The following is a 45,142-nucleotide window of genomic DNA, read 5'->3' on the forward strand; positions in this document are numbered from 1 at the left end:
GGAAAATTTTTATAATTTCAATAGGCCACATGGATCTTTTAAAGGAAAAACGCCTTATGAAATATTAAAAGCTAAACTAAAATAATTATCTTTAAGCCTACGAAGCCATGAAGTACGACAATTTCCCTCTATAATATATCATTTTAATGTGAATAAAAGTTATATTTGTAGTTGTATTAATAAACAATTTTACATGAAAAAATTTCTTTTATTTGGGTTAGTGAGTTTAGCTTTATCCAGTTGTATAAATCAAGACGAGGATGTTGCTGTAAATAGTAGTCAACAGAATAGTAAAAATCAGAAAACCAATTTAAAGCAGTCGACTGTTATTGGAGGAGCAGTGTATAGATTTTATGGTGGCGGCATGGGACATTATTATACCACTATTTATAATGATGGAATTAATGCAGGATATACTCCTGAAGGGGTTTTAGGTTATACTTGGCTTCAAGCTGGAGGTGGTAATGGACCAACAATTACCAGATGATACAATAGGAAAAATGGAGATAGGCTCTTAACAACTACGCCTGAAGAATTAAATGGAAACATATACGCTACCAGTAATCCTAGTGGGAGTATTTTATATCACACTATGAATACAAATGCTGCTTGGGTTCAGGAAGGTGAATTAGGGAAATCCTGGACTTCCGGAGTAATGGGTTCAGAAGGAACTTCCACTGCTATTTACAGATATAACAATTCCAAAAAAAATAGACATTTTTACACTAACAATATATATGAAATAGGCCCTGGAAAAGATGGGTATGTATATGAAAGTATTGCATTTTATTTAGGTAATTAGTAAAAAGATTTTAATAAAAAATGGGAGTATCAAAAATGCTCCCATTTTTATTGGTATTACCAATTCACCATTTTTTTCAGGTCTTCCTAAAAAAATCATAGCCTTATTTTGTTTTACTATAATATTAAAAAATAGAGCTTGACTGTTCTTGCAAGATATGTAATCCTCGCGTTTTTGAAACTTTATAATTTAGTAAAGTATTGCGCATCCCAAGATTCAATAGTTCTTTTGTCGATGCTTCTAATTTAGGAAGTATTATTTCTTTCATGGTCATTTATGACTAGAATTCTAGATTAAAAAAAATTAATTTTGGAATTAAACTATTTTATTTAGAGTTAATGGCAAATTGTTAAAATATAATAAAATTGTCTGTAATATATATTACGGGAAATCGAATCGCTTTGAGATTGGATTATTATTTTTTACATTAGATTGTGCGTCACATTTTGGTTATTTAACATTCAAAGTACTGCACCAATTGAACTTGCAACGACTTTTTAGACAAAATTTATATAGTTCTTTATACCAAATTTTTTAAATTAATTACACATTAAATTTGATATTAAATTAGATAAATATATCTGGAAGAATACCATTCCTAATACAGATCATAAATCGTTTTAAATTAATTGCTTGCTGTCTTTCTGTATTCGGTTGGGCTTACACCTCTATACTTCTTGAACACTCTGTTAAGATGGCTCTCGTCGGTAAATCCTAATTCCAGTACAATTTCATTGATACGCATGTTGCTATGTAACAAACGGGTTTCAACCAACTTCAGCTTATAGTTGATGATATATTGCTGCAGTCCTTCACCTACATGTTTTTTGAAGAACTTCCCAAGATATCCCTGTCCTATTCCCAGCTTAGTACTCATAACACTGGCACGGAGCAATTCTGGTGAATAGATGTTTTCTTGGATATAATTGATAAACTTTACAGCATGCTGATCAGTATTATCATCCACTTTTTCGGGAAGTTTCAATGCAATATTTCTTGCTACGATGGTAATCATCGTATTAACAAGCTGATCGATCATTTCCTGATGATAAATATTACGATTTATTGACTCTGTACCAATGGATTGAACTAGTGCTTTTACCAGTGTTTTGTCACCTGGGTTACACAGGATACAACCTGGCTGGTGACTGGCATTATGCAAAATGAACTCCAGGCGTTTTATTCTATCCTTATCATTGTTATCGACACGGGACTGCGTTTTGATGTAAACATCATTAAACTGAAGAAAAAGAAACTGTGTTGTAGCCTGCACATTAAAAGAATGGCTATCCTGAGGTGTGATCAAAAACATTTGACCCGGAATGTAATTAAATTCATTCCCGTTGATGATCTGCTTTCCACTGCCACTTACGATATATACTAGCTCAAAAAAATTATGTTTGTGCGCCAATACAGGGCTTTCTTCAAGTTCTGCAAACTCAATGTGGTAAGGTGGATATAAATTTTCTGTTTTCATATAGTTCACAAATATACATATTTTAATCCAACTTGTACATAAAAAATACTTATTTCATGTATAATTTTGCCTCAATAAATAATTATAATATGAAAGCAATTATTGTACAAAAAGCAGGTGGCATAGAAAATCTTAAATTGACCACCATTGAAAGACCACACGTAAAGGAAAATGAAGTCCTTGTAAAAGTTTCTTCCATAAGTGTCAATCCTGTGGATTATAAAGTTAGAGCAACTGAAAATATGCTTGAATGGCTTTTCGGTGATACACGACCTGCTATCCTTGGCTGGGACATTTCCGGAACAGTTGTTGAATCAAAATCAGAACTATTCAAAGTAGGAGACGAAGTATTTGGCATGCACAATTTCCCAGGTGCGGGTAATGGATACGCAGAATTTGTTGCTACCAACGCCGATCACCTTACCCTGAAGCCTGCTAATACCTCCCATGAAGAAGCTGCGGCTGCAACTTTGGCGCCATTAACAGCTTGGCAATCTCTTTTTGAGCGCGCTGGTGTAAAGAAAGGTCAAAAAGTGTTAATTAATGGTGCTTCCGGTGGTGTTGGTCATTATGCAACACAAATTGCCAATCACCTAGGGGCAGAAGTAACGGGTATTTCATCCGGGAAAAACAAAGCATTTGTATTAGCAAATGGCGCACACCATCATGTTGATTACACAGATCCAGCGCAGTTAGATGCTTTAAGTGATTTTGATGTGGTATTCGATACGGTGGGCAATAAAACTATTTTAGAAATGGCAGCTCCATTGAATTCCGGTGGTAATATCGTTACCATTACCAATCACAATCTTACCCAAGAAGATATCGATTTACTAAAATCAAAAGGGATAACAGCATCTTCTTTACTAGTAGAATCCTCAGGCTCGGATATGGCTAAAATCGCCAATTTACTTCAACAGGGAATTCTCAAATCACATATTTCGCAAACATTTGGTTTTGAAGATATGGGAAGCGCTCACAAACAGCTTGAAACAGGCAGAACTATAGGAAAAATAGTAGTCAATATTTAATTCAAAAACATGTCGATACATATAATAGCTATACTAACTACAAAAAACGACACAGTCGATATTTTGCATGAAGAACTGAAATCACTGGTTAAAGAAACGCAAAAAGAAACGGCCTGCTTTCAATACGAATTACATCAGGACATTGAGTCTCCAAACATTTTTATAATGTTGGAAGAATGGGAAAATGAAGAGGGTATAAAAAAACATAATGAATCAGATCATTTTTTAGCATTTCTAAAAAAATCAGAAACGCTTATGCTTACCCCCTTACAAATATTCAAAACATTAAAATCAATTGATAATTAGCAAGTTATAACATGAAAACATTATGAGCATACACTCGCAAACAGCGATGAACATTGCTCATAATGGATTCATAACCTTTATAAATTAAATTATATACTAATGAAAAATATTTTTTTATTTGCAGCCTTCCTTTTGCTGCAGTCGCATTTTTTACATGCGCAATCAGATTCTGACAAACTCGAGGTTGTTGCTGAATTACCAGTAAGACCGGGAAATGTTGCAGTTTCTAAAAACGGTAGAATCTTTGCAACCATCCATTCTCTTGGAAGCAGTGAATTGCAATTGATTGAAGTTATTGGGAAAACTAAATTTAAGCCTTATCCCGAGGCAGGTTTTCAGAAAAATGGGAAGCTGGCCAGCGAAAAATTTCTGGATTCACCATTGGGGATTTCCATAGATAAAAATGATCACCTTTGGGTTGTAGATATGGGTTCCAACCTAGGTAAAACAAGAATATTCTGCTTTGACATTGAAAAAAACAAGCTTATAAATAAGATAGAATTGAATGAGTCTGTTGCCCCCAAGGGAAGTTTTATCCAGGATCTGGCAGTAGATGAAATTAACGGTTGGATCTATCTTGCTGACATTGCAAATCCCGCAATTATTGCTGTAGATATAAAAACTAACAAAGCTAGAAGATTCAGCAACCATAGCGCTTTGGAAGCCGAAAACAGAGATATGATTATAGATGGAAAGCTGACCTACTTTGCAGGAAAACCTGCAAGAATTGCGATTGACCCTATCACTATATCAAATGATAAAAACACACTTTACTTTGGCGCCATGAACGCGACCGCCTGGTACAAAGTCAGTACACTGCTGTTTAGAACAAACGCAGACGATACTACAATTGCAAATGCAATTCAGGTGGCCGGCCGAAAACCTATCAGCGACGGTGCTTTAACAGATAGTGTAGGTAATCATTATTTTACCAATGTATCCGAACACGCAGTCAGCAAATTAGATGTAAATGGAAATTTATCCAATATCATTCAAGATAAGCGATTACTATGGCCGGATAATGTTGCTATTCATAACGATTGGATGTATATCTGTACCAACCAATTGAATACAACACCTACTTTTACGGGAGATCAAGATTTAGGGAAAGCCCCATATTCTATTTACCGTTTTAAATATGCTGAAAACAAAACTGCTATTGAAAACAAGTACACTTTAGATAATACCAGTCTATACCCGGAAGGAATTGATTACGATTTCAATAATAATCGGTTTATTGTGGGCTCACTTTATAAAGCTGAGGTATATACGATGTCATTAAAAGGTGTTCTGACTCCTTTTATTAAAGAAAGTAAAATGACCGCAGTTTTAGGTATTTTTACAGACGAAGTCAGAAACAGACTAATTGTTGTTGGCGGTGATCTTGGCTTATCGAAAAAAAGTGCGCCTAAAGGAGCCAGTGCAGGCTCAGAAGCTTTAGTTGAAGTATATAATTTGGAAACAGGAAAACTTCTTAAAACAATTGATTTAAAGTTTTTAACGCCTAATGGTGGAGCATTAGCAAATGATGTTACGGTGGATGAAGACGGGAATATTTATATTACAGACTCTTATTCTCCAATTATATACAAAGTCGACCGCCAATACAACGCTTCTATATTTACCACAAATGAATTATTTAAACCTGCACCAAATACCTTTGGATTAAATGGAATCATTTTCCATCCGGATGGCTATCTGCTTGCTGCCAAGACCGATGATTCGAAATTGTTTAAAATACCTTTATCGAAGCCTTCGCAAGTAACAGAAGTCACAGGCATTTCATTTAAGGCTCCGGACGGACTCGAGTGGACGGAAGATTACAAGTTAATAATAGCTGGTGATGCAGTTGCCGGCGATGGTAAAACCTACACAATATCTAGTGCCGATAATTGGGAAACCGCTAGTTTGGATAGTGAAATGAATATTGGCAAGGACCAGTTCCCTACCACAGCCGCCTTGGCATCTGACGGAAAGGTTTATGTCGTATCAGCCAAACTGGGAAAACTATTGAGCGGCGACACAAAACAATCTGATTTTACAATCCAGATAATTAAAAAATAATATTATAACAGAGGACTCCATACCAATTCTGGTGTGGGGTTTATTTTATATAATTGAATTCGTTGAAATATAAAAATCTCTAATAAAGTATTTTATAAAAAATAAAGAAATAAGTGTTGTTTTCCATAAACCTTTTTAAACAACCTCAATAACTAAAATTTTGCTTACGGGAAAAACTCTCTTATATTTGTGTGTTATAGGGCATTTGCAGATAACAATCAAAACGAAAAAATGACAGACATAAAACTAAGACCATCAGTAGTTGCAGATATAAACAATTTCTTTGAGTATCAACTTGACGAGGAAGCAAGCTATTTAGCGGCATTCACGGCAAAAGACCCGACAGACAGAATAGCTTATCTTGAAAAATATACAAAACTTCTATACAATCCAACAGTAAATATGCAGACAATTGTGGTGGACAATACTGTTGTTGGAACTGTTACAAAATTTGAAATAAATGATGAGGCTGAAGTTGCTTTTTGGATAGACAAACCATTTTGGGGACAAAGTGTTGCGACAAAAGCACTAAAAATGTTTCTTGACATTGAAACGAAGCGACCAATTTTCGGACACGCTGCATTTGACAATTTTGGTTCGCAGAAAGTTTTAGAGAAATGTGGTTTTGTCAAAATTGGGATAGAAAAAGGTTTTGCCAATGCACGACAAGCTGAAATAGAAGAGCTTGTTTATAAACTCGACAACTAAACAGCAGAGAAAACACCTTATAACTGCGGTTGGGTTAAAGGCAAGGTTCAGTTGTCCGCTTAACTTAAAGCTATCCAACCATGCATTTGCTTTCTCTATTTTATATAATTCTTTATCAAAATAGTAATCATTATCCTTTGTTTTATTACTTCTGAAATTGGTTTTAATATGAGTTATAATTTCTCTTTTCCCTAATAATTGTATTAAATTCTCACTGTCAAACCCTGCATCAGCATTGAGAAACAAACCCCTGTGTTCTATTCATGCATCATTTTTGAGAAGAGACAGAATTTCTTCCAGTACCTTTTCTATTTTAAACCAATCGTGATGTTCACCACTTTGGGGACTTCCCATTGACAGCATTTGTCCCCAATTATCACATAGAAAAACACTGTTTGTTGTTTTAGCTTTTTCCCGACCTCGATAACCCAGCTGTTCTCCTCCTATTTTACTTAGGGTATGACTGCCACTTGACATTTATTGAAGTAATAATAGATGCTTTGCCAATATATTTTATCTTTATCAAAATATTCTTTCAAGCTCAACATGCCATTGGCAACCTGTCTTTAAGCGTTTTATTATGAGCTGAGCTATTTTTACTAAATTGTATTTTGTAGAAAATTCTCTTTCCTCCTTACTTAAATTAGGTAAAATCCACTGCTCTATTTTATATTTGCTAATAGATTCCAGATTATTAGTTGTTTAAACTGAAATCCAAAATTATGAATTTTCTCGAACCTTTTTCTTCTAAATAAGTTTAAACAGGTTCGATTTTTGTTGATTATATATCCATTGGAATCTGATTTGAAAATACGCTAAAAAAATTTAACCGAAGCCTTTTCGCATATTAATCGCAGTAAAAATGTATCCTTATTCCAGTATTTTGTATAAGAACTATTAAGGTTTTCCTGTCTAGATTTGCATTACTAAAATTATATAGTATGTCAAAAACAATTTTTATTACGGGTGCATCCCGTGGGCTTGGAAAAATATGGGCAGAAGCCTTTTTAGACCGTGGTGACAAGGTTATTGTTACTTCAAGGAATATATCTGCGTTACAGGATTTTGTAGAAAAATACGGCGAAGCAGTACTGCCGTTGGAATTGGATATAGCTGACCGGGCAGCTTGTTTTGAAGCTATCTCAAAAGCAAAGCTCCATTTTGGTAAAATTGATGTAGTAATCAATAATGCCGGCATAGGAGTTTTTGGTACAGTAGAGGAATTAGATGAACAAGCTTCAAGAGCTATTTTTGAAGCAAATTTTTTTGGTACTTTATGGATTACTCAAGCAGTATTACCTATTCTAAGAGAGCAAGGTCAGGGCCATATTTTACAAGTGTCAAGTGCTATGGGCATTTATTCATTTCCAACCGTAGGTCTTTACAGTGCCTCAAAATTTGCTGTGGAGGGACTTAGTGAAGCATTATCTCAAGAAGTAAAAGGTATGGGCATACATATTACGCTTGTAGAACCTAATGGATACGCAACCGATTTCAACTCTTCATCTGTTCAAAGCAATTCTATCCCTGCCTATGACAGCATGAAGGCAGAATTATACGCCCATCCGGAATTTACTGCCGATGATGCATATGGTAACCCAAAAGCTACACCCGAAGCGATTTTAAAAGTAGTAGACTCATCTACACCTCCATTACGTTTGTTTCTCGGAAAGAAAGCATTCCCTCTTGCAAAGTATTTTTATTCGGATAGATTGGCTAACTGGGAAAACTGGAATGATGTTTCAGCTAAAGCGCACGGTTAATATAAAAAATGTAATTTCACCAACAATTAACCCATGTCCAGACATGGGTTTAAAATATTATTCTGTATGCATTTCAAGAGCTTAAGCGATGTACATCGTTGCAACAATTATCCAGAGCCGGAAAATCCGCTTCTTACTCTTTTTACCTGTAATCCACTTCGCAGCGTTTCTACGTACGAAGTAACCACAGACTTTTACATTATTGCTTTTAAAAAGTTCTCCTCAGGTAACATTCAATATGGTAAAACACGTTACGATCATCAGAGTGGATCAATGTATTTTCTCAAGCCCAATCAAACCATCAAGTTAAAAGAGGTAGCCCTGGATGGTGAAGGTTTTGAAATCTGGTTTCATAAAGATTACCTAAGTGCACATCCGCTGTATTCTGCCATAGCGAGGTACGGCTTTTTCGATTACGAGCTCAATGAAGCACTGCACATGTCAACAAAAGAGGAACAGACAGTATGGGATCTTTTTAAAAAAATTGAGAGTGAACACTATAATAACCAGGATGAGTTTACCCGGGAAATTATTATTGGACATATTGAATCGATTCTTAAGTACTCGCAAAGATTTTACAAACGCCAGTTTATCAACAGATTTATTCATGCAGGAACTATGTCTACCAAGTTTAATAATGCTTTGACCTCTTATTTTGAAAAAGGGTTCCTACAGGAAAAAGGGTTGCCAACGGTGGCATTATTGGCCAGAGAATTAAATGTGTCGCCACGTTACCTAAGCGACCTTCTAAAACAGGAAACAGGGAAAACAGCAATGGATATAATCCAAATCTTTCTAATTTCAGAAGCTAAAAATTTGCTCATCCAAGGTAATCATACAGTTAGTGAAATTGCTTATATGTTGGGATTCGAGCATCCGCCCTATTTTTCACGCTTGTTTAAAAAAGAAACTGGGACGAGCCCCAGTCAATATATAAAAACGCATTGGAACTAAATACTGAAAATACAATTTGGTTAACAAGCTCAAAACAAATCTTCCAAACCTCCTAAATATCAAAGTAATCTTCGGATAATTAGGAAAGATATTCACCTATACTGGTAAGTTCTTTTCTTCTACTCCAGAAATATATAGCCAAAACAACAATAACTGCCGGTATGACAGCTCCAAATTCATCGTAGTACCAAGCAGACTTGGCATTAGGCTGAGTGATAGGTGTAAAGAAGCTTTGAATAAACAGATTATGGCTTGCATGCAGTAGAACTCCCGTCCACAGGCTTCCTGATTTCATTCTGTACCAGGTAAAAATAAAACTAACCGCAGTAATTGAAATCGTGAAGCAAATCAACCCATACCATGCCGGGGTTCCGTTATTGTAACTTCCAAAAACCAATAAGGGGTAATGCCATATACCCCAAATTAGGCCAGTAGTGAGTGATACTCCTGTATAACCCATTTTTTTAGCCAATTCGGGCACCAAAAATCCACGCCAGCCAATTTCTTCTCCAAGTGCAGTTGAAATACCTGCAAACATTCCGATAACACCATTCATAATGAAAAATATAATAATAAAGAGCCAGTGTGGAAGAGTATCCCAGCCAAATTCATGTGCTGTATCGTTTACAAATGATAGATTATAAAAATCTCCCCAACCTGCTGACCAGATAATCAGGTAAGCCACAAGAGAATAGAATAAAGGAATTAGATAACTAGACCACAGATATTTAGTCTTACCTAAATTCCATGCTAGATCTGACATCTTACGTCCTGTAAGCTTAAATGTAACGATTGTTGCCAACGCCGGACACCACATAATACCATATCCAAACATCCGACCTGCAATTCGACCCGCATTTGGGGCATTCAATGTAAGCACCCAGACAACGGAGCTGAAGATTAAAGTAAAAATTAAATAAAGTAAAATTGGATTTTGCGATCTTAATTTCATAGATTTTATTTATGTTGATGATAAGTTTTTATGTTATTTGAAGGTTCTTTTCAAATGCTTTTCTAGAACTCCCTCTGAAAGTAACTTCGCCGCAGTAAACGTAGCCATGCTTTTCAAAAATCCGCAACATACCGATATTATCAAAGTTTGTGTCCGCTTTTATACTATAAATGTTTTTTTTAACAGCAATTTTCTCGACAAATTTCAACATGAGTTGAGCCAATCCTTTTCCTAAGTATTGTTTTGAAATTGCAACTCTGTGAAATACAACGAAGCTTGTGTTGGTAATCCATTTCCCTCTTATTATGTTGGCGTACTCAGGTTCATCATCTACCATGAACGCACAATATCCGATAATGACATCTTCTGCGGTAAGCACATAGCCTACTACCTTCGTTAATGACTTAATCCGAATATACAAAAGCATCCTTGGCTTTATTTAAATCGGTTGTTAAAAGTAACTAAATGAATTTGAGCCACTTTGTATCTACTAAACATTAGATTGCGAGGCAGGAAAATTCGAAGTTTCTGGTAGACAGTAGATTACTCCAATTTACCGGTTATCATATTCAAACCAATTATTTTACGAGAAATAGGATCCTAGAGATCGTACATAACTAGCTAAAATACATCATTCCTGAAGACTATTCCAATACATACATTGAATTACAAACTTATATCGCCTTATTAATCCTTTTTTGCTTCCGGAATTGCAAAACAGAACCTACAATAAATAAAATTAACAGTAAAAGAAGTGTTTTGCCAATCAAAGGGTCTGTTGGTCCTGTTGCTATTGGATGTCCTACTGGAACACGGGTAAAGGTTTCATTAACGGTAGGAATCAAAGATAGGAAAAGACTAAAGGAAAGAAAAAAGTTCTCGATAAAACGTGATCGGTTATTTCCCCGCTTTTTTACATGGAGAAAATACGAGACTGAAATCAAAACTACAATCAGTAATGCTAAAATATGTCCCGGATTAATTCCTTTAATACTTGATAAGCCTAAAGCAGTTAGCGAAGCAGTTAAAGTACAATAAAAATAAATCTTTCCACCTAATTTTTCAAGATCTATTTTACCGACTTTTATTAGAGATCCAACGGCTGCAATAATAGCTACAACACCTATTACGGTATGAAAAATACCCAAATGTGATAAACCCATAATGTTAAAATTTTAATATCTAATTTGTTATTGCAAAATTGCAATGTCAAAAATGGAATAGCTTTATTTATTAGCTCAATTTTTTGTCAATATAGTTCAACGTAAATTTAGGTTCAGAGGGTTAGGTTACAAATGATAAAATACCATTTCAAAGGTGTTATAGTGATGATTGTGTTGACTATAGCATGTAGGCGAATTGATGTCGGTATTAATAATCTGTTGATTTTGTCAATGTTTCCCATTGCTTATAGTTTGTATTCAGGAGTTCTAGTTTATTGAATGCGCGCGTATAGGCATCGCTAGCCAAGAGCAAATACAATGGAGGCTTATCCATTTCTGCAATTTGCATCATCACCTTTGCTGCTTTCTCAGGATCTCCAGCCTGAGTTCCACTCATTTCAGCAAAACGCTCCTGTGCAGCACGAATGCTTGCATAAGCATCTATTTTATTTTTGGACAAAACAAGTGAATCAGGATTATTGAAGTTTGTGCGAAAAGATCCCGGAGCAATAAGTGTGACATTAATACCTAATGTATTAACATCTTCTGCTAAAACTTCGGTAAGTCCAATTACGGCATGCTTTGTAGCACTGTAAACTGACCACCCGGTGGTTGGTGCAATCCCTGCAATAGAAGAAATATTAATTATGTGACCCGAATTCTTTTTACGCATAATAGGTAAAACATGACGGATAACATTCACCATACCGAATACATTGACGTCAAAACTATTACGAACTTCTTTGTCTGTGAGTTCTTCCATCGTACCACCAATACCATAACCTGCATTATTTACCACTACATCGATTCTACCGAATTTTTGGTAGGTCATATTAATAGATGAGGATACAGCTTCATCATTAACTAATTCTACCTCTAAGGGCAGAAACGAATCACCTTTGAAGTTCACGGCATCAATAAGGCTTTTAACATTACGGGAAGTTGCTGCCACTTTATGACCAGTTTGTAATAATTGTTTAACCAAAGTTAGTCCCATGCCTTTTGATGCACCAGTGACAAACCATACTTTTTTATTTTCCATATCTTTACTTTAGATGTTATAGAAGTTTTTGTTTGAACCATTTTCAGATCGTTGAATTAATCGATAATCAACAATTTTATTTCTGAACAAAGGTATATCATAGGAAAGGTCGGTCTTTTCTATAAATCAAACAGATAATATCGAAATTCAAACAAATCTTACAGAGGTGGGTGTGATACCATTGTGCTTCTTAAAAAAGTAAGTAAAATGTGATGGCTGAGTGAAGCCTAAGCAATAGCTGATCTCAGAAATATTCCAATCAGTATATTTCAATAATGCAGTTGCTTCGGCTAAGATTCTGTCAGCAATATGTTCTGTGGTCGTTTTGCCTGTTGTAAGCCGGACAGCTCGGTTAAGATGATTTACATGCAATCCAAGTTTCTCAGCAAAATCTTTTGCTGAACGCATTTTCACGAAATTTTCAGGCGAATTTATTGGAAATTGACATTCCAATAAATGGGTAAAAATAGATGTGATTCTCGCATTTGTATCCGGATGATGATATAATTGCTCATTCGGTTCCATCTTCATAGCCAAATGGATGATTTCACCAACGTAATTGCGTAGCAAATCATATTTTAATTTATAGCTGGATTTGTTTTCTGCCAGCATTTTCTCAAATAAGGAAACCACTTCCTGTTGCTGCTGTTCACTTAAGCGATATACTGGTTTTCCCCCTGGAATAAAGACAGGTAGATCATGCACCCCCTTCCTTTGACTTTCTGTGAAAAATGATTCTTTAAAAACACAAAAAAAACCATCAGCATTTGTTTCCAGACGTTCAAACCGATAAGGAACAGAAGGATTAAAAAATAGAAGCGTGTAACCATCGATAGCGATACTTTTATCTGCATAATGGCAACGATGTTTTCCTTTTATAACCATGATCTTAAAAAAATCATACCGTGCATAGATCGCGTGTGCATTATTTGCTATAGTATCTGCCAAGCAAAAAACATTGAATTCCCCTGCACCTATTGGCGGAAGGGTTGGCATTTCACTAAACTTGCTAAAATAAAATGATTCAAGGTTTTTGTTATTAGACATAAACAAATTTAATAAATCATTATTTATTATTTACCATCACCCCAATGATCTTTGACGTGAAAAACGGCTAATGTCCATCAACAAAGATTAATACTAAATAAAGGCTTATTGATCCTACTGTTGTTTATTTAGACTAGCCCGATAATTGGTTGGAGAAGCGCCATATTTCTCGTGAAAACTCTTCGTAAAATTCGCCAGATCATTAAAACCACATTCAAAGGCAATATCTGTAATACGGTTATCAGAAACCAAAAGCAGTTCCACAGCTTTTTCAAGCCTTTTGGCTTTAATATAATTAGCGGGAGAGTCATTGTACAATTTTGTAAATTCTCTTTTAAACGATGAAACACTTAAATTGGTTTTACGTGCCAGATCTCCTATACCCAATTGTGTAAATAAGTTTGCTTCAATTATTTGTTTGAAAGTATAGGTAATTGGTGAAAAAAGTTGAGATAATACGACTTGTATACTTTCAGCATTCCGTGTTTGAGAGAGTAATAAGATTATTTCTTTCAATTTTAAAATCAAAATATCATCACTTACCAGAGATGGATTTTCAAAATAAAACAGAAGCCCTTCAATATATTTTTGTATCAAAAAGTCGTTATTTATCTTTTCACTTGATAAATTAGATATCGCATTTCGTGGTTGCTGGAGCAATAGAGGAAGCTCTCTTTCATATATTTTCTTTAAAATATCAGGATGGAAAGTAATTATTACAAGCTCACCATTACTGTTTGAATTTGAATTGTGTATCTGTTTTCCTGAGCTTATACAATTTAGGAATAACGAATAATTTGTAGGAATACTTACATGATCGTCGTCAAATTGATATTGCATCTCACCTTCTAGCATATACAAAAAGCAGGCCTGCTCTGCAACAGGAAAAGTAAATTCAAATGGTGCTTTTAATACTATTTTTTGGATGAATGATTTTCCAAACAAATCAATTTTTCTATAGTCGGTAACCATTATTTCAAATATTTTTAGTTATAATTCAAGTTATATTTATCTGTTTATTATGTGGCTGGTAAATTCAATTAACAACAGACGCCTATACCTTGATACAATGTGAAATTAAATGCAAAATGCTCATTCAACACTATGCCAAATATAAGCAATAATGCTGAACGAGACACTGATACATCATGGAGAAATCCAATATCAAACTGGAACTATTAGGACACAAGATGGGCTTCTGAACTCACAGGTATCTTCAATACTTTAGAAATTAAACAATTCTGCTCGGCTTCTTTTGTAACGGCTTCAAATTCTTCTGTGCTAATGCCCGATACTTTTCCGGTAATTGAAAGGTGCACAGATGTGATACCAAAACCTTCCATTGATACAATAGCTTCCGTATCCAATGATTTTGGGGTCAGGCCTTTTTCTGTTAAGGCAAAACTAACTGCCATTGTAAAACATCCTGCATGTGCCGCTGCTAATAACTCTTCTGGATTTGTACCCTTTTCTTCTCCTGTAAAACGGGTTTTAAAACTATAGTTTGTTCTGTTTAAAATCTCGCTTTGCGTAGTTAGCTCGCCTTTGCCTTCTTTTATACTACCTGTCCAATGTGCTTTTGCTGTTCGTTTCATTTTTTTTTTATTAAATTTTTATATGCCAATATTGACAATACAAAATTGCAATACAAAAAATAGAGAGGTTTTGTGAATCAGGTCAATTATTTGGAATTTTAGCTCAATCTTTAGTTGAATGCATTTATGAGTATTTTTCCTGTTTTCTTTTGGGGTTAAACCGTTAAAGTAGTTTGCTGATAAATGTTGTACATTTTGTATACTGTAATAAAAGAAACCGTGATAGTTAATTTTACACTTTAAAAATTAGGAATTAAGTTGATTCCATGCGGTCCCCCGGGAGAAGACTCCTTAAGGATTGTTAATTGCCTCTCCGTTTGAAGATGTCGATTTTAGAAAATGAAACGCAGTAATCAAATGGTGATTAAAAAAAGCCCAATTCAAATGAATTAGGCTTTTTTTCTTAAATTTTGTGAGATTGACTATATTTTTTTTATAAAAGATACATTATTACTGTTTTATTATTGTATTAATGATATGAACCAGTTCATTAGGTTTAGAAAGAAAAGGACTGTGTCCAGCTTCAATTTTGTAAGTATTGGTAATATTCGCTTCAGTTGCCATTTGTTGCTGAAAAGGATAACTAATCGCTTTGTCTTCGGTAGTATAGATGTAGTATTTATTAACTATAGTATTATAGATATCTTTACTATAATTTAATGGAGTTCCAGCAGCAACTACCGGTTCAGGACGAAGTTTGTTTACCAATAAATCTATGTCTTCATTTGAACCGTCATTACAAAAGATCTTTCGTATATTTATTTCTGCGTTTGCAATAGTGACCGCACTTCCATCGGCTGAAAACTCCAATGCAGAAGGAATCAACGTTCCAGAATCCATTGCCGAATAATCAAATACACTACTTCCACTTTTAGGAATGAATCCGGCAACGTTGATTAATTTTTCTATTTTTTGAGGCAGCTTGGCCGCAGCTTGTGTCACTATAGCCCCCACCTAAGCTATGTCCTATCAGAACAACCGGTGTATTTAACCCATCAATAACATCTGTTACTTGTTTTACATATCCATCAAAAGTTATTTCTGAAATAGGTGTTTGATCATTTCCATGGCCAGCTAATTCAACAAGTACAACCTTGTTTCCTTCTGCTTCCAAGGATGTTTTTACCTTATCCCATACGAAAGATGCCTGCCAGGCCCCATGCACCAGTACAAAAGTTGAGCGATGTTCCGTTGTAATAGGGTCATCGTCATCCTTAGAACAAGAATTTAATATTAAAACAAATATCAATATAGGCACAATGTATTTTAATAATTTCATTTTGTTTGATCTTTAATATTGATTAATTACAATTTGTTATAAAAGCATCTTTAGCTTTTTTTCGGTTTGGTTTAGTGGGACTACACCAGTTGGTTCCGTTACCAACTCTGCTAATTTCTGCTGAATGCTGTACAAATGCACTTAACGAAAACTCAAATAAGCTTGACTTAAGCTCTGGTTTTAAATTTTTCATTGTCTAATTAAATAGTTTGTTAGGTCACTATTGACAATGCAAAGTTGCAACATGAAAAAGAGAGGAGTTTTGTGAATCAGCTCAATTATCTGGCAATTTGGGTCAGAATGAATAGATTTTGTCATTTAAATTATTGCCCTTTCTTTTTTTATTGTGTCAGATTTCAATATATTCAATGTAGGAGTTAATACAGAGATATAGCTCATCATTTTCATTCACTTCTAGTATCGTAAGTATACACATTATCAGGTATAACTCTCCTAGCTAAGTAAGTTTTTGCACTTATTTTTGCTACTATAATAAATTTAAAACACCATTCATGTATATGATCAAAACAAACTGTAACAATTCTCTGAAATTACTTATACCCATTTATCTTGCAAACTTTCTTTTGGTCAATAAACAATTATTGAATAACTTTAAAAGTGCGGCAAAGTTTATTTTGCCGCACTTTTTAAAGCATTCTTACGATCATATAGCTTTGCAAAAAAAAACTTTGAAATAAGTTCTATAAAAGTTTGATTATAACTGCCAAATTAAGTATTTCATTTTAGCAAGCCAAAAACACAAATCTGGAAAACATTGAATAATGACGTTCAATACTTTTATTTATCAGCAGTATATTTTAAAATAATCTAAGTTAATATTATATCTCAATCTTACTATAGTACCATGATATTATTTTCAGGATCAATATCAGGAATTTGATCATCTGGGTCTAATTTAACCTCTTCTATTTCTTTATCTGAATTAACTTTGAGCGTCCATTCTTTATTCTTTTTCCAAACTTCTATAAGAATTTTTAAAATTTTCGTATCTCCATCCTTAAATTTCACTTGGATTATTGTTGGCATAGGTAATTGTCCCAAGTTCTCAACAGTAATTTGCGCTCCATTCTTAAAGTTACCTTTGATATATTCCACGTTTTTTACAGATTGATCAATTTTCCAATTGTTAAAAAACCAACCTCTCCAAAACCAATTCAGTTCCTCTCCTGAAATATTTTCCATTGTATGAAAAAGTCCCATGGTGTAGGATGTTTAAATGCCCAATATCTTATATAAGTTTTAAATGCCTTATCAAATTTTTCAGGTCCTAAAATCAGTTCTCTTAAAATCTTCAATCCAATTCCTGGTTTATGGTAACTCAGTATTCCTACATTATCTATATCCATATTATCTTCACCTACCATTATAGGTTGAAGTTTATTATTCATAAATATATTACCTGCTTGGGCAATATTTTGTTTTTTATGTTGCATTCCTTTATCGGAAGTCTCTCTAAAAAGATCAGTTAAAAATGTATTAAATCCTTCGTCCATCCATGAAAATAATCTTTCGTTCGAGCCTACAATTATTGGAAACCAATTATGTCCAAATTCATGATTCGTAATATCCCTCAGATCTTCACCCTTAGCCCCCCAACTACAAAATACTATTCCAGGATATTCCATCCCGCCTCTGGTTGCTGCTACATTTGTTGCAGAAGGATATACATAATCGTACCATTTCTGAGAATTATGCTCTATAACGGCTTTTGTATATTCTACAGACTTTGCCCATCCTTTTTCCCCTCCACTTTCTGGCGGATACGCAGAAATAGCTATGGCTTTTTTACCTCCAGATAAGTTAATCCTTGCTGCATCTATAACAAATACAGATGAGGAGGCCCACGCAAAATCTCTAGCCTTTTCAATTTTAAATTTCCATGTTTTTGTTCCTGAAGATTTATTTTCACCAAATTCAGCTTCCTGTCGTATGTTTATCGTTTTATCACTATTTTTTGCTCGTTTCCAACGTTTAATCTCTTCATTGTTATACATTTCTTTTTCATTAAGAAGTTTACCGGAAGCAACAACATATTGGTTTGCAGGCACAGTAATATTTGCTTTAATATTACCATATTCCACATAAAATTCAGAAACGCCAAGATAAGGTAAAGTATTCCACCCAGAGACATCATCATACACACACATCCTTGGAAACCACTGCCCAATAGCAAATACTTTTCCTTTAGCTGTCTGCTGTACTCCCATTCTCTCTAATCCAAACTTTGGACAAACAAAGCTATAATCAATTTTTATTCTAGTAACACCACCATTTCCTTTAAGTAGTTTAGGCAGATCTATTTGCATTCTTGTGTCAGAAATAGCATATTTCACATCTTTACCATCCAACTTTACAGCTTGAATTTGATATCCTCCACCAAACTGTCCACCGGTATCCACTGTTTCCGAGGTTGAGTTTATAGCATAATACCGGGATTCTTTAGTGAACACATTCTGATCCAGTTGTAGCCATAGAAAACTTAGTTTATCAGGACTATTATTGGTATATGTAATTTCTGCAGTAGCAGTTATTTCATTATTCTGATCATTCAAAGTAGCATTTAATATGTAATCTGCTGAATTTTGCCAATATGCAGGTCCGGGTTGTCCATTACAGAACGTGTTACAGAACTGATTTGAGGGTAAAAGAAAGGTTTAAATGGCTCTGTATAGTCATACTTTTGTTTGTCCTGAGCATATGAAAGTCCAATATAATTAGTAACAATAACGATCCAAAAAGTAATGAAGAATTTACTATACATCATTTTAATCTAGTATTTGAGTTAATTATTTTACAAAGTAAAGGCTCATAAGATGATTTCAGGTAATGTATAATTACTCTACATTTATATATCTTAGTAGATATTTACCCTAATAAAAAGCATTATTAGAACAGTCTACGAGAATTTTCACTCGGATGACCTGATAACTTTGAACATTTCCATTACTCTTATCGTATTACTTCCAAGAAACTTTATAAAATATGAATACAAAATGTATTTTCTTCGTAATCTCTTGTAAACCTACAGCATACATATAGGAATCTATACAAAATCAATATAGTTTTATATAGATACAAACATAAAATAATTACTACTGTATATATTTTATATAAATTAATAACCTACAATATCATAGATTCGATTCCAAATAATTCTAACCTTCTTAAAAAATGGGTATTGTAATTACTTGAAATTAAATCTTGTTTCTTCCCTTAGAGTAGAAATCTTTGTATTTTATTAAAATTATTAATCCTTATATTTGATAAGCAGAATTTATTTAACAAATAATTCCTAAATGATGAAAATTTTTATATATCATTCTTCAAAAAACAAATACTATGGAGAAGCTTTTGTAGATCTATTAAGAAGTATTGGTTTAAAAGAAACTGAAATTATTTTTACTAGCAATACTGCCTATGGGATACCGGTGGGTCAAAATATTTTTAATTGGTTAAAATCTCAGATAACAGAGAAGCCATTTGTAATCTATTTACTTTCAGAAGAGTATTATCAAAGTATAGCATGTCTGAATGAAATGGGAGCTGCATGGATCATTGAAAATAAGCATGCTGCGATTTTTACGCCTAATTTTAACTTGTCAAGCAAAGAGTTCCAAAGTGGTGCTCTTGATCCTAGAGAAATTGGATTTTACATCAATGATGAAGAAAGAATTTTATCATTTCTATCTTTGATTGCTGAAGATTTTGAAATAACAAAAAATCCGGTTATAATTTCTCAAAATGTAAAAAAATTTATCAAAGTCATAGAGGGAGCACAAAATGAAAAAATACTCCACAAAAATATAATTGAACAGGACTCTATATCAAAAAAAGAACCTACAGAAACACTAACACCTCAATCTTTGGAAGTCAATACCAGGAATGACAGCCCAACTCTTTTGTCAAAATTAAAGGATCTTATTCTCTTAAAAAAATTGAAAGATGAAGAGTTAATCTTACTTCATTATATTATTGATAGAGGCAGATTTTATTTAATGACTGGCTGGCAAGAAATTAATGAAATAGAAAGCATAAAAGAATGGGAAGAGATTAATGATATTAAACCTGTTTTATCTAGAAATTATTCACAAACTTTAAAACGATTTCAAATCAGGGGTTTTATTGAAGTTTCTAATCGTACTAGTTATGGCAATCCAAAAGAATTCAAAGTAAAAGATGAAATTAGCGAAGATTTATTAGATTTAGATGAAAATAGCAAAGAAGAAATAAATAAATGTCTCAATAGAAATTTTGAAGAGCATATACGCCAATCAACCGACTCAACTGATTCATTACCTTTTTAATAGCAAAACAATTTTTCGAAATAATGAGATATAGACCTTACATATGCGATAATTAATTCAATTGCCATTTTAAATTATACTTTGTTGATAAGTTTGTATATTTGAAATATAAGTATTTTTAAGTTGTATATATGAGAAAGAAAAGAAATACCAGAGCATTGAGGAGAACAATTTCTCAAACAAAGGAAGAAAGAATATTGGCTAAATCAGCTAAAGTTGCAGGTTTTGACGCTGGTAGATCTTCACGAGCATTAGGTTTGACTGTTAAAATCATAAAAGATAACGAAATTGTATCCGTACAACCTGATAAAACAGAAAAAGTTGTAAGGGCAATTTATAGATCAACTGTAGACATTTCAAAATTAAGAAAAGGGTTAATTCTTCGTAAAAGATAATATGTCTCAACCAAGATTAAGAATTTTTGCTGGTCCCTAAATTTAAAAATTTAAGGTTTTCTATCTTATGTTTTTTGTACTCATTTCAAGACTATAATATTTTAATCATCCATAGAACACTTTGAATTTCTTGATCATTTGCTCCTTTATAACTAATATGGAGCTCAAATGAATATAATTCCTAACTACAATATCGTAGTGAAAAAACTCTATTTCATTAGTGAAAATACTACACCATTTAAGACTCCCTATAAAAGCATTGTCTCTACATTTGTCTTTCACTTTATGCTCAGTTATCCTGACCATAAAATCTATCAGATATTTGATATTTTAAATTTGTTTAACACAAATATTATACTAATGAGAAAAAGTTTATTTGCTATTGGTCTTTTAGCAATTAGTTATTCTGTTCACGCGCAGATATTATGTCACGTAGACGCTAATGCTAATATGTATGTAAGTAAAGGCACCCTAGTTTATAGTGGTGGAGGTTTACAGATGAAAGGTAACGGAACTATCGAAAATCATGGTAATTTTATGGTTTCAGGTACAGCTACTGATCTTATTAAAACTATTGATGCTTCCAATGCTGACAAAACGGAAGCTAATGGAGGTGGAAATTTTATTAACAAGCTTAACGAACCAACCGCTTACGCATCTGTTAATACTAATAGTTCTGCAGCGACACCCGTTTATACTTATGGACAGTTATTTATTACTGGTGTTCCACAAGCAAACATTACGGGGATAGTAGATGAGGAATTTAGACAAATTCGTCATGGTGATTATCAACAAGTTGGTATGCCTTTCTTTATGAAGACTCCTGTTACTTTGAATGCTGAATTAGGTAAAACGTTTAACGGAGTAAGAAACTCTAAGAATGGAATACTTCACTGGGATAACGCTAAAGTAGAGTGGCATCATTTAGCTAATATAAATGGAATTTTTAAATTCGCAGATGCTGCTTATGCGTATGCCTATTGGATTCTAGGAGGGAATGGACTTGATGTAAGTAATGTTACACGTACTGTAAAAGGACGTCCATTGAGTGACGTAGACATTGCACAAGTAAGTGTGACTTTAAAAAACGCAGGGTCTGCTGTCGACTTCGGCGCTGGTGGTTCTAACAAGAATGAGTACCAGGAGAAATATAATAGCTATATTCAAGATGCTTTTGAATTGGCAGCGGGAGGAGCAGTTTGGACTGGTAATTATGGTAAAAACTGGTATCAGTTTGCTAACCCTTTCCTTACTAATCTTGACTTATCCAAAATTGCATATAATGAACCCGCAGCTAATGGAGATGGTGTAAATCTTGGAAATATTAATGCGGTAAGGTTGGATGTTTCAGGTGTTGTAGCCAATCAAAATGGAACTAGTTCAAATTCTTACAAAGCTATTACATTTAATTCAGGTGTTCCAACAGGGGATCTTGATTACATGATGATAAGACCTATGGTAGCTTTTGCTATCAAACTTAATGACAATAACAATACTGATGTTTTAAATTTCTCTAATTTGAGAAGATTTAACTACTACAGTAGAGATGCAAATACAGATTATAACGTTAATGCAAATAAAAATGCAGCTTATAATACTAAGCAGGGAACTGTAAAGCAATTAGGAGTTATTGCCCTGGATGCCAATGGTGTTGAAATTGGAAGAACTTATTATGTTGTTTATCCTAATGGAACTACTGGAAACTCTTCTGCAGCTAAAACTCAATATGCAGCTTCGACTGCTGATGTTATCGGTACTTTTGAAGAAAGCACTACTGGAGGATATGATTATAATGTCACATCCAAATATTGGTTATATATCAATGAGGCTAATGAAAATGATTTTAAAGGTAAAAATGTAATGTTGGCTACTTACAGTGACAAAATAAAGTCTTTTAAATTTGAAATCAGAGAAAATGCAGAACTTATAAGTAAGGGGGTACATCAGTTATCATCTGGTACTGGTTATTATTATAAGGCTCCTAACGGAACAGTAACAGAAGCAAGACAAGGAGATGTAATTCCTGTTACCGGAACAGGGTACAGCTTATACTATGGAGCACCCAACGATACATCTTCAGCAAGAAACCTTGCTATGGAAGCTGTTAAGCCTACATCAAGAACTAAAGTAGTTTATAGCCCGGATATTACAAATTATATTGTCAGATTTGATCCGGATTGGAAGAAAGCAGATATTCAAGTTTATGATATGAGCGGTAAGCTGGTTATCTCTAAAAAGGCAGTTAATACTTCTACAGATTTTGTAATTGAATTAAATAATTCTATTAAAAATTCTTATGTTGTAAAAATTGTTTCAGATAAGGGAGAAACTGTTAACACTAAAATCTTAAAATAAAATATATGAAAGCTTTGAATAAATTAATATATGGTCTTTTCCTTTTTGCTGTTTTCTTAGTCAATGCACAAGGAAGCTCAGGTCCAGGAGGAGGGCAGCCTCCACAGCCAGGTGATGGTGGTGGGAGTGTAGGTCCGGGAGCTGCTCCAATTGATATGTATGTATATGCATTGTCAATAATAGCAGTCTTACTTATTGTATTTTTTACAAAAAAATATCAAAATTCGGTTAGAATATAATACATTACTATACCATTCTTCTATGAACACCACTCTCTGTTAATCAGAGAGTTTTTTTTATTTCCAAAAATAAATGCAATATAAAATTATGGTAATTATATATTTCTTTACACAAGTTATTTAAATAAAAGAGGACTAAAATTAACTAGTCCTCTTTTTTATATTTTAATATTTAAGAAAATTTAACTGCTCTTACTTCTCTACTTTATTTAATTGAGGTTCTGTAAATTCAGCTTCAACAACTTCATTTTTTTCATTAAACCATTGAACTTTTATTTTATTAATTTCAAGTTCTATTCTTTACATAAAGTAACTTCCAGTTATAACTTCATTAATAGTCATCTCAGGCCCTCCTGATTTAAGAGTTACAATGTCTCCCGCTTTAAAATTTGATTGTGCCATAATTATTAGTTTTAGTTTGTTTAAAAGTATAAAATCTAAATCAAAAAAGAACTAAATCAGTCTGTTTATTTTTCTAATATTTTGATCTTTTGTTTTAAAGAATCCATTTGCTTATTTAACTGTTTTTTTTCTATGACAGATCTATCTTTTTCTTTATTAAGTTTAATATTCCAAATACCAAAGCATATTACGGATATTAAAGAGATAGCTGATATAATAATTGGAATAATTTTATACCAATCTTTTTTTGGCTCTAGGCTTTTTAAATATTTAAAGTGTCCGCCCTTACTTTTTACTTCTCTTCCTTTTTCAGTAAGTACATATACTGCATTACCATGTGGAGGATGCTCAACATAACCAAGTTTTTCCATTACCACCCTAATTTCGCTATTTATACGTATAGCTTTTTTCTTTCCTGAAAATTTGGCTCTAACTTAATTTCATACTCATTAAGATGAAAATAATCAAATTCAGGAAATAATATCATTAGCTTATCAATATATTCATATATTACCTTTGGCTTTTCTTCATCAGAAAAGTATTTAGTGTGTTTATGAGGAACTAGTGCTGCCATAAATAAAATTAAGATTCTTTATCTTTCCTTTTGGGCTTAAAATTCAATACTTTTTTCATATTCAAATTAAACTTTGTTAATTTAAGTACATATTTACCATCAATCAAAGGAATATCATCAATATAGATTATTTTATCTGCTCCAAATACAAAGTACTCATACTTTTCCTTTATATCTTCTACATAAAAATACTCTACATCATCTTTTATAATGTATCTCACATTTTTTTCTTTAAGTGCTTCGCCTAAATGACATAATTCTTTATACTTAGTTCTGATATTTGAATTTGATAACAAATATCTGAATTTTTCTTGGTCTGAGACCTTTCTCAGGTTAAATCTATACACAAATTCATCCACATATTTTTGAAGATGCTTTTTTGAAACTGAACTTGCAATTATTTTTGAGACAAAATTTATATACTCTTTATGCTACATTTTTAGATTGATTAGACATTAAATTTTGATACTCTCTTATGGTTAAATTTCCTAAAGCTGAAATCGAAGATTCGGCGAAGCAATATCTTCTCTGGGTGTTGTAAAATGTTTCTATATATTCAAACACAGAGTTTTTGGCATGGTCTCTAGTTTCATATTTATTTTGATAGACAAGTTCGGTTTTCAGGGTCTTGAAAAAACTCTCCGCTACAGCATTATCATAACAATTTCCTTTTCCGCTCATACTCGGATAATGTTTTTTCCGACTATTGACGTAAATTCTGTGCAGGCATATTGTATCCCTCTGTCCGAATGGAAAATTAAACTATCATGGTCCTGTAAAGGACGGTGAAGCCGTGCCATTTTCAAGGCAGCAATACTGGTGTCCTGAGCCTTCATCGTCTCACTTAATGACCATCCGATAACCTTTCTGTCAAACAAATCAATGACCGTTGTGAGATACAACCAGCCCTGATCTGTTCGGATATAGGTAATATCAGACACCCAGACCTCTTTACTGCTTTTAACCTGAAAATTCTGATTCAGATAATTCTTTGTGAAGCTTTCTCCAATTGACTAAACTTTCTTTGCAGTCCACAATTCTTGAGCTACCGAAGATATATTGCCCCGTTGTTCACTTAAAGATACTGCTTGGATCTTAAATTGACTCCGTCGAATCTTCGATTTCTAGACTGTAATTTTTTCTGATCTTTTTCATACTCTTAAAGTTAAAGAGTATAAGAATTGTGTCCTAACAAAGTTAGCAACTCCAGTTTTTTATGTTTGTGTAAACTTATATATAGTTACCAAAATTATAATTGGTATAGCTGGTATAACCAAACAAAGTTAATAGTAATTATGCATTTGGGGATAAGTAGCTAATGAATTTTAAGGGATGTTTAAATTTTAGGATAGAATACCACACAAAAATTAATAATTAGAATAATATTTTTTATATTAATAATAATTATTTGTTTATATTTGATGTATTGATGAAATAAAAAAACCGGAGTAGGATGAATCTCCGGTTACACACAAATAAATGACAAAAAAATTTTATATTCAAGTAATGTATTGCTTGAATATTATACTTAATTTATCATACAGCTTTGAGAAATATATATAGTTCAATAAGCTTCAATAGTTTGTTCAAATCTAGAACAATAAATAATCAACTTCGACATCATAAAGCAGGAAATCCTGTTTTATATTTGCGAGCTGGAAAAAGTTATAGTTTTTAAAAGTTAATCCTGTTATGAATATAACTTCAAAGCACTGCATATGTACTTTACTTAGCTTTTTTGTCTGGTGTAAAATTAAAAAATACTTCGTAACAACCGTATAAAAACCATGTAGTTTTATATAGCGGTTACTATAAAAGAATCATTATAACTATTTCCTGATCCAGCATACATTTTAATGGCGAGCAATATTTACTACCTCACAGATGACTTTTTAGAACTATCTTTACTCAACTGATGGACATCACAAGTTTTTAATATAATTTAGCATTTACGATATAATAACTCAATTTTTTATCAGAGTTATAATTTAACAGTGATTTGGAACTAATTTTAAGCAATTGTAAAGCATCCTGATTTCTCTTTCTCGCTGAGGACATCAAACCTTGTCATAATCCTTTCCATCCATAAAGAGAATTCTGTCCTGTCAATATTCATAATATCCTGTTATAAAGACCTTATTAAGGTTTTGTGTAAGGAGTTGTAAAAATTTGGTATCATACACTTTTTGCTGACCATTTACAATATCTCATTGTCTTGATGGATGGAATTGTCTTCAAAGTAAGAGAAAGCTCTAAAGTCGTTGATAAAACTGTTTATCTGGCTGTTGGATTAAACCGTGACGGAAAAAAGGAGGTATTGGGAATGTGGCTTGAAAAAAATGAAAGCTCGCCCTTCGGGTTTACGCAGACTATCCGTTCTGTCTTTCCTGAATCTCAAACCCAAATTTGTGATGAGTTGACTGTATTTTTTGAATTTCCTCTCGGGCTACGAAAAATAATATATACAACTAATTTAATTGAAGATCTAAATGGTAAAATCACAAAATATACCAAAAATAAAATGTGTTTTTCCACCGATGATGCTGTAATGAAATCTGTTTATTTAGCTTTAAAAGAAGCTACTAAAAAATGAAAAATACCTATTCAAAATTGGGGATTGTTCTCACCAATTTATGTTTATTTTTGAAAAAAGGCTCAGATTATAAAAATCCAAGCCCTAACTTTTTAACTTACACACTTTGTGGGAAAGTGTCTAGCATATGTAGACTGCAAATTACAAAACTATCTCTTATGAAACACTGCCCTATGCTATAGTATAAATCAGTTCACTTTTTACTGATTTACATTACTACTAAGAAAATTAAATTGTTAGCATAGAGAAAAAGACACATCATTTTTGTTTTGCGCTATAACGAGTCCCCTTCAAAGTAAGAATTGTTATGCTGGGCAGGGAATTAATTTTACCGATTTCTTATTCCCATCATATTTTAACTCTCTTGTATTACCTGTAGTTTTATCACTTTTATAAACTTCTAATCCGTCAATTTTCACTTTCTCTTCAAGAAATTGAGTAAACAACTTTTCAACCACCTCCGAATCATCAAGCTCACTTTCGGATAATTGATCATATGCTCTCCTATACCAACTCTCCCAACCTTTTAAAGTTCCAGGACCTATATTATAATTTCCATCTCCTGAATATTTTAGTATATAATTTCCTTGTGATGTAATTACCATACCAAAAGCATCACTCATTGTTCCGCGAGCTGCTGCATTTCTGACACAAGTTGTTAGGAAAGTAGATATATCGCTAGGTGAAAAAATCTTAACAACTCCATCTTTACTGTCAAGATGAGTATGAATATAACCAAAATATTTTTCGGGAAACTTCAAATTATCATTTGTAGCGTTCGTTAAGTATTCATAATTAACCTGCGTGCCATATGCAGCAGCTACCCCAATTTCTTGATCATTATTAAATATTTCTTGTTTATCTAACTCTGAAACTTTATTTCTAAAAATTTGGTCGGCGTTCTGGATTTTCATCTTTTGACAAGGATTCATGGTGTAATTATCAGTGGATATTTCACCAACTGTATCTCCTTCTGCAAATAATTCAGGATCGTGGCAATCTTCATAAGGTTCACTCCTCCCAGAATTTATTAAGCCTTTAGACCAGACATTAAACTCTCCATATTTTTCATCTATTTTTGATGATTTTTTTATTGTATTTATTGTATGACCATCAATAGTCTCATTATAACTTTCCAGGGCTATCTTAAAACCATTTCCGTAGTTAATTGCTATTTGTTTTTTCGATGAAAATGCTTGAGACTTTTTTGAATATTTTTCCTCTTTCCCAATAAGAAAGTCTACTTCAGAGCTCCAAGAGCTTGTACAAATAACCAATGCTGTCAAAAGCATAAACTGAATAGTTATTTTTTCTTTCATTTTGTTGTTTCTGTTTTTTAGTTTGCTAATAATAGTAGCTTATACATCATTTAAATTAATTTTTAACCTAAGTACATTTCTCACTTACTTCCGGTTGAAAGGATAAGATTTGTGACGGAAAATTCCCACAGAAAACATACAAGCAAATCTTGCTAATGAGATACATAGAACAGCCTTAGATACTGATGTTAGAAGTAACAATATTCACTTCGTTGTCAGTAGCTCCAACTGATGCAGGTCAAAAAAATGGTAGATTAGTTTTAGTAAAAACCTCAAATATGAGGAACGTGAATGTACATGAGATTCAAATATCACAAAAAGTTTATTTACTTTTTTTTTCTAAAATTCCTGAGAATTTGTTGTTTTGTAATTTATCTCTTGCCATAATAGAAAGAAACTTGATACACAACCAACAATTAAATTATTCTAATCATTTTTATAATTTTAATTACTATCTAGCAATTTATTATTCAATAATTGCATTATTATACATTTGTAAAAAAGGCTAAAAAATATTAGTATCTGACAGGTACCATAACAATCCAGATACTTAAAAACTAAAATTCAGATATTAATGTTTTCACTATCTGACCAAAGTATATTTATAATAATAATGTTTTGTTTAAAATTACTTTGCAATAATAACAAGATGTTTACCATATTCCAATGAAAAGAAGTCGTATTATCATTAGCAATCTATAGTTCTTTAACTACGAATAAGAGGAAACTAACCTAAAAAGAGATACCTAGGCTTTTAAAATTTTAGAGTTAAAGAAAGTATTTTTCATCCGGGTCCAATAGATCTTGTACAATTGATAAAGGGTAGAAATGAAAAATAGAATCATCCATTAATTCCTTTCTGGTATATCATTTATATTCCGCTAGCGTATTCTTTTCTACTAAGGTAATGTCGGATTTCGAACTAATCCAAATTTAACGAGTCCCATTAAACTAATGCCAAAGTAGCGTTTGTATATAATTGTTGAAAAATGGTTAGAATTCAATCAGATTACAAACATGTATAGATTCTTGAAACGGAAATGTACCTGCAATACTCTCAAAAACTCAATAGAATTCAACAATATGAGTACTAAATATTTAAATGTAGTAATAATGCTACACTTAATTAAAGATAATACTACGCTATATCAATGAAATATTACAATCATGTTCAATAAATTTATTCTTGAAATTTAATAGAAATATGATGAGCTGTTAAGATTGTATTAAGTTTCAGATCAGCTAATACGCTCAGATTGGAAAAGTACTAGCATTACAACAAGACATAAATGTATTTTGACTTAGTTATGTCCACTTTATTCTATAAAAAATTTAAATACTAATAACCAAAATAGTCAAAAAATGAAAAAAATTAGATTAATTTTCTTGATCATATTATCTCCGACTGTTTCCTTTTCTCAAAGTTCTTTTTATGTAAACCAAACGAAGGATAAAAACTCGCTTACTGTAAAAGGTAATGCTTCGATCGGCAGTAGCTATATAGATATTGTTGCACCACTGAACGGGACAATCATTGAAGGCAAATTAGGTGTGGGGACTAGTAATCCCTTAGAAAAGCTACATGTCAATGGTGAAATTAGGGTAGATGCTACAAAGATTTCTTCAATAAACGGTTCATCGGTGAATTGGGGAAATTTACGTACAGCAGCAGCTTCAGGTTGGCAAATGCCTTTAGGCTGGAGATCTGATAATACTTTAGCTGTTTTGCCTGGGCGATTACAAACCGAAGTCAGTTTATATGCATCAAAAGAGGGTACATTATTAACGGTACCATCCGTTTCCTGGAGAAATGGAACTAACACTAATGATCGTTACGCTCTTAAAATTGAAGGTTTTTTTGATAATAATTGTTCAGCACCAATCAGTGGATTACTGACATTATATATTACTTCACGCCAAATGGCTGTGACTCTTAATAATAAAGAAGTAGGCACAATTACAACTCCTTCTCCAGGTATATATGTATGGACCTCCCCCGGAAGTGCTTGTGGAGGAAACCGTAATTTTACTTATGACAGTAATACAAGAGTATTATCGTATGGAGGCACTGGAGGCAGCACGATATTAAATGGTACTGCTACTTTGTATGGGACTATTTAATCATTTATTCTTTTTATAGATCTGCTTAATTAGTCATAAATTTATTTTAGATTTTTCACCGTTATGTAATGGGATCTTATTAATAATTACAGATGCAATTAATTATTTCCACCTCTTTTCTAATAATTTAGTTTCCGACAATCAAATTTATTTCTTAATCAAACATAATAATTAATTTTAAGTTTTATGGACAGAATAGGATGAGTATTTATTGTCTTTACCTGTAATTTTTTTTCAAAATTTATGTTTTTCTTAGTCCTTCCCCGGAAGGACTTTTATTTGTTACCATCTTAAGATCTTTCTTATATCTATTAAATGCATCCGATTATTAACCTATTTTTTAAAATCACAGTCAAAAAGAGCCAAATTATACCTGCAAATACCTTTTGTATTATATAATATAAAAGACTGCTAAATTCGATACTGAATAAAGATTTAGTATAATGGATAAATTTGAAAATACTCAGTATTCAGATCAGGTTCTGATCAATAATTTAAATGCTTTAGATGCTAAAGACTCCACCGCTGGGGGTGTTAAAAACATAAAAAAAGCAAAATTAAACTTAAATTCCCATTTAGGAAAAAGCGGGAATTCTCTTTTAAGAATTAATAAACAGGGTGATTTCTTCTCCAACTTTTTTTCTAACTTTTTCAGTCAACTTAAAAATCCCTCAGAGTTTTCTTTTCTTAAAGTTTTCTCTACTCATCAAGAAAATTCCACTAATACTTTAAAAACAAAACTACCCAAACCAATCAAAGAATTTATTAATACAACCACATAACAAAAATAACAAACCTATGAGTACTACTACCCTATCATCAGAAAAGGAATATCAATATTCCGCTGAACAAATAGACTGGAATACGATGTCAAAATTTGGCTTAGACCAGGAAAAGCTAGAAAAACTAAATGCCCTTGACCCATTATTAAAAGGCTATAAGACCAACGATCTTATTCCTATTACTATTAAGTTAGGAAATTCGGTCAGTAGGATGGATGTTCGTCTCTCTTTACAAACGAATGATACTGGTGAGGTTTTTGTTAACCTGCATGGTATCAGAAAAGAGCCCACTTTCAATTACCCGTTTTTAGGACATGAATTTACTCCTGAAGATAAGAAAAATCTTTTAGAAAATGGAAATATGGGACGGGTTGTTGATCTTATCAATCCTAAAACCGATGAAATCATTCCTTCGGTCATAAGCAGAGACCGGTTAACCAATGAACTGGTTGCCTATCGTGCCGAGAACATTAAGATCCCTGAGGAAATCAAAGGTGTCAGGTTAGATGAGGCTCAAACACAAACACTCTTAGAAGGCCAATCTCTTTACATTGAAGGAATGGTTTCCAAAAAAGGAGAATCCTTTAATGCTACCTTACAATTTAATGCTGATAAAAAATACGTTGAGTTTTTATTCGACGGATCATATGTTAACCGGCAATCTCATAATAACCAACAGCACCAAAGTCAATCTTTTGAGATTCCAAGAACCTTCAGAGGTAAGGAACTTGATGAAGCGCAGTTTGCTCAATTAAAATTGGGCAACACTATTTATATCGATGGACTTATTGATAAAAAACACCAACCTTATCAAGGTTATATTACGTTTAATAAGGAGACGGGAAAAGTTGATTTCTCATTTCAAGATCCCAACCAGCTTAAAAAACACCTTATTCCTACTGAGGATCATAAAACCCAAGTGGCTGTTAATTCTGACGGGAAAACTAATGAGGGCTACTAAGAATACCAAAGAACCTTTACAAAGGGCACAACAAATACCGAAGAACAAAAAACAACTTGAACAGCAGGAGAACCATAAAGTTCCTGTTAAATCACGAGGCCGGAAAATTTAGAATAAAAGCCACATAACATTCAAATAAAAGATTATTATGAAAGTTGTACTAACAGAAAAGCCTAGTGTGGCAAGAGAAATTGCATTACTACTGGGTGCATCTGAAAAAAAAGACGGTTATTTTAGTGGTAATGGCTACTGTGTTACCTGGACATTTGGACATTTGATTACACTAGGAATGCCTGAAGATTATAGTATTTCAGATTTTAACAAAAACATGCTTCCAATACTCCCTAACCCTTATTTTTTAACCATTAGAAAAGCCAAAAAAGAAAAAGCTTTTGTTACCGATAAAGATGCTTTAAACCGGATAAAAGTACTAGATCAGCTTTTTAATCAGTGTGACAGTATTATTGTTGCAACAGATGCGGGACCTGAAGGCGAGCTTATTTTCAGATATATCTACCAATATCTGAAATGCAAAAAACCTTTTAAACGTTTATGGATCAGTTCCCTTACTGAAAAATCTCTTAAGAAGGGTTTTGACAACTTAAAGCCGGGAGATCAGTTTGATGGATTATATTACGCTGCTGAGTGCAGAAACAGAGCTGACTGGATTGTCGGTTTAAATTCTACACAGGCATTGACCATTACCACGGGGAAAGACATTTATTCACTGGGAAGAATACAAACTCCTACCCTGTCATTAATTTGTCAAAAGTCTTTTGACAAACAAGCTGGATAACAAAAGAAAGCAGACGATTTACTGAAATCCATTGAAAGAAACGGGAATACTGCAACGATCACCTTTATTACAAAGAAAGAAATTACAGAAAATCCACCTGTGCTTTTTAATCTGACGGACTTACAAAAGGAGGCCAATAAAAAATTGAACTTTTCTGCCCAAGAAACCCTGAACATTGCTCAGGGTTTATACGAGAAGAAGTTTATTACTTATCCCCGCCCTGGAAGTAAATATATTTCTGAAAATTTGTGGACTGAAATTCCAGATCTTATAAGATCACTTAAGGAAAGAGAAAACTGCAAAAACGCGATAGCCAGTGTTATATGGGGAAATTTCAATAAAAGTATTGTAAATGAACTAAAAGCTACCGATCATCATGGACTCTTAACCACAGAAAAGATTCCATCTGCACTATCAGCAAAAGAAAATGCTCTATATGATTTGATTGCTTTTAGATTGCTGGAAGCAGTTTCCCAATCGTGTATAAAGGAGGTCACCGAAGTGGGCTTGCAATCATTACATTACGAATTCATCACAAAAGGATCTCGGATTCTTCAACCAGGCTGGCGTGCCATTCGAGGGAACTTTTTTGATGACCTTGAATACCTGCAGGATCTTCCGGAATTAAAAGAGGGTACTGAAATCAAAATTAAAGCCTCCAATCTACAAGAAAGAAAAACTCAACCCCCAACATTATATACAGAGGCTGGAATTATTTCAGCCATGGAAACTGCAGGAAGAAATATTGACAATGTTCAAGAAAAGAGTACAATAAAAAATATGAGCATCGGTACTCCGGCTACAAGAGCTTCTGTCATTGAAACGTTGTTAAGCAAAAACTATATTCGACGGGATAATAATTCGCTGATTCCCACAGAGAAAGAAATACAGTTATATGAAGTGGTCAAAGACAAAAAAATTGCGGATGTGGCAATGATGGCCGGGTGGGAATTGGCTATGAATAAAATTCAAAATAATAAGCTCAATTTCCAAGGTTTTCAAAAACAAATTAAGGTCCATACAGTAGCAATTACCAAAGAATTGCTTTCATTAAAAATTACCCAACCTGAACTTCATAATATTATTTGTCCAAAATGTAAAAAGCAGCAACTACTCATACTTGACAAAATCATTAGATGTCCTGATGAAGTATGCAGCTGGATACAAGTCAGAAATATCTGTGGAGTCCGAATTGGTATACCAGACATAAAGAGTCTTGTCACCGATGGCAAAACCACTTTAATTAAAGAGATGAAAATAAAATCCGGAAAGGAATTTAATGCTTACATTGTTTTAAGAGAGGATAATAAAACTACATTTGAATTTGAAAAAGGCAGCAAATAGCAATGCTGTTTTGTCTTTATATTTCTCAAAAATGAGAACTAATAATTCAAATAGAGTCTCTTCTTTGATAAACTCCGAAGCTAATGTAAAAGATCCTTCCCATATGCCATACAGGAGGGATACATCTGACTTGCTTCATCTCTAAATTTTATCTGGCGGTGTAAACTACTAAAAAAACAATTATTACTTTATTATAATAAATATATTAAACTCTTAGCAATTAAGCTAAGAGTTTGGTTTGTTATATTGAATAAATTAATTATTTACCTCCAAAGATATTACCAAGGAAGCTACCTAAGCCACTTCCGTTTTGTTGTCCGTTTCCACTTCCACCACCCAATACACTTCCCAGTATATCAGTTAATGGATTTCCTGAGGACTGGGTCTCTCCTCCCATAACACTTCTGAGAATATCATTGATTGGATGAGATTCCTGATTTTGAACTTGGTTTGAAGCACTTCCAAGGATTCCTCCCAAAAGATCTCCCAGCCCACCTGCACCTACATTATTTTGTTGCTTTTGCTGACCAATGAACCCCATCACAACAGGGGCAAGCATTGAAAGGGTGGGTCCTATTTTGTCTACTGAAATCCCTGTGTTTTGTGAGAGGTGGTTTTCAACGTCGCTTCTTTGTCCTCCGAAGATGTGATCAAGAATAGATCCTCCTTCAGCCTGTCTTGCTTCAACCCCTGAAGGGTCATTTAAAATATTTCCGTTATGATCTTTATCCAGAGCATTATTTAGGGCTTCTGCTTCTTTAGCATCCTTGGATTTATTTCTAAGATGAGAAATAATAAGAGGGGTTGCTACTGCTAATAGGGCAATCACCTGATTTTTGCTGATCCCGAATTTATTTCCAGCCTGCTCAGCAACCTGGTTACTGGTGCCTCCTGTAAGTAAGTCAAGTAAACTCATTGTATATTTATTTAGATATTAGTATATTAAAATTATTAAAAATATGCCATTCAAAATGGCCTGCCCCTCTTTTAGGGGTTGTCTTAACTTCTATTACTGTCTCTTAATATAGGTTTTGTTTCCGTTTTTATTGATGTAATATTTACCACCTCTGGGACCTGTCAATATTTCTTCACCATTAGGACCTTTTAAACTCCGGTCTATGGTAGGTTTATAATCTTTTGTAGAGTTTACGTTTGAAACATTTGGCCTGTTAACAGTTTGAATCGGTTCCGATGTTGCCACTGTCTTTTCTTTTGCACTGCTGTAACGTTTATCTGGTGTACCGTCCTTCTTTAACTTAACACTACTTGTATTTGAAGTTGTTGATACTTGAGGTGCATACCGTTTATCCGGTGTACCATCTTTCTTTAACCTTGTACTTGGGACCGCGGTAACTTTATCTGAAGTAGCCGCCGAGACCTTAGAAGTATAACGTTTATCCGGCGTGCCATCTTTTTTCAGCTTAACAGCAGTTGCTGTTTCTTTTTTAGCTGTTGTAATTGTTTGTGCAATACTTAAATTAACACAGAAGGTCATAATGCCTATCAATAATACTAGTTTTCTCATGGTTTTTTATTTAGGTTTTAAAATTCGTTTTCATTATAAATTATAAAGTTTCAGTGACAACTTAATTTTCTTATTCTAGACATATCAAAAAATAATTAATGATCCATTAACTTAAAAATACTTTAAACACCGCTGATTTTTAATAATTCCATTGTTTTCTAACAATTATTACTATCTAACAAATACTGAAGTTCCGGATCATTATTAATACGATCCATTTCAGCTGTTACGATGTTATTTATATCTCTTTTTATTTGTTTGTAATTACCATCAATTACCTGTCTCATTGTATCCTCACCTTTTTCAGTATTAAAAGATAAAATATCGGGTATCTTCTGATACGCTTTGGTTTCTGCAGAAGCCTTTATATTATCTACAACAATTTCGCAATGAAACATTTTTTGATCTATTCGTTCACCATAGTTATCGGATATAGCTCCGACAAAAATCCCCTGTGTAAGTGTAGAAATCTTGGAAGCAGGTATTAAGCTATCTAATTGTGTGGATATGGAAGTTGAAGTATCATTTCGATTAATGGTTATGCTCTGACGCTTTTGTAGGATTTTACCAAAACGTTCCGAAAGGCTTTTCGCGGTCTCTCCCACTACCTGACCGCTAAAAATATTTCCTACGGTATTTTGGATCACCTTACTTTCCTTATCACCATAATCACGCGTCAATTGAGAATAGTCTTGAAACCCCAGACAAACGGCTACTTTATTACTTCTGGCAGTGGCGATAAGATTATCCAATCCCCTAAAATATATCGTTGGTAATTCATCAATAATAATCGAACTTTTTAGCCGCCCTTTCTTATTGATCAATTTTACAATTCTCGAATTATATAACCCCAATGCAGCCGAATAGATATTCTGCCTGTCCGGGTTATTTCCGACACATAATATTTTAGGTTCTTTTGGGTTATTGATATCTAATGAAAAATCATCACCTGTCATTACCCAATACAAACTTGGAGATATCATCCTCGACAGAGGTATTTTGGCCGAAGCGATCTGTCCCTGTAGCTGATCCTGAGCTCCACCCTGCCAGGCATCCATAAAAGGAGAAAGATAATTTTCCAGCTCAGGATAAGAAGTCAATATCGTAAATACCTCTGAATATTTTTTGTTTAAAAGTTCAATGGCATGGGGAAACGTACAGTATCTACCATTCTCATATATTTTTAAAAACCATATGATGGCTGCTAAAAGAATGATGGGGCTTTCTACAAAAAAATCACCTTGTTTCTGTATCCAACTTCGGTTCAGGTTTAACATAATGGTATATGCTGCTTCATAAGCATCTGAAATATCCGTCATAAAATCAGGATTTAAGGGGTTACAGCGATGACTTTTTCTAGGGTCATCAAAATTAATGACATAAAACTGCGGTTTGATTATATATTTATCCTGATGCTTCAATAAATGATTATAGGCTATGGTTGAAAGATCATCGAATTTGAAATCATAGATGTACATTGAGAATCCTTTTTCAATCTGCTGTTTAATATAATTGTTGATAACAGCATATGATTTTCCGGATCCGGGTGTACCTAATAGTATGGTTGCCCTGAATGGATTAACAATATTGATCCATCCGTTATTCCATTTCCCTTTATAATAGAACTTCGTAGGCAGGTTAATAGAATACTCATTTTCCATCAGTTTGGTTTCCTGCATAAAACTTTCATTTTCGTTATTAAAAACATCTGCCATCAGGTTATTTTTAAGTAACCGGCTCATCCATACCCCAGCCATTAACAAGGCAATATACCCTAAAGAGATACTTAGTATGTATAAGAATGTCCCTATATTTGTTGATACATTGAGCAGATGAATATTCACGAAGAACAATGCTATACCAGAACCTAGAACCCAATAAATCTTAGACCAGGTGATCTTCTCATTTTTCACACCTTTTGTTCCTAAACAGCTTAAAGCCAATAAGACCAAAGCAAAAACTTTGGTATAGATGGGATGAGAAAACAGTCCTGCAGTTCTTTGGAAATTTTGTAGTATTTTATTGATAATTTCCAGGGTCCATCCTCTTGCAAGAAAAAATCCATAACAATACCTGTATAAGTGCATGAGCAGCATAAGAATACTTACTGCTCTCATCAACGCCATGATTTTAGCTAATCCTCTTAAATCGTCCTCTCCTTGCATTTTCTAACATTTATTATTTGGTTACGAATATAAATCCTGGAAAACTCTTTTTTTCTAAAGAAGAAACTATTGACTTTATGTGGCTTTATTTGGCGTCAGATCAATCTTTCAGTTTTTAGAACTCTTCATATAGAATATTTATTTGAATATGTAATTTAAAGTAAGTGCTATAACCTGTTCAGACTTTTTGCTATCGGTACCTCCTGCTTCTTTTGCGAGGCCCGGATACGTATTTGAAAGTCCAAAATCATATTTTAAAGCTAATTCCAGTTGTCTTTTATAGCTATACCCTATCCCTAATCCAAGACCAAAATTAAAGCCTTTAGCTTTTCCATTTACTAAAGGATTTGTGGAATTAACATCAGGATCATAATAAGGTCTGCTATGAGGTGCATTTCTAACGTTCTGACTAATTAAAAAATTGAATCTTGGGCCAATTAATCCAAAAAACTCTGAAGCTTCTTCAGAAAAATATCCTTTAAGATAAAGAGGTACACTAAGATAATTATTGGCGTATACTGCATCATAACCATCTCTACCTTTAAGATCACGTTCTTTTCCTGTTTCTCCTGCACCATAGAATAATAATTCAGGCTGTATAAAGAATTGATTTGTTTTTTCTATGGAAATCAAAGCTAAAGCTCCTATTTGACCTGTATACCGGGGTCCTGACGGGTTATGTGCATTGGCTACTCGCGAATAGTTTGCTCCTCCAGTTACACCGAATCTTATGCTATTCCATTGGATCTGTCCAAAGGATAGAGCAGAAAAGGTTAAAGTGGAGATTAATAAGATTTTTTTCATATGTTTTGTATTATAATTTTAGTGATAGTCGAACGAATACCTCTGATCTGTATGCAGAAATTGATTTAATAAGATCCGGTAAAAATATAACCACACCGGATCTTAAACATGAAAACTAAGACAAACCAGTCTCTAGTGTATAAACATGATACACTGAAGTACTCTTTAAAGAGTACTCAAACTTAAAAAAGATATTTTTCATATTCTGCTTAATGGTAATAATATTATCACTAACGGACTGTAGTTTTTTAACTAATGGAAACAAAGCTTATATTATAATTTTATCATTCTTTATTCTATAGAATAAGCCAATGGGATTAAATTTCAGAAGACATTTATAGGTGCTCCTATATTTTTAGTTCAAACGATAAATACTCACAAAAAGGTTTTACTACATAAGGTTCGTTTTACCTTTTCCGTTTCTTTCTGTTTTTCATCTGGTTAGCAAACTCCTTCTCCTGATAATCTTCTTCATTTGTGAAGGTTAACAATCCACTAACATCCTCAAATAGATTATTTTCTAGGTGGCCAGATATTATAGCCACATCTAAAAAATCAAATAGATAATGAAGGTTTTCCTTTTCTTTATTATGAGATATTGTGGTGTGATGTTGTGCGGATTCTATATTTTCATGGTTGATATTATTATTCCACAAATCATTAAAAATACTAGCAGAAAAATCCTTCCCTAAGCCAGAACCATTCCATACCGTTTTTGAATTATGATCAATAAACGTGATTCCATATAGGCGTCCGGTAGCATTTCTGCGAACTATCGTATTGATCCCCTGATGTATTAAAACACTTTTAAAATCTTTCTCATTATTGGTATACTTTAGAGCATGATCAACGATCACTTTAACAGTATCTTTAGCCTCAATGCCAGTTAAAGATTTTTTACATTTTATAAAATGTGACTCCAACGCATTGAGTTCTGTACTTTTTCCAAATAAGGATGCTTTAAAAGGATGTCCTATTCTTTCCCCATTTTTATCCAATGGAAAATACATCAATCCAAGATGCATTTTTTTATGCAGTTCACTTTCTACTTTTTCAACGCTAATATTGAATAAAGACAATAGTGCATTGTATTGTCCAAAAGTTTGGAACTGATAGTACCGGGGCAGGTGTTTTATCACCGAAGCGATCTGGTCTTTAACATTCCCTGATTTATAGTCAACAGGTTGAAAGTTTTTTTCGTTTTTCTCAAGCTTTTTTGCCCCTGCTGGCATCAGACCATATTTCCTTTCCAATTCTCTGCATACTTCCATGGATCGTCGCTTTTCGAACTTATCTGAAATTTTTTTTCCTTCCTCATCGACACATACCGAAACAATGTGGATGTGGGTACGGTCAATATCTGTATGCTTAAAGATGACATAAGGTTGCTCTCCATAACCCATCTCATTCATATATTCCTGTGCCAATTGTATAAATTGGTCGTCACTGACCTGATCATTGGGATCAGGGTTAAGTGATATATGGAGCGTATGCTTTTCAGTATTGCGATTAGCTATCAGGTAAGGTTCGAAAGATGCTGCTAATTGTGCTACAGTATAATGACCGCTTAGGGTTTCAATCATTTTATTGCCCGTTAAAATTTTTCCGTTATCCCGTTCAACTTTAACATTATTATAAGCCAATACTCCATATAAATTACTGGTTCTTCCAATTTTTGCGATCATTTCTAGATTATTTTTTCAAATGATTCCTGTTAAATTCTTCTGTTATTGCGATGACCTTTTGACATAATACAACCATTTCGGCGGTTTGTTTTTCCAATTTATACAGAAAAGCGGCGGCTTTCCTTTCAGAAAAATGGGTATTCAAAAGCTTAACTACCTGATTATAATTAACTCCCACAGCTCGGAACTGAGAAAAGAATGAGGTCAGTCTCATATAAAAATCTACAGATCCTTTCTCAATTTTCACTGTTTTGATCTCATTTGAAAATAAAACAGAGATAATAAATTTCGCTTTATTACTCATCCCTGATACTTCAAAAAGTGACATTAATTTGTTATTTTCTTCATCATTTAATCTGAATACATGTCGGTGTATGCTAGGATCAATCTTTGGCTTTCTGCCACCTCTATTTCTGTTATTGTTCTTATCTTTCATTACTATTAAATTCATTAAAAATCATAAACCTTGACTTTGGAGAGTGTTTAATTCCCCTGCAAAGGGCAAGTTGTTTTGAGGCACAAAAAACAGTTATGAGGCACTCAAAACACAACTTGCCCCTTTCCGGTGAAAGGAACTCCTCTACTCTTTGTGGATTAATTGAACTGATAAAAAAAAGAAACCTAAGTTGCCTGATCTACGGTACAAAGTCTTCATTATATTTATCATATATCCTTCTATTTTAAGACAATACAAATTAAATACTAGTTTTCGTAGCAGCCTTACTACAAAACCGGCCAAGCACTGCCACTAAGCGTAAACAGCTTCCTGTTTGGCTAAATCAAATCAATTAACCACTTCTTTGTGCCATCAAGCTGGCAAAACCGTTAGCATGTTATGAATCCAGGCTGTAATCAAGAGTGATAATAAGACTGAGTGCAGAGAGAACTGAAGACACTACTGCCAGCAGAATAAGATTCCGTAGTCTTAGATGTGCTGCCTACTTCATAGCTTTCTGGTTTGCTAGAAACTTGGCGCTCCTATTATCACGCATAACTGAGTTACTGAGTGATTAGGGACAAGCTAGCAGGATTGCCAGCCTGCTCGAAATCAGGCCACGCAATATCTGTTTAGCTATTAGATATGAAGGACAGATGGGTATCATTCGATAATTATTTTTTAAAATTTAAAGTCAAATAAAAATGGAACCAAAAAAAAGAACATTATTTATTGCATTTTCGAGCCAAAAAGGTGGTGTTGGAAAAAGTACGTTTACAACAATTTTAGCAAGTTCCTTACATTATGTATTTGGATATAACGTGGCGGTATTTGATTGTGATTATCCCCAACACAGTATCTCACAAATGCGGCAACGGGATTTGAAAGCTGTTATGCAAAATGAAATCTTAAAAAAAATTGCTTATAAACAGTTTACAACAATCAACAAAAAGGCCTATCCGATAATTCAATGCAGGTCGGACGAAGCACTAAAAGAAGCTGAGCGCTTCCTAGAAACTTCACCAGTACATTTGGATGTATTATTTTTTGATTTACCAGGAACCGTAAATACTTCTGGCTTACTTAACACTTTGGCTGGAATGCATCATATTTTTTCACCCATCACAGCTGATCGCGTAGTAATTGAGAGTACGCTCGCATTTACAGATGTTTTAACTAACGTTCTGATCAAAAACGGTCATACTTCTATTGAAACCATCCGGCTATTTTGGAATCAGGTAGATGCTCGGGAAAAGTCTCCATTATATGAATTCTATGAGAAAATTATTGCCGGACTAGGGCTTACACTTATGGAAACAAGCATAACGGACAGCAAAAGATTTCGCAAGGAAAGTGAAACGATTGCTAAGACCGTATTTAGATCCACCTTATTACCTGGCGATAAAAGACTGATTAAAGAATGCCGATTGGATTTATTTATTGAAGAATTTTTGAAAACTGTTAAGTTATAGCAGATATGAATAAGGACAACAGAACAAATTCGAATCCAGACGTCGATGAAGAGTATTTAATGAAAGTAATGGCAGAAGGAACAAGAGATCCCGATGTGCATGAAGCTGATAAGGATCCTCTTTTTATTGAGGAGAAGCCAAGAATTAGAGAAAAAGCAAGGATCAAAAAAGCATCTGGCAATAATTATGGCAAACAGTTTCTTGTAGCTCACTCTATGAACCGCAGAGGAGACAAAAGCATCTATATTCGTCAGGAATATCATGAGAGACTCTCCCGTATCGTCCAGGTGATCGGTGAAGACAAAATTCCACTATATGCTTATCTGGATAATATTCTTGAACATCATTTTTATTTATTTGAGAAAGCAATCACTGACGATTTTAACGAAAAATTCAAACCTCTTTTTTAATTATCCATTATGAAAAAAAACAAAAAAACAGTACATGGAAAACCATCTTGGAGAAACGGGAAAGTAGAAACATAGACCTGACAATTGTGATTCTTATAAAGAAAGATTTAAACCAATATTTTAATTATGGACATTTTAATTCTAATGGGCCTGATTATCATTATTATCCTTTTAGCACGAGATAAAATGATTATTAACAAGGTAATTAAAGAAAAAAAATCAATACCCAATCATTTTGTGGCTACAGGGATTATGGGTAAAACAAAACAACCTGAAAGACATTTAATGCCTGCTAACGTCAAAAAACACCAATTCGCTGAGCGAATTGATGTAGATGATAATTTTGAGACAGAAACCAAAGAGAAAAATCTTTTAAAAGAAATTCTCAAGGAAGAACTTGATGAAGTTTTCGGTTATGAACTAAATCTTGAAGAAGAAGAGGAAGAATTCATTAATCAAAGATTTCCAAATGGCGATAATGGGTTCGCTCTAGGAGTTACCTTCGATGAACTAAGTACTGTGGGGGCACTGTTACAGCAAGAACACCTGGAACCAGCCTTGCAGCGAAAAGCAGTAGATATAGTTCAAAAAATACAAGGAACCGAATTATTCAGCCTAATGGAAAGTTCTATTAAAGGAGCTTCCCATAAGATTGCCGAACTCCTGGATAAAAGTTTATCTACTGAAAAAGATTCAGGTTCTTCCTATTTTAAAGAAAATGATGTAAGTGATTTTGACATTGGGAAGTTTGTTTAAGTGATAATAATTTTAATGAGAACTGAATTGCCATTATTAAATATTGAGGGAACAGATTTTGATCTGATGGTTAATCACAAAGCCTATGATCTACGAGTTAATAAAGGGGTTTTACCACCATAGAAATTAATAATCATCTTTTTTTGTAGATCTCAGAATGGATATGCTTAGGCCAAAGGATGACTTTCTTTCTAAAGTGATTGTATTTGAAGATATTCAGCATTATTTTTCTAAAAAAAGCGACACTTATCTTATCCCATACGATCCTAAAAAACATGAATTTTGCGAGCTTGATTATGAAAATATTATCAGCATTCCCAAAGATCTGATTGCAGTGGAATCTCCATTCCAAAAAGCTCTTGACCCTATAGGCTGGAATCGTAAAGGTGGTTGGAACCTAAAGGAGAATTTAAAACAATTTGGCCTAAAAATGCAATTTAATACCAAATTAATTCCGTGGGATAAAACTTTTATTATTGATGTTATAAAGGGCAATCTAGAAAAAAAACAGAATGGGAAGCAAAGGAATTTGAAAAACATACCAAAAAATAAAAAAGGTCAAAAAATGTAAACATTACGAAATTCTGTGAAGCGTAAAACATAAGTTTTACGCTTTTTCTTTATTTGCAAATATCCCCTGCGATCCAATCAGGTTATTTCTGGTTATTAAATCAAGCTTTCATTAAATATAAAATCACCTCTCAAGGCAGTTTACAGCCAAGTAAATCCACAGGGTACCGAATCGCCATTATGCCTAAAATTCTACTCGATATTTGTCAATAAAGCCTGCATGATGCAGGTTCATCGTAACAAATAATCACTTCAAATTATGGAAAAACAAACAAAATTTTCACTAACTATTATGGCTATCCTTATGGGTGTCGTTATTTAGGCTCAGGGTAATGGCTCTGCTGGAATAACCGAGGCTACTCAAATGGTCACTTCATATTTTGACCCGGCGACCAAGCTTATCTATGCTATCGGAGCCGTGGTGGGACTTATCGGAGGTGTTAAGGTCTACAATAAGTTCAGCAGTGGTGACCCGGATACCTCAAAAACGGCTGCCAGCTGGTTTGGAGCTTGTATATTCCTTATTGTAGCAGCGACCATCCTACGTTCATTCTTCCTTTAAGAATTTTGATTATGAATACTTATCTCATCAACAAAGGAATTGGAAGATCGGTCGAATTCAAAGGTCTGAAGGCACAGTACCTGTTTATTTTTGCAGGTGGATTGTTGGGAATACTGCTATTGGTGATGTTACTGTATATGACAGGCATTAATACTTATATCTGTTTGTGAATACGTCAGCCCTTTGTAGACTAATTTAGTAGAAAACTAATATAGTGTTACGAATATGGAAAAGACAAAAGAAATAACAGATTATTTAAACTATCTAAAAAAAGTTCAAGTATTAAAATATGCAAAAGAACGGGGTAAAAATAAGGAAGCGTATGAATTTTTCGGTATAAAAAAGAGCACCTTTTATAAGTGGAAAAA

General features: G+C 33.5%; 46 protein-coding genes and 4 pseudogenes. 23 read left to right on the top strand and 27 right to left on the bottom strand.

The window, feature by feature from the left end; genetic code table 11:
• The first annotated feature begins 193 nt into the window (after nt 1-193).
• Together J7E44_RS23330 and J7E44_RS23335 are read left to right on the top strand one after the other, a co-directional pair.
• Nucleotides 194-487 carry a hypothetical protein gene (locus J7E44_RS23330; protein WP_214834519.1) on the top strand — a complete coding sequence of 98 codons (294 nt, stop codon included), beginning with the start codon at nt 194-196 and terminating at the stop codon, nt 485-487.
• Nucleotides 488-592: 105 nt separating this feature from the next.
• Nucleotides 593-802: a hypothetical protein gene (locus J7E44_RS23335; protein WP_214834520.1), complete on the top strand. Its 210-nt coding sequence runs from the start codon at nt 593-595 to the stop codon at nt 800-802.
• 625 nt (nt 803-1,427) lie between these two features.
• On the opposite strand, the gene J7E44_RS23340 is transcribed toward J7E44_RS23335, so the two are convergent.
• Nucleotides 1,428-2,279 carry an AraC family transcriptional regulator gene (locus J7E44_RS23340; protein WP_214834522.1) on the bottom strand — a complete coding sequence of 284 codons (852 nt, stop codon included), beginning with the start codon at nt 2,277-2,279 and terminating at the stop codon, nt 1,428-1,430.
• An 89-nt stretch (nt 2,280-2,368) separates the two neighbouring features.
• On the opposite strand from J7E44_RS23340, the gene J7E44_RS23345 reads away from it, so the two are divergent.
• The 4 genes from J7E44_RS23345 to J7E44_RS23360 all read left to right on the top strand — a co-directional run bounded on the left by J7E44_RS23345 (nt 2,369) and on the right by J7E44_RS23360 (nt 6,388).
• Nucleotides 2,369-3,310, top strand: a complete 942-nt coding sequence (locus tag J7E44_RS23345; protein ID WP_214834523.1) for an NADP-dependent oxidoreductase — start codon at nt 2,369-2,371, stop codon at nt 3,308-3,310.
• Nucleotides 3,311-3,319: 9 nt separating this feature from the next.
• Nucleotides 3,320-3,616 carry a putative quinol monooxygenase gene (locus J7E44_RS23350; protein WP_214834525.1) on the top strand — a complete coding sequence of 99 codons (297 nt, stop codon included), beginning with the start codon at nt 3,320-3,322 and terminating at the stop codon, nt 3,614-3,616.
• Nucleotides 3,617-3,715: 99 nt separating this feature from the next.
• On the top strand, nt 3,716-5,680 hold the full coding sequence (locus J7E44_RS23355) for an L-dopachrome tautomerase-related protein (RefSeq protein WP_214834527.1): 1,965 nt from the start codon (nt 3,716-3,718) through the stop codon (nt 5,678-5,680).
• A 231-nt stretch (nt 5,681-5,911) separates the two neighbouring features.
• The gene (locus J7E44_RS23360) at nt 5,912-6,388 is read left to right on the top strand and encodes a GNAT family N-acetyltransferase (RefSeq protein WP_214834529.1); all 477 of its coding nucleotides are present in this window, start codon (nt 5,912-5,914) and stop codon (nt 6,386-6,388) included.
• 261 nt (nt 6,389-6,649) lie between these two features.
• Here J7E44_RS23360 and J7E44_RS23365 read toward each other — a convergent pair whose 3' ends face one another.
• The gene (locus tag J7E44_RS23365; RefSeq protein WP_214834531.1) at nt 6,650-6,865 is read right to left on the bottom strand and encodes a hypothetical protein; all 216 of its coding nucleotides are present in this window, start codon (nt 6,863-6,865) and stop codon (nt 6,650-6,652) included.
• Between the two features lie 464 nt (nt 6,866-7,329).
• Here J7E44_RS23365 and J7E44_RS23370 point away from each other — a divergent pair, with 464 nt between their 5' ends.
• Together J7E44_RS23370 and J7E44_RS23375 are read left to right on the top strand one after the other, a co-directional pair.
• On the top strand, nt 7,330-8,151 hold the full coding sequence (locus tag J7E44_RS23370; protein WP_214834532.1) for an SDR family NAD(P)-dependent oxidoreductase: 822 nt from the start codon (nt 7,330-7,332) through the stop codon (nt 8,149-8,151).
• A gap of 66 nt (nt 8,152-8,217) precedes the next feature.
• The gene (locus tag J7E44_RS23375; protein WP_214834534.1) at nt 8,218-9,105 is read left to right on the top strand and encodes a helix-turn-helix domain-containing protein; all 888 of its coding nucleotides are present in this window, start codon (nt 8,218-8,220) and stop codon (nt 9,103-9,105) included.
• Between the two features lie 79 nt (nt 9,106-9,184).
• Here J7E44_RS23375 and J7E44_RS23380 read toward each other — a convergent pair whose 3' ends face one another.
• The 12 genes from J7E44_RS23380 to J7E44_RS24035 form a co-directional block, all read right to left on the bottom strand.
• Nucleotides 9,185-10,057 carry a CPBP family intramembrane glutamic endopeptidase gene (locus J7E44_RS23380; protein WP_214834536.1) on the bottom strand — a complete coding sequence of 291 codons (873 nt, stop codon included), beginning with the start codon at nt 10,055-10,057 and terminating at the stop codon, nt 9,185-9,187.
• A gap of 28 nt (nt 10,058-10,085) precedes the next feature.
• On the bottom strand, nt 10,086-10,484 hold the full coding sequence (locus J7E44_RS23385; RefSeq protein ID WP_214834538.1) for a GNAT family N-acetyltransferase: 399 nt from the start codon (nt 10,482-10,484) through the stop codon (nt 10,086-10,088).
• Between the two features lie 247 nt (nt 10,485-10,731).
• Nucleotides 10,732-11,220, bottom strand: a complete 489-nt coding sequence (locus J7E44_RS23390; RefSeq protein ID WP_214834540.1) for a hypothetical protein — start codon at nt 11,218-11,220, stop codon at nt 10,732-10,734.
• 208 nt (nt 11,221-11,428) lie between these two features.
• On the bottom strand, nt 11,429-12,262 hold the full coding sequence (locus tag J7E44_RS23395) for an oxidoreductase (protein WP_214834542.1): 834 nt from the start codon (nt 12,260-12,262) through the stop codon (nt 11,429-11,431).
• A 147-nt stretch (nt 12,263-12,409) separates the two neighbouring features.
• Nucleotides 12,410-13,309 (bottom strand): AraC family transcriptional regulator, encoded by a 900-nt coding sequence (locus J7E44_RS23400; protein WP_214834544.1) that lies wholly within the window; start codon nt 13,307-13,309, stop codon nt 12,410-12,412.
• Between the two features lie 114 nt (nt 13,310-13,423).
• Nucleotides 13,424-14,281 (bottom strand): helix-turn-helix domain-containing protein, encoded by an 858-nt coding sequence (locus tag J7E44_RS23405; RefSeq protein WP_214834546.1) that lies wholly within the window; start codon nt 14,279-14,281, stop codon nt 13,424-13,426.
• A 206-nt stretch (nt 14,282-14,487) separates the two neighbouring features.
• Nucleotides 14,488-14,904 (bottom strand): OsmC family peroxiredoxin, encoded by a 417-nt coding sequence (locus J7E44_RS23410; protein WP_214834548.1) that lies wholly within the window; start codon nt 14,902-14,904, stop codon nt 14,488-14,490.
• Between the two features lie 450 nt (nt 14,905-15,354).
• Nucleotides 15,355-15,846: a hypothetical protein gene (locus J7E44_RS23415; protein WP_214834550.1), complete on the bottom strand. Its 492-nt coding sequence runs from the start codon at nt 15,844-15,846 to the stop codon at nt 15,355-15,357.
• The gene (locus J7E44_RS23420) at nt 15,776-16,183 is read right to left on the bottom strand and encodes an alpha/beta fold hydrolase (RefSeq protein WP_214834553.1); all 408 of its coding nucleotides are present in this window, start codon (nt 16,181-16,183) and stop codon (nt 15,776-15,778) included. Before J7E44_RS23420 ends, J7E44_RS23415 begins: the two co-directional genes overlap by 71 nt.
• Before the next feature lie 855 nt (nt 16,184-17,038).
• Nucleotides 17,039-17,386: a hypothetical protein gene (locus J7E44_RS24030; RefSeq protein WP_251040673.1), complete on the bottom strand. Its 348-nt coding sequence runs from the start codon at nt 17,384-17,386 to the stop codon at nt 17,039-17,041.
• The gene (locus tag J7E44_RS23425) at nt 17,359-18,756 is read right to left on the bottom strand and encodes a M1 family metallopeptidase (protein ID WP_251040674.1); all 1,398 of its coding nucleotides are present in this window, start codon (nt 18,754-18,756) and stop codon (nt 17,359-17,361) included. Before J7E44_RS23425 ends, J7E44_RS24030 begins: the two co-directional genes overlap by 28 nt.
• Before the next feature lie 8 nt (nt 18,757-18,764).
• Complete coding sequence (locus J7E44_RS24035) at nt 18,765-18,968, bottom strand: hypothetical protein (RefSeq protein WP_251040675.1); 204 nt, start codon at nt 18,966-18,968, stop codon at nt 18,765-18,767.
• A 532-nt stretch (nt 18,969-19,500) separates the two neighbouring features.
• On the opposite strand from J7E44_RS24035, the gene J7E44_RS23430 reads away from it, so the two are divergent.
• The 4 genes from J7E44_RS23430 (at nt 19,501) to J7E44_RS23445 (ending at nt 23,497) form a co-directional block, all read left to right on the top strand.
• The gene (locus J7E44_RS23430; protein ID WP_214834555.1) at nt 19,501-20,508 is read left to right on the top strand and encodes a toll/interleukin-1 receptor domain-containing protein; all 1,008 of its coding nucleotides are present in this window, start codon (nt 19,501-19,503) and stop codon (nt 20,506-20,508) included.
• Between the two features lie 131 nt (nt 20,509-20,639).
• Nucleotides 20,640-20,903, top strand: a complete 264-nt coding sequence (locus J7E44_RS23435; RefSeq protein WP_214834557.1) for a hypothetical protein — start codon at nt 20,640-20,642, stop codon at nt 20,901-20,903.
• A 360-nt stretch (nt 20,904-21,263) separates the two neighbouring features.
• Nucleotides 21,264-23,258 (top strand): T9SS type A sorting domain-containing protein, encoded by a 1,995-nt coding sequence (locus J7E44_RS23440; RefSeq protein WP_214834558.1) that lies wholly within the window; start codon nt 21,264-21,266, stop codon nt 23,256-23,258.
• 5 nt (nt 23,259-23,263) lie between these two features.
• Complete coding sequence (locus tag J7E44_RS23445) at nt 23,264-23,497, top strand: Fjoh_0651 family PID-CTERM protein (protein ID WP_214834560.1); 234 nt, start codon at nt 23,264-23,266, stop codon at nt 23,495-23,497.
• Nucleotides 23,498-23,797: 300 nt separating this feature from the next.
• Here the strand turns inward: J7E44_RS23445 and J7E44_RS23450 are convergent, their stop codons facing one another.
• From J7E44_RS23450 to J7E44_RS24450, 6 genes are all read right to left on the bottom strand, one after another.
• On the bottom strand, nt 23,798-23,899 hold the full coding sequence (locus tag J7E44_RS23450; protein ID WP_214834562.1) for a DUF2158 domain-containing protein: 102 nt from the start codon (nt 23,897-23,899) through the stop codon (nt 23,798-23,800).
• Between the two features lie 65 nt (nt 23,900-23,964).
• Nucleotides 23,965-24,270, bottom strand: a complete 306-nt coding sequence (locus tag J7E44_RS23455) for a hypothetical protein (protein ID WP_214834563.1) — start codon at nt 24,268-24,270, stop codon at nt 23,965-23,967.
• 20 nt (nt 24,271-24,290) lie between these two features.
• On the bottom strand, nt 24,291-24,473 hold the full coding sequence (locus J7E44_RS23460) for a hypothetical protein (RefSeq protein WP_214834565.1): 183 nt from the start codon (nt 24,471-24,473) through the stop codon (nt 24,291-24,293).
• An 8-nt stretch (nt 24,474-24,481) separates the two neighbouring features.
• Complete coding sequence (locus J7E44_RS24440) at nt 24,482-24,832, bottom strand: hypothetical protein (protein WP_214834567.1); 351 nt, start codon at nt 24,830-24,832, stop codon at nt 24,482-24,484.
• A gap of 67 nt (nt 24,833-24,899) precedes the next feature.
• Nucleotides 24,900-25,154, bottom strand: coding sequence for an IS3 family transposase (locus J7E44_RS24445; RefSeq protein WP_214834569.1), 255 nt, complete (start codon nt 25,152-25,154; stop codon nt 24,900-24,902).
• Nucleotides 25,151-25,414, bottom strand: coding sequence for a DDE-type integrase/transposase/recombinase (locus J7E44_RS24450; RefSeq protein ID WP_214834571.1), 264 nt, complete (start codon nt 25,412-25,414; stop codon nt 25,151-25,153). The genes J7E44_RS24445 and J7E44_RS24450 overlap by 4 nt, the downstream gene beginning before the upstream one ends.
• A 1,262-nt stretch (nt 25,415-26,676) precedes the next feature.
• Between J7E44_RS24450 and J7E44_RS23485 the strand changes: the two are divergent.
• Nucleotides 26,677-27,139, top strand: a pseudogene (locus J7E44_RS23485) (transposase); the annotation flags it as partial.
• A 232-nt stretch (nt 27,140-27,371) separates the two neighbouring features.
• Here the strand turns inward: J7E44_RS23485 and J7E44_RS23490 are convergent.
• Complete coding sequence (locus J7E44_RS23490; protein WP_214834573.1) at nt 27,372-28,385, bottom strand: hypothetical protein; 1,014 nt, start codon at nt 28,383-28,385, stop codon at nt 27,372-27,374.
• A 1,362-nt stretch (nt 28,386-29,747) separates the two neighbouring features.
• Here J7E44_RS23490 and J7E44_RS23495 point away from each other — a divergent pair.
• The 4 genes and pseudogenes from J7E44_RS23495 to J7E44_RS23505 all read left to right on the top strand — a co-directional run bounded on the left by J7E44_RS23495 (nt 29,748) and on the right by J7E44_RS23505 (nt 34,389).
• Complete coding sequence (locus J7E44_RS23495; protein ID WP_214834575.1) at nt 29,748-30,506, top strand: hypothetical protein; 759 nt, start codon at nt 29,748-29,750, stop codon at nt 30,504-30,506.
• A gap of 443 nt (nt 30,507-30,949) precedes the next feature.
• Complete coding sequence (locus J7E44_RS24050; RefSeq protein WP_251040676.1) at nt 30,950-31,288, top strand: hypothetical protein; 339 nt, start codon at nt 30,950-30,952, stop codon at nt 31,286-31,288.
• Nucleotides 31,289-31,304: 16 nt separating this feature from the next.
• Nucleotides 31,305-32,249: a DUF3945 domain-containing protein gene (locus J7E44_RS23500; protein ID WP_251040677.1), complete on the top strand. Its 945-nt coding sequence runs from the start codon at nt 31,305-31,307 to the stop codon at nt 32,247-32,249.
• A gap of 148 nt (nt 32,250-32,397) precedes the next feature.
• A pseudogene (locus J7E44_RS23505) lies at nt 32,398-34,389 on the top strand (type IA DNA topoisomerase).
• Nucleotides 34,390-34,648: 259 nt separating this feature from the next.
• Here the strand turns inward: J7E44_RS23505 and J7E44_RS23510 are convergent.
• The 6 genes from J7E44_RS23510 to mobA form a co-directional block, all read right to left on the bottom strand.
• Nucleotides 34,649-35,305 carry a DUF937 domain-containing protein gene (locus J7E44_RS23510; protein WP_214834577.1) on the bottom strand — a complete coding sequence of 219 codons (657 nt, stop codon included), beginning with the start codon at nt 35,303-35,305 and terminating at the stop codon, nt 34,649-34,651.
• A 93-nt stretch (nt 35,306-35,398) separates the two neighbouring features.
• Nucleotides 35,399-35,914: a hypothetical protein gene (locus J7E44_RS23515; RefSeq protein ID WP_214834594.1), complete on the bottom strand. Its 516-nt coding sequence runs from the start codon at nt 35,912-35,914 to the stop codon at nt 35,399-35,401.
• A gap of 158 nt (nt 35,915-36,072) precedes the next feature.
• Complete coding sequence (gene mobC, locus J7E44_RS23520; protein WP_214834579.1) at nt 36,073-38,079, bottom strand: conjugal transfer protein MobC; 2,007 nt, start codon at nt 38,077-38,079, stop codon at nt 36,073-36,075.
• Between the two features lie 138 nt (nt 38,080-38,217).
• Nucleotides 38,218-38,883 (bottom strand): porin family protein, encoded by a 666-nt coding sequence (locus J7E44_RS23525; protein WP_214834581.1) that lies wholly within the window; start codon nt 38,881-38,883, stop codon nt 38,218-38,220.
• Between the two features lie 407 nt (nt 38,884-39,290).
• Complete coding sequence (gene mobB / locus J7E44_RS23530; RefSeq protein WP_214834582.1) at nt 39,291-40,568, bottom strand: conjugal transfer protein MobB; 1,278 nt, start codon at nt 40,566-40,568, stop codon at nt 39,291-39,293.
• A gap of 7 nt (nt 40,569-40,575) precedes the next feature.
• A complete protein-coding gene (gene mobA, locus J7E44_RS23535; RefSeq protein ID WP_214834583.1) occupies nt 40,576-41,004 on the bottom strand; it encodes a conjugal transfer protein MobA in 429 nt (142 codons plus the stop codon).
• 704 nt (nt 41,005-41,708) lie between these two features.
• Here mobA and J7E44_RS23540 point away from each other — a divergent pair.
• The 6 genes and pseudogenes from J7E44_RS23540 to J7E44_RS23565 all read left to right on the top strand — a co-directional run.
• The gene (locus J7E44_RS23540) at nt 41,709-42,476 is read left to right on the top strand and encodes a ParA family protein (protein WP_214834585.1); all 768 of its coding nucleotides are present in this window, start codon (nt 41,709-41,711) and stop codon (nt 42,474-42,476) included.
• Between the two features lie 5 nt (nt 42,477-42,481).
• Nucleotides 42,482-42,886, top strand: a complete 405-nt coding sequence (locus J7E44_RS23545; protein WP_214834586.1) for a DUF3408 domain-containing protein — start codon at nt 42,482-42,484, stop codon at nt 42,884-42,886.
• 126 nt (nt 42,887-43,012) lie between these two features.
• On the top strand, nt 43,013-43,642 hold the full coding sequence (locus J7E44_RS23550; RefSeq protein WP_214834588.1) for a conjugal transfer protein TraD: 630 nt from the start codon (nt 43,013-43,015) through the stop codon (nt 43,640-43,642).
• Between the two features lie 196 nt (nt 43,643-43,838).
• Nucleotides 43,839-44,213, top strand: a complete 375-nt coding sequence (locus J7E44_RS23555) for a hypothetical protein (protein WP_214834590.1) — start codon at nt 43,839-43,841, stop codon at nt 44,211-44,213.
• A 291-nt stretch (nt 44,214-44,504) separates the two neighbouring features.
• Nucleotides 44,505-44,774, top strand: a pseudogene (locus J7E44_RS23560) (DUF4134 domain-containing protein).
• An 11-nt stretch (nt 44,775-44,785) separates the two neighbouring features.
• Nucleotides 44,786-44,941, top strand: a pseudogene (locus J7E44_RS23565) (DUF4133 domain-containing protein); the annotation flags it as partial.
• Between the last annotated feature and the right edge of the window lie 201 nt (nt 44,942-45,142).

It is taken from the genome of Chryseobacterium sp. ISL-6 (assembly GCF_018613715.1).
Taxonomy (GTDB): Bacteria; Bacteroidota; Bacteroidia; order Flavobacteriales; family Weeksellaceae; genus Chryseobacterium; species Chryseobacterium paludis.

What these genes read in the sequence shown, in the direction of transcription:
- J7E44_RS23330 (WP_214834519.1), top strand. Translation starts at nt 194, where the DNA reads ATGAAAAAATTTCTTTTATTTGGGTTAGTGAGTTTAGCTTTATCCAGT.
- J7E44_RS23335 (WP_214834520.1), top strand. Translation starts at nt 593, where the DNA reads ATGAATACAAATGCTGCTTGGGTTCAGGAAGGTGAATTAGGGAAATCC.
- J7E44_RS23340 (WP_214834522.1), bottom strand. Translation starts at nt 2,279, where the DNA reads ATGAAAACAGAAAATTTATATCCACCTTACCACATTGAGTTTGCAGAA.
- J7E44_RS23345 (WP_214834523.1), top strand. Translation starts at nt 2,369, where the DNA reads ATGAAAGCAATTATTGTACAAAAAGCAGGTGGCATAGAAAATCTTAAA.
- J7E44_RS23350 (WP_214834525.1), top strand. Translation starts at nt 3,320, where the DNA reads ATGTCGATACATATAATAGCTATACTAACTACAAAAAACGACACAGTC.
- J7E44_RS23355 (WP_214834527.1), top strand. Translation starts at nt 3,716, where the DNA reads ATGAAAAATATTTTTTTATTTGCAGCCTTCCTTTTGCTGCAGTCGCAT.
- J7E44_RS23360 (WP_214834529.1), top strand. Translation starts at nt 5,912, where the DNA reads ATGACAGACATAAAACTAAGACCATCAGTAGTTGCAGATATAAACAAT.
- J7E44_RS23365 (WP_214834531.1), bottom strand. Translation starts at nt 6,865, where the DNA reads ATGTCAAGTGGCAGTCATACCCTAAGTAAAATAGGAGGAGAACAGCTG.
- J7E44_RS23370 (WP_214834532.1), top strand. Translation starts at nt 7,330, where the DNA reads ATGTCAAAAACAATTTTTATTACGGGTGCATCCCGTGGGCTTGGAAAA.
- J7E44_RS23375 (WP_214834534.1), top strand. Translation starts at nt 8,218, where the DNA reads ATGCATTTCAAGAGCTTAAGCGATGTACATCGTTGCAACAATTATCCA.
- J7E44_RS23380 (WP_214834536.1), bottom strand. Translation starts at nt 10,057, where the DNA reads ATGAAATTAAGATCGCAAAATCCAATTTTACTTTATTTAATTTTTACT.
- J7E44_RS23385 (WP_214834538.1), bottom strand. Translation starts at nt 10,484, where the DNA reads ATGCTTTTGTATATTCGGATTAAGTCATTAACGAAGGTAGTAGGCTAT.
- J7E44_RS23390 (WP_214834540.1), bottom strand. Translation starts at nt 11,220, where the DNA reads ATGGGTTTATCACATTTGGGTATTTTTCATACCGTAATAGGTGTTGTA.
- J7E44_RS23395 (WP_214834542.1), bottom strand. Translation starts at nt 12,262, where the DNA reads ATGGAAAATAAAAAAGTATGGTTTGTCACTGGTGCATCAAAAGGCATG.
- J7E44_RS23400 (WP_214834544.1), bottom strand. Translation starts at nt 13,309, where the DNA reads ATGTCTAATAACAAAAACCTTGAATCATTTTATTTTAGCAAGTTTAGT.
- J7E44_RS23405 (WP_214834546.1), bottom strand. Translation starts at nt 14,281, where the DNA reads ATGGTTACCGACTATAGAAAAATTGATTTGTTTGGAAAATCATTCATC.
- J7E44_RS23410 (WP_214834548.1), bottom strand. Translation starts at nt 14,904, where the DNA reads ATGAAACGAACAGCAAAAGCACATTGGACAGGTAGTATAAAAGAAGGC.
- J7E44_RS23420 (WP_214834553.1), bottom strand. Translation starts at nt 16,183, where the DNA reads ATGAAATTATTAAAATACATTGTGCCTATATTGATATTTGTTTTAATA.
- J7E44_RS24030 (WP_251040673.1), bottom strand. Translation starts at nt 17,386, where the DNA reads ATGGAAAATATTTCAGGAGAGGAACTGAATTGGTTTTGGAGAGGTTGG.
- J7E44_RS24035 (WP_251040675.1), bottom strand. Translation starts at nt 18,968, where the DNA reads ATGATGTATAGTAAATTCTTCATTACTTTTTGGATCGTTATTGTTACT.
- J7E44_RS23430 (WP_214834555.1), top strand. Translation starts at nt 19,501, where the DNA reads ATGATGAAAATTTTTATATATCATTCTTCAAAAAACAAATACTATGGA.
- J7E44_RS23435 (WP_214834557.1), top strand. Translation starts at nt 20,640, where the DNA reads ATGAGAAAGAAAAGAAATACCAGAGCATTGAGGAGAACAATTTCTCAA.
- J7E44_RS23440 (WP_214834558.1), top strand. Translation starts at nt 21,264, where the DNA reads ATGAGAAAAAGTTTATTTGCTATTGGTCTTTTAGCAATTAGTTATTCT.
- J7E44_RS23445 (WP_214834560.1), top strand. Translation starts at nt 23,264, where the DNA reads ATGAAAGCTTTGAATAAATTAATATATGGTCTTTTCCTTTTTGCTGTT.
- J7E44_RS23450 (WP_214834562.1), bottom strand. Translation starts at nt 23,899, where the DNA reads ATGGCACAATCAAATTTTAAAGCGGGAGACATTGTAACTCTTAAATCA.
- J7E44_RS23455 (WP_214834563.1), bottom strand. Translation starts at nt 24,270, where the DNA reads ATGGAAAAACTTGGTTATGTTGAGCATCCTCCACATGGTAATGCAGTA.
- J7E44_RS23460 (WP_214834565.1), bottom strand. Translation starts at nt 24,473, where the DNA reads ATGGCAGCACTAGTTCCTCATAAACACACTAAATACTTTTCTGATGAA.
- J7E44_RS24445 (WP_214834569.1), bottom strand. Translation starts at nt 25,154, where the DNA reads ATGAGCGGAAAAGGAAATTGTTATGATAATGCTGTAGCGGAGAGTTTT.
- J7E44_RS23490 (WP_214834573.1), bottom strand. Translation starts at nt 28,385, where the DNA reads ATGAAAGAAAAAATAACTATTCAGTTTATGCTTTTGACAGCATTGGTT.
- J7E44_RS23495 (WP_214834575.1), top strand. Translation starts at nt 29,748, where the DNA reads ATGAAAAAAATTAGATTAATTTTCTTGATCATATTATCTCCGACTGTT.
- J7E44_RS24050 (WP_251040676.1), top strand. Translation starts at nt 30,950, where the DNA reads ATGGATAAATTTGAAAATACTCAGTATTCAGATCAGGTTCTGATCAAT.
- J7E44_RS23500 (WP_251040677.1), top strand. Translation starts at nt 31,305, where the DNA reads ATGAGTACTACTACCCTATCATCAGAAAAGGAATATCAATATTCCGCT.
- J7E44_RS23510 (WP_214834577.1), bottom strand. Translation starts at nt 35,305, where the DNA reads ATGAGTTTACTTGACTTACTTACAGGAGGCACCAGTAACCAGGTTGCT.
- J7E44_RS23515 (WP_214834594.1), bottom strand. Translation starts at nt 35,914, where the DNA reads ATGAGAAAACTAGTATTATTGATAGGCATTATGACCTTCTGTGTTAAT.
- mobC (WP_214834579.1), bottom strand. Translation starts at nt 38,079, where the DNA reads ATGCAAGGAGAGGACGATTTAAGAGGATTAGCTAAAATCATGGCGTTG.
- J7E44_RS23525 (WP_214834581.1), bottom strand. Translation starts at nt 38,883, where the DNA reads ATGAAAAAAATCTTATTAATCTCCACTTTAACCTTTTCTGCTCTATCC.
- mobB (WP_214834582.1), bottom strand. Translation starts at nt 40,568, where the DNA reads ATGATCGCAAAAATTGGAAGAACCAGTAATTTATATGGAGTATTGGCT.
- mobA (WP_214834583.1), bottom strand. Translation starts at nt 41,004, where the DNA reads ATGAAAGATAAGAACAATAACAGAAATAGAGGTGGCAGAAAGCCAAAG.
- J7E44_RS23540 (WP_214834585.1), top strand. Translation starts at nt 41,709, where the DNA reads ATGGAACCAAAAAAAAGAACATTATTTATTGCATTTTCGAGCCAAAAA.
- J7E44_RS23545 (WP_214834586.1), top strand. Translation starts at nt 42,482, where the DNA reads ATGAATAAGGACAACAGAACAAATTCGAATCCAGACGTCGATGAAGAG.
- J7E44_RS23550 (WP_214834588.1), top strand. Translation starts at nt 43,013, where the DNA reads ATGGACATTTTAATTCTAATGGGCCTGATTATCATTATTATCCTTTTA.